At 45.8% G+C, this 41,573-nt stretch carries 37 protein-coding genes and 2 tRNA genes; 15 read left to right on the plus strand and 24 right to left on the minus strand.

The window, feature by feature from the left end; translation table 11 throughout:
- Positions 1-97 precede the first annotated feature (97 nt).
- Together NTX75_16715 and NTX75_16720 are read left to right on the plus strand one after the other, a co-directional pair.
- Positions 98-1,192 carry a radical SAM protein gene (locus NTX75_16715; GenBank protein MCX5817858.1) on the plus strand — a complete coding sequence of 365 codons (1,095 nt, stop codon included), beginning with the start codon at positions 98-100 and terminating at the stop codon, positions 1,190-1,192.
- A 21-nt stretch (positions 1,193-1,213) separates the two neighbouring features.
- Positions 1,214-1,295, plus strand: a tRNA-Leu gene (locus tag NTX75_16720).
- A gap of 189 nt (positions 1,296-1,484) precedes the next feature.
- On the opposite strand, the gene NTX75_16725 is transcribed toward NTX75_16720, so the two are convergent.
- From NTX75_16725 to NTX75_16805, 17 genes are all read right to left on the minus strand, one after another.
- Positions 1,485-1,613 (minus strand): hypothetical protein, encoded by a 129-nt coding sequence (locus NTX75_16725; GenBank protein ID MCX5817859.1) that lies wholly within the window; start codon positions 1,611-1,613, stop codon positions 1,485-1,487.
- Positions 1,614-1,749: 136 nt separating this feature from the next.
- A complete protein-coding gene (gene hisH, locus NTX75_16730) occupies positions 1,750-2,352 on the minus strand; it encodes an imidazole glycerol phosphate synthase subunit HisH (protein ID MCX5817860.1) in 603 nt (200 codons plus the stop codon).
- Positions 2,353-2,368: 16 nt separating this feature from the next.
- Complete coding sequence (hisB, locus tag NTX75_16735; GenBank protein ID MCX5817861.1) at positions 2,369-2,953, minus strand: imidazoleglycerol-phosphate dehydratase HisB; 585 nt, start codon at positions 2,951-2,953, stop codon at positions 2,369-2,371.
- A gap of 74 nt (positions 2,954-3,027) precedes the next feature.
- The gene (hisG, locus tag NTX75_16740) at positions 3,028-3,897 is read right to left on the minus strand and encodes an ATP phosphoribosyltransferase (protein MCX5817862.1); all 870 of its coding nucleotides are present in this window, start codon (positions 3,895-3,897) and stop codon (positions 3,028-3,030) included.
- 1 nt (position 3,898) lies between these two features.
- Positions 3,899-5,173, minus strand: a complete 1,275-nt coding sequence (gene hisD, locus NTX75_16745; GenBank protein ID MCX5817863.1) for a histidinol dehydrogenase — start codon at positions 5,171-5,173, stop codon at positions 3,899-3,901.
- The gene (gene murA / locus NTX75_16750) at positions 5,154-6,428 is read right to left on the minus strand and encodes a UDP-N-acetylglucosamine 1-carboxyvinyltransferase (protein MCX5817864.1); all 1,275 of its coding nucleotides are present in this window, start codon (positions 6,426-6,428) and stop codon (positions 5,154-5,156) included. Before murA ends, hisD begins: the two co-directional genes overlap by 20 nt.
- The gene (prmC, locus tag NTX75_16755) at positions 6,410-7,249 is read right to left on the minus strand and encodes a peptide chain release factor N(5)-glutamine methyltransferase (GenBank protein MCX5817865.1); all 840 of its coding nucleotides are present in this window, start codon (positions 7,247-7,249) and stop codon (positions 6,410-6,412) included. The genes murA and prmC overlap by 19 nt, the downstream gene beginning before the upstream one ends.
- Complete coding sequence (gene prfA / locus NTX75_16760; GenBank protein MCX5817866.1) at positions 7,250-8,314, minus strand: peptide chain release factor 1; 1,065 nt, start codon at positions 8,312-8,314, stop codon at positions 7,250-7,252.
- Positions 8,314-8,520, minus strand: coding sequence for a 50S ribosomal protein L31 (gene rpmE, locus NTX75_16765; GenBank protein ID MCX5817867.1), 207 nt, complete (start codon positions 8,518-8,520; stop codon positions 8,314-8,316). Before rpmE ends, prfA begins: the two co-directional genes overlap by 1 nt.
- A 1-nt stretch (position 8,521) precedes the next feature.
- Positions 8,522-9,775 (minus strand): transcription termination factor Rho, encoded by a 1,254-nt coding sequence (gene rho, locus NTX75_16770; protein ID MCX5817868.1) that lies wholly within the window; start codon positions 9,773-9,775, stop codon positions 8,522-8,524.
- A complete protein-coding gene (gene coaE / locus NTX75_16775; GenBank protein ID MCX5817869.1) occupies positions 9,765-10,373 on the minus strand; it encodes a dephospho-CoA kinase in 609 nt (202 codons plus the stop codon). Before coaE ends, rho begins: the two co-directional genes overlap by 11 nt.
- Complete coding sequence (gene gyrB / locus NTX75_16780) at positions 10,370-12,730, minus strand: DNA topoisomerase (ATP-hydrolyzing) subunit B (protein MCX5817870.1); 2,361 nt, start codon at positions 12,728-12,730, stop codon at positions 10,370-10,372. The genes coaE and gyrB overlap by 4 nt, the downstream gene beginning before the upstream one ends.
- Before the next feature lies 1 nt (position 12,731).
- Positions 12,732-13,817, minus strand: a complete 1,086-nt coding sequence (gene dnaN, locus NTX75_16785) for a DNA polymerase III subunit beta (protein MCX5817871.1) — start codon at positions 13,815-13,817, stop codon at positions 12,732-12,734.
- A gap of 118 nt (positions 13,818-13,935) precedes the next feature.
- Positions 13,936-15,252, minus strand: a complete 1,317-nt coding sequence (dnaA, locus tag NTX75_16790; GenBank protein ID MCX5817872.1) for a chromosomal replication initiator protein DnaA — start codon at positions 15,250-15,252, stop codon at positions 13,936-13,938.
- A 618-nt stretch (positions 15,253-15,870) separates the two neighbouring features.
- Entirely contained in the window at positions 15,871-17,274 is a 1,404-nt protein-coding gene (locus NTX75_16795) for a hypothetical protein (protein MCX5817873.1), read from the minus strand.
- Positions 17,271-18,239 (minus strand): glycosyltransferase family 4 protein, encoded by a 969-nt coding sequence (locus NTX75_16800; protein ID MCX5817874.1) that lies wholly within the window; start codon positions 18,237-18,239, stop codon positions 17,271-17,273. The genes NTX75_16795 and NTX75_16800 overlap by 4 nt, the downstream gene beginning before the upstream one ends.
- Before the next feature lie 12 nt (positions 18,240-18,251).
- Positions 18,252-20,123: a carbamoyl transferase gene (locus NTX75_16805; GenBank protein ID MCX5817875.1), complete on the minus strand. Its 1,872-nt coding sequence runs from the start codon at positions 20,121-20,123 to the stop codon at positions 18,252-18,254.
- An 82-nt stretch (positions 20,124-20,205) separates the two neighbouring features.
- On the opposite strand from NTX75_16805, the gene NTX75_16810 reads away from it, so the two are divergent.
- The 3 genes from NTX75_16810 to NTX75_16820 all read left to right on the plus strand — a co-directional run bounded on the left by NTX75_16810 (position 20,206) and on the right by NTX75_16820 (position 23,249).
- Positions 20,206-21,237 (plus strand): DctP family TRAP transporter solute-binding subunit, encoded by a 1,032-nt coding sequence (locus NTX75_16810; protein MCX5817876.1) that lies wholly within the window; start codon positions 20,206-20,208, stop codon positions 21,235-21,237.
- A gap of 69 nt (positions 21,238-21,306) precedes the next feature.
- Positions 21,307-21,819, plus strand: a complete 513-nt coding sequence (locus NTX75_16815) for a TRAP transporter small permease (protein MCX5817877.1) — start codon at positions 21,307-21,309, stop codon at positions 21,817-21,819.
- Positions 21,820-21,965: 146 nt separating this feature from the next.
- Positions 21,966-23,249 (plus strand): TRAP transporter large permease, encoded by a 1,284-nt coding sequence (locus NTX75_16820; GenBank protein MCX5817878.1) that lies wholly within the window; start codon positions 21,966-21,968, stop codon positions 23,247-23,249.
- 377 nt (positions 23,250-23,626) lie between these two features.
- Here the strand turns inward: NTX75_16820 and NTX75_16825 are convergent, their stop codons facing one another.
- Together NTX75_16825 and NTX75_16830 are read right to left on the minus strand one after the other, a co-directional pair.
- Positions 23,627-24,895 carry a CBS domain-containing protein gene (locus NTX75_16825; protein ID MCX5817879.1) on the minus strand — a complete coding sequence of 423 codons (1,269 nt, stop codon included), beginning with the start codon at positions 24,893-24,895 and terminating at the stop codon, positions 23,627-23,629.
- Between the two features lie 51 nt (positions 24,896-24,946).
- Positions 24,947-26,026: an SGNH/GDSL hydrolase family protein gene (locus NTX75_16830; protein MCX5817880.1), complete on the minus strand. Its 1,080-nt coding sequence runs from the start codon at positions 26,024-26,026 to the stop codon at positions 24,947-24,949.
- 153 nt (positions 26,027-26,179) lie between these two features.
- Here NTX75_16830 and NTX75_16835 point away from each other — a divergent pair, with 153 nt between their 5' ends.
- Positions 26,180-27,220, plus strand: coding sequence for a tetratricopeptide repeat protein (locus NTX75_16835; GenBank protein ID MCX5817881.1), 1,041 nt, complete (start codon positions 26,180-26,182; stop codon positions 27,218-27,220).
- A gap of 230 nt (positions 27,221-27,450) precedes the next feature.
- On the opposite strand, the gene NTX75_16840 is transcribed toward NTX75_16835, so the two are convergent.
- On the minus strand, positions 27,451-28,395 hold the full coding sequence (locus NTX75_16840; protein ID MCX5817882.1) for a hypothetical protein: 945 nt from the start codon (positions 28,393-28,395) through the stop codon (positions 27,451-27,453).
- Between the two features lie 810 nt (positions 28,396-29,205).
- Here NTX75_16840 and NTX75_16845 point away from each other — a divergent pair.
- Positions 29,206-30,507 (plus strand): 4-hydroxybutyrate--acetyl-CoA CoA transferase, encoded by a 1,302-nt coding sequence (locus tag NTX75_16845; GenBank protein MCX5817883.1) that lies wholly within the window; start codon positions 29,206-29,208, stop codon positions 30,505-30,507.
- Between the two features lie 55 nt (positions 30,508-30,562).
- On the opposite strand, the gene NTX75_16850 is transcribed toward NTX75_16845, so the two are convergent.
- The 4 genes from NTX75_16850 to NTX75_16865 form a co-directional block, all read right to left on the minus strand.
- Positions 30,563-31,423: a CoA transferase gene (locus tag NTX75_16850; protein MCX5817884.1), complete on the minus strand. Its 861-nt coding sequence runs from the start codon at positions 31,421-31,423 to the stop codon at positions 30,563-30,565.
- Positions 31,416-32,444, minus strand: a complete 1,029-nt coding sequence (locus tag NTX75_16855; GenBank protein MCX5817885.1) for a GNAT family N-acetyltransferase — start codon at positions 32,442-32,444, stop codon at positions 31,416-31,418. The genes NTX75_16850 and NTX75_16855 overlap by 8 nt, the downstream gene beginning before the upstream one ends.
- 33 nt (positions 32,445-32,477) lie before the next feature.
- On the minus strand, positions 32,478-33,995 hold the full coding sequence (gene pepD / locus NTX75_16860; GenBank protein MCX5817886.1) for a beta-Ala-His dipeptidase: 1,518 nt from the start codon (positions 33,993-33,995) through the stop codon (positions 32,478-32,480).
- A gap of 506 nt (positions 33,996-34,501) precedes the next feature.
- Complete coding sequence (locus NTX75_16865) at positions 34,502-35,440, minus strand: ParB/RepB/Spo0J family partition protein (GenBank protein MCX5817887.1); 939 nt, start codon at positions 35,438-35,440, stop codon at positions 34,502-34,504.
- 364 nt (positions 35,441-35,804) lie between these two features.
- On the opposite strand from NTX75_16865, the gene NTX75_16870 reads away from it, so the two are divergent.
- The 8 genes from NTX75_16870 to ispH form a co-directional block, all read left to right on the plus strand.
- Positions 35,805-35,880, plus strand: a tRNA-Pro gene (locus NTX75_16870).
- A 117-nt stretch (positions 35,881-35,997) separates the two neighbouring features.
- A complete protein-coding gene (gene surE, locus NTX75_16875) occupies positions 35,998-36,750 on the plus strand; it encodes a 5'/3'-nucleotidase SurE (GenBank protein ID MCX5817888.1) in 753 nt (250 codons plus the stop codon).
- Complete coding sequence (miaB, locus tag NTX75_16880) at positions 36,747-38,072, plus strand: tRNA (N6-isopentenyl adenosine(37)-C2)-methylthiotransferase MiaB (GenBank protein MCX5817889.1); 1,326 nt, start codon at positions 36,747-36,749, stop codon at positions 38,070-38,072. Before surE ends, miaB begins: the two co-directional genes overlap by 4 nt.
- The gene (locus NTX75_16885) at positions 38,065-38,562 is read left to right on the plus strand and encodes a bifunctional nuclease family protein (GenBank protein MCX5817890.1); all 498 of its coding nucleotides are present in this window, start codon (positions 38,065-38,067) and stop codon (positions 38,560-38,562) included. Before miaB ends, NTX75_16885 begins: the two co-directional genes overlap by 8 nt.
- A gap of 11 nt (positions 38,563-38,573) precedes the next feature.
- Positions 38,574-39,122, plus strand: coding sequence for a histidinol phosphate phosphatase domain-containing protein (locus NTX75_16890; protein ID MCX5817891.1), 549 nt, complete (start codon positions 38,574-38,576; stop codon positions 39,120-39,122).
- A complete protein-coding gene (gene hisC, locus NTX75_16895; protein MCX5817892.1) occupies positions 39,119-40,186 on the plus strand; it encodes a histidinol-phosphate transaminase in 1,068 nt (355 codons plus the stop codon). The genes NTX75_16890 and hisC overlap by 4 nt, the downstream gene beginning before the upstream one ends.
- Positions 40,183-40,848 (plus strand): (d)CMP kinase, encoded by a 666-nt coding sequence (cmk, locus tag NTX75_16900; protein ID MCX5817893.1) that lies wholly within the window; start codon positions 40,183-40,185, stop codon positions 40,846-40,848. Before hisC ends, cmk begins: the two co-directional genes overlap by 4 nt.
- Positions 40,848-41,573: 4-hydroxy-3-methylbut-2-enyl diphosphate reductase (gene ispH, locus NTX75_16905; protein MCX5817894.1), on the plus strand; the 726-nt coding region annotated here is incomplete at its 3' end. The genes cmk and ispH, both read left to right, overlap by 1 nt.

Here is a 41,573-nt window from a genome sequence, read left to right on the forward strand (position 1 = left end):
CCTCTGATACACTCACTTTTAGTTCCATTGGATGTTCCTCCTTCCTAAAATAGATTTGTGATTCGTCATCACCTATTTTATAGGAGGTACATCCTTTTTGTCACTCCTTATGAATTTACACAAGAGAGTTTACACTACCGAATCGCCGGATCTCATCCTTATCACCTCCATAATGACATACTGGTATGCCGGCGCAAAGGATGCACTGGAGATTGCCAGAAAACGCTTTCCATCATCAAAAATTGTGTTAGGCGGCATATATCCCTCTCTCTGTTATGAACACGCGAAGGCCGCCATGGAAGGGGCCGATTTAATCGTTAAGAACAATGAGGCAGAACAATTCTACAGGTTTGTGGAGGGAGAGTTTGGCGTTACCTTGTCGTTCAAGCCGTCTATGTATGATTTTGATGCGCTTCCGTATCCGTGTTTTGATTTATATGACAAAATACACTTTATCCCGCTCCTCACTTCCTATGGGTGTGTGTACAGGTGTACGTTCTGCGCAACGCCGTATATGCACCCCGGAATTGTCAGGAGGAGCGCAGGGAGCGTTATCAATGAAATCGTATACTGGCACGATCGCAGCGTTGAGAAATATGTACTATACGACGATAACTTCCTTTACAGGCCAGGCATCTATGCAAAGCCATTACTGAGGGGTATCATAAAACTCCCGTTCCCGATAAACATTTATAACCCCAATGCAATCAATGCGTCGCTCATAGATGATGAGCTGGCAAACCTGCTGTTAGTTGCCGGCTTCAAAGAGGTAAGAATCGGGCTTGAAGCAATTAACCCTGATATACAAAAATCCCTTGGTGGAAAAGTAAACCAGAGTATCTTCGAAAAGGCAGTTAGTTTTTTATTAAATGCGGGTTTTACTCATGATTCAATCGGTGCTTATATACTTGCAGGGCTTCCTTTCCAGAGGTGGGAAGATGTAAAAACTGCCATAGACTATCTTGCGGGATTAGGGGTGAATACCCATATTGCAGAGTATACGCCCATCCCACACACACCCCTTTTTGAAGAATTTTATCCCCTTGCCCGCTATCCAATAGCAGACGATCCGATCTACCAGAACAACGCCCTGTCCCCGTTCGCCTGGGAAGGGTTCACTGATGAGAATCTGCTGTTTCTGAAACAATACGCGAGGGAAAAGAACAGTTTAATTGATAAATTCGGGCAATGATGCTAAATATTTGTTTAGCATGCGAGAGTGGCGGAACTGGCAGACGCACTGGACTTAGGATCCAGCGGGTTACACCGTGGGGGTTCAAATCCCCCTTCTCGCAAATCATTGAATGACATATTTTCAACCACCTCAGCAACAGCCAATATCTTTGCTTCGGGGATAATGCGATTAGCTGAAAGGCCCTGGGTGTTGCTGTATTAACTGTATTTCAATCATACCGAGACCAAATGGTTTACAGAGAATTTCCCTCGGGACCACCGCTTTACCTGTTTGGTTCCATATGCCAAAATTAGTGGGGCGCAATCTTCGTTTCAATGGCCTGGGGTTCGCCTGTCAGGAAGGGCATGATTGAAGTGCATCCCGAAACGGTTAATAGCCCCAGACTCACAAGAATTACAAAAACACATGTTCTTATCATTGTATTTTAAGCTCCCCGATGCCCGTATTTATATGACTGCATATAATTTATTCTACCCGCTTCTTTCATAATGTCAATCCCTTTGTATAATCTCACAAAAGAGAAGGTGTTTGGGGGCTGCATATAAAAACTTTTCTTATTTTTGCATCTCAATAAAGTTCTGGAGTAATTGAAGGCCCACCCTCTGGCTCTTCTCCGGGTGAAACTGGCAGGCAAAGAGGTTGCCTTTTTGAACGGAAGAGGCAAACTCGGCCCCATAATGCGTCTTTGTTGCCGTTACGTCTTCTGTGGGTCTGCAAAAATATGAGTGGACAAAATAAAAAAATTCGCCGTCGTTGATCCCGTTGAAAATCGGATTTTCTCTTTGAATCTCTACGCTGTTCCAGCCCATGTGCGGCACCTTGGTGTTGCCTTTAAATCTCGGGACATCTCCTTTAATTATCCCCATGCCTTCGGTGCCCGGCGCCTCTTCGCTCGACTCGAACAACACCTGCATCCCCAGGCATATCCCGAGGTAGCGCTTATCGTTCATTATCAACTCTTTTAGTACATCAAAGAGGTCGAGCTTCTTCAGATTCTCAATGCATTTTCCGAAGGCGCCTACGCCCGGGAGCACGATAGCGCGTGAATTTTTAATTGTCTCCATGTCCCTTGTAATCGTTACGTCGCCGCCCAACTTCCTGAAGGCGTTGGTAACGCTTCTCAGGTTTCCCATCCCATAGTCAACAATCGCTATCATATTTTAGCTCCCCGCATTACAGCATTCCTTTTGTCGACAACGGTCCTTTGATGCGCTCATCTTTTGTAACTGCCTCTTTTAATGCCTTTCCAAAGGCCTTAAAAATCGCTTCAACCTTGTGGTGCAGGTTTTCACCATAGAGCAGATTGACGTGGAGCGTTATTTTTGCCTCATTTACAAAACCCTTGAAGAACTCTTTTACAACCTCGGTATCGAAAATGCCTATTTTCCCCTGAAGATCGGCCCTCCACACGAGGTTGGGTCGCCCGCCCATATCTACGGCAAAGATACAGAGCGCTTCGTCCATGGGAATTATGGCAGAACCATAACGCTTAACACCCTCAAGGTTTGTGAGCGCTTCCTTTAACGACTTGCCCATGGTAATGCCTATATCCTCAACTGTGTGGTGATAATCCACATCCGTGTCCCCTTTGGCATCAAGGGAAAGGTCGAAAAACCCGTGTTTTGCAAACAAGTGGAGCATGTGGTCGAAAAAGGGGATACCGGTTGATATTTCATAGGAGCCTTCCCCATCAATGACCCATTGCACCTTTACTGTTGTTTCTTTTGTTTTTCTTTCCACCGAAGCTTCTCTTTTCATGTTTCCCCCTTTATTAAAAAACTTCTTTCTTTTTTGTCAGTTTTATGCCTTTTGCCTTTAACTTAAAACTGTCTTTATGGTATTACCTTGTTCAGCGGATATTCAACAATCCCCTGTGCGCCTGCCCTTTTAAGGTCGGGTATGATATCCCTTACCGTCTTTTCATCCATAATTACTTCAAGCGCCACCCAATCCTTGTCAGACAGGCTTGATACCGTTGGCGTCTGGAGAGAAGGGAGAATTTTTACCACCTTTTCCAGCTTTGCCTTGGGTACGTTCATTTTGAGACCCACCTTTTCCTCTGCAAGGAGCGCCCCTTTAAGCAATATGGTGATGTTCTCCATTTTTCTCTTCTTCCACTCATCCTTCCAGGCGCTTCTGTTCGCTATCAATACCGTTTCTGATTCGAGGATTGTCTCTATGATTCTCAGATTATTTGCCCTCAGGGATGCACCAGTTTCGGTAACCTCCACAATGGCGTCGGCTAAAAGCGGGGGCTTTACCTCTGTTGCGCCCCACGAAAATTCAACGGAAGCGTCGATGCCCTTTTTCTTAAGGTACCGTTTCGTAAAGCCCACAAGTTCCGTTGCAATCTTTTTACCCTTCAAATCGTCAACGGTTTTTATCGGAGAATCTGCCGGAACCGCGACAACCCACTTAACCCCCCTGAACCCCACCTTTCCGTATCGTAGCCTCACAAGCTCAACAACCTTTGCATCCTGTTCAAGCACCCAGTCGTATCCTGTAATGCCCATGTCGAGAATCCCATCCTCAACATACCTTGCCATCTCTTGTGCCCTTATAACAAGCCCTTCCAGTTCGGGGTCGTCTATAACGGGCACATAGGACCTTTCAGGGAGTTTTATGGTATAGCCGGCATTTTTAAAAAGCTTGAACGTGGTCTCCTGTAAGCTCCCCTTGGGTAATCCAATTTTTAACTTCATATTACAACCCCTTTCTCGCTTTTATCGATTCGCCGTGTGCAAAAAGACCTTCAATCCGGGCCAGTTTCACGGCCTTATCTCCGTATTTACTTAAAAACTGCTTATCTATTGTAACAAGTACCTTTCTCTTTGTAAACCTGTCAACGGATAATCCTGCTGTAAATCTTCCGGCACCGCCGGTTGGCAGAACGTGGTTCGTGCCGATATAGTAGTCGCCCATTGCAACGGGGGTATGGGGGCCTACATAGATAATGCCGGGATACAAAATCTTTTCTGATATGCTCTCGTCGCCTATAAGCTCCATGTGCTCAGGGGCAATCCTGTTTATCGCATCGACAGCCCGATCTATATCCTTATAGTGCACAAGAAAGCTGTTTGCCTTGAGCGCCTTCTCTATCACATCCTTCCTTTCGTTGGTAACGATAAGCCGCTCTATGCTCTTCATGACATCATATATATGCTCCCTGGAAGGTGAAAATAGTCCGACAGTGGCCATTTCGTCGTGTTCCCCCTGAGAAAACATATCCCATGCAACCACATCGGGAGAGAATGCATATGTACAGAGCACAATGAGTTCTGTGGGCCCCGCAAGCATATCTATGCCCACTATGCCGTAAACGTCCCTCTTTGCCTCGTCAACATAAGCGTTCCCCGGACCAACTATCATGTCCACCTTCGGTATGCTCCCGACCCCATAAGCAAATGCATAAATGGCCTGCGCCCCGCCTATTCTGTAAATGTCCTTCACGTTTAAGAGCATGCAGGCGGCCGATACGTAGGGATTCAACGCACCGTCGGTTGTTGGAGTGGCAACAAATATGTTTTTCACGCCTGCAATCTGTGCAGGCACAACTCCCATAACCAGAGAAGAGGGGTATGCAGCCTTTCCGCCGGGAACGTATATCAATGCGCTCTCCACCGGCACAAAGGTTTCTTTTACTACAAGACCCTTCCTCTGGTAAGTCCTTGCGCGCCCGCCCTGGTATTTGTGATAGGATGCAACATTTCTTATCATGCCGCGAAGGATGCCCACATCTTTCTTTTTTATCCTGGCTGCGCTCTCTTTCAGTTCCTCTTCTGCCACCTTCAGGGGGTAGGCCTCTCTCCATCCGTCCCATTTTCTCGAAAATTCAACGAGGGCACGTTCTCCTTTTGCCATTATTTCGTTTTTCACCGTTTCAACGGCAGCCCCTATGTTTTGCTTTTTTTTCTCTCTTCCTTCGATAATGGAGGCTATAAACTCGTCAAATTCCCGATCAAGATCCCAGACCTTCATTCTTCCTCCTCTCGATTCTTGCACCGAGGCCTTTCAGCTTTTCTTCTATCGATTCATAACCCCTGTCTATATGGTATATCCTTGAAACCTCCGTGGTGCCGTATGCGGTGAGTCCTGCCAGAATAAGAGATGCGCTTGCCCGCAGGTCTGTAGCCATAACCTTTGCACCGGTGAGCATTTTAATGCCCTTCACAATAGCAGTATTACCTATCACCCTTATGTCCGCACCCATTCTTCTCAATTCTGCGGCATGCATCATCCTGTTCTCAAAGATTGTTTCGGTTATAGCGCTTGTGCCCTTTGCTGTGCTCATCAGGGCCATTATCTGTGCCTGCATGTCTGTAGGGAACCCCGGGTAGGGGGCTGTCCGTATGTCTGCTGCGTTTGGCCTCTTTTTCGACATTGATGCCCTTATCGTTGCCCCGTTTTCGATAATATCCATTCCCACTTCTCTCAACTTTTCAATAATCGGCTGTATGTGCGAGGGAATACACCCCTCAATCTCTATATTGCCTCTCGTTATGCCACAAGCCACGAGAAAAGTACCTGTCTCTATTCTGTCGGGTATAACTTCATAGTCACAGGGCATTAGCTGATCCACACCCTTAATCTTAACAATCTCTGTGCCTTCTCCTTCGATTTTTGCGCCCATCCGTTTCAGCATATGCGCCAGGTCAACAACTTCCGGCTCACAGGCAGCATTTTCAATGATGGTTTCCCCCTTTGCCATAACGGCCGCCATCAACATGTTTTCGGTTCCGCCAACAGTGGTCTTGTCAAAATGAATCCGTGCGCCCTTAAGCTTTTTTGCTGTCACGTCCACATATCCTTCTCTCAGCCTTACATCGCAGCCCAGCGCTGAGAGTCCTTTTAAATGTAAGTCTATAGGCCTTTCGCCTATGGCACAACCGCCAGGATATGATACGGTTGCCCTGCGTAAGCCCCCTATAAGAGAGCCGAGCACCAGAACAGATGCCCTCATTTCTTTTACAATTTCATAAGGGGCTACATGGTTCGTCAGGTCTCTCGTATCCACCTTCAACGAATGTTCGTCTGCCCATTCTGTAGCCCCTCCCAGCAGCGCAATGAGTCTCGTCATGGTGCGAACATCCTTTAATCGCGGAACATTGTCAATCCTGTACTCGCCCTTTTGAAGAATTGTTGCAGCAAGGAGCGGCAGGACGGCATTTTTCGACCCGCTTATCCTCACGGTGCCCTGTAATCTTTCTCCGCCTTCTATGACAAATTTATCCATGATCCTATGATTACCCTTTCCTTTCCGCTCAGATCTAATTTTATCTCCACTTCAAACCCTGAATATCCTAAAGCTTTTTGTATATTGACAGCCTGTGTGGCGCTGCCAATCTCACACAGAACGTGCCCGTTCCTTTTTAAATAATGCGGAAGCGCGTCTATAAACCTTCTATAGATTTCAACGCCGCCTTCGCCCCCGTTAAGTGCAATTTCGGGCTCGAAATCCCGCACGTCGCGCATTAAGGTATTCCACTCTTCGGAAGGAATGTAGGGGAGATTTGCAAGAATCAGATCAAATTTTACGCTTTTCTGAATAGCGCTGAAAAGGTCGGAACAAATAAGGCTGGTACTGTCTGATATGTCTAACAGCAGTGCGTTCTTTTTTGCCACACACAATGCGTCCGGGGAAATATCCACACACATTACGTTGTGCCTGGTTTTTTTTGCAATGGTTAAACCGATGGTGCCGGGCCCTGTGCCCATGTCCAGCAAAAGAAGGGGGTCTTTCCTTGTCCTGATTATCTTCAGGGCCTCTTCAACAAGCGTCTCTGTTTCGGGTCTTGGTATAAGAACCCTTTCGTCCACAAAAAACACCTCCGAAAAAAATTCTTTTTCTTTCAGTATATAGGCAAGGGGGGTTCCTTCCCGCCTTGATTTCAAGAGCCCTTCTATCCGGGAAGCTTCTTCTCTGCACACCACCCTCTCATAACTCGCAAAGACCTCTTCTTTGCGTATTGAAAGGGCGTGGGCAATGATATTTACAAGGTCAAGTCTTGTAACATCTCTTTCTCCAACAACAATGTCCCTGATTCGCAACGACAATTACCCTGCTTTTAAAGACTCCGACTGAAAATGGGCAACGAGTGGGTTTACGATGTCTTCAATGTTTCCATCTAAAACATTCTGCAGTTTATAGAGTGTCAAGCCGATTCTATGATCTGTGACCCTTCCCTGGGGAAAATTGTACGTTCTGATTCTTTCGCTCCTGTCGCCGCTGCCAACCTGTTTTTTTCTCTCTTCAGATATTTCCAGCTCCTTCTCCGCTTCCATCTTCTCTTTAAGCCTTGTTCTAAGCACCCTGATGGCCTTTGACTTGTTCTTGTGCTGGGACTTTTCGTCCTGGCAGGTTACCACAAGGCCCGTCGGTATGTGGGTTATCCGCACCGCAGAGTCTGTGGTGTTCACGTGTTGCCCTCCGGGCCCGCTTGATCTGAATACATCAATTCTCAGGTCCTCAGCGCTCATGTTTATTTCCGTCTCCTCGGGCTCGGGCAGAACAGCCACGGTCACCGCCGATGTATGGATTCTTCCCTGGGCCTCTGTTACGGGGACCCTCTGTACCCTGTGAACACCGCTCTCATGTCTGAGCTGGCCGTATGCATCCCTGGCCTCTATTACCATAACAACCTCTTTGAATCCGCCGAGATCAGATATGCTTGCAGCCATCAATTCGGTCTTCCATTTCATCTTCTCCGCGTATCTCGTGTACATTGTAAAAAGGTCTCTCGCAAAAAGCGCTGCCTCTTCGCCCCCGGTGCCTGCTCTTATCTCGAGAAAGGTATTCTGAACGTTCTTCTCGTGCCTGCCCAACAATCTTCCCCGCAGGAGTGTTTCAAGCTTTTCCTTGCCGTCTGATAGATGGTTTGCCTCCTCTTTTATGAGGGCCTTCATCTCTTCCTGCGTTTCTGATTTGAGCATTTCAAGGGTCTTCTCTTCTTCGTCCTTCGTCTTTTTCCATTCCCTGAAAGGTTCAACAATCTCTTTCAGCTCCGCATATTCTTTTGTAAGTTTTTTATAGACCTCCATGTTGGCAACAGCCTCCGGCTTTGCCATTTCATGCTCTATCTCTTCATAGCGCCTTTCGGACTCTTCTAATTTCTCGAACATCAGGTGGTTTTTTTGCCGTACCTCTTCTCAAATTTCTCCACCTGTCCGGTAGAGTCAAGCCGTTTTTCCTTGCCGGTAAAAACAGGGTGACACTTTGCACATATTTCTACGCTTATCTTTTCCCTTACCGATAAGGTCTCAAAGGTGTTGCCGCAGGCACACTTAACCGTTGCCTTCTTGAGATTTGGATGTATCCCTTTCTTCATGTTACACTCCTTTGCTCATGGAATATATAAAGTCTTTGTTTGAATCGGAATCCGCCAGCTTTTCGATTAAAAACTCCATGGAGTCAACCGGGTTCATGGGTTGTAATACCTTTCTCAAAAGCCATATTCTCGATAAGTCGCCGTTTTCTATCAGCAACTCTTCTTTTCTTGTTCCTGATTTATTAATGTCGATGGCAGGAAATACCCTTTTCTCGGCAAGTTTTCTGTCTAAATATATCTCCATATTGCCCGTTCCCTTAAATTCTTCAAAAATGACCTCGTCCATCCTGCTCCCTGTGTCTATCAATGCAGTTGCAACGATGGTAAGGCTGCCCCCTTCCTCGATATTCTTGGCCGCCCCGAAAAACCTTCTCGGTTTCTGCATGGCCGATGCATCAATGCCGCCCGAGAGAATCTTTCCGCTCGAAGGAACCACCGTGTTATAAGCCCTCGCAAGCCTTGTGATGCTGTCCAGAAGAATAACTACGTCCCTTTTGTGCTCAACAAGCCTTTTCGCCTTTTCTATAACTATTTCTGCAACCTGAACGTGTCTTGTTGCGGGCTCATCAAAGGTTGAACTTATTACTTCACCATTTACAGACCTCATCATGTCGGTAACCTCCTCGGGTCTTTCGTCGATGAGCAGGACGATGAGAATAATCTCCTTATGGTTGGCGGTTATGCTGTTCGCTATGTGCTGAAGAAGCATGGTCTTGCCTGTTCTTGGGGGTGCTACTATGAGCCCCCTCTGGCCCTTGCCGATAGGCGTGAAGAGGTCCATAACCCTTGTCGACATGTTGGTGCTGTTTGTTTCAAGCACGGTTCTTTCGTTAGGATATATGGGTGTGAGATTATCAAAAATTATCTTGTCCTTTGCAACGCTCGGGTCGTCAAAGTTAACCGTTTCGACCTTAAGAAGGGCAAAGTATTTCTCGTTGTCTTTCGGCGGTCTGATTTGACCCGATATGGTGTCTCCTGTCCTCAGGCCAAACCTTTTTATCTGTGATGGGGAGATGTATATATCGTCAGGGCCGGGTAGATAGTTTGAGTCTGTAGATCTCAAAAACCCAAACCCTTCCGGGAGTATTTCCAGAACGCCTTCACCATATACGGACTCGTTCTTGTCCACCATTGCCTGTAATATAGCGAATATCAGTTCCTGTTTCCTCAGTCCTGATGCGTTCTCTACGTTCAGATCCTTTGCAATCTGTGTAAGTCCCCCGATCTTGGTTCTCTTTAAATCATTAAGATGCATGTGGTTCTACCTCCCATCCTTTTATCTTTTCCAAAAGCATTGCTGTTTCTTTTTTAAGGTCCTCGACTGTCCCGTTGTTGTGCACAACCCAGTCTGCCGTTCTTTCTTTCTCTTTCAGGGGCATCTGAAAGGCCATCCTTCTTTTAACATCCTCTTCGTCCATTCCCCTGTTTTTTAGTCTCACGGTCAGCATTTCCGCATCCGTGGATACTACAACGGTTCTGTCCATCTTCTTGTACAGTCCTGTCTCAAAAAGGAGAGGGCCGTCTATTATGACTGATTTTGCGCCGCTTTTTTTAATCTGCTCTGCATTTCTAAACAGTCTTTCTACTATTCCGGGGTGCACTATCTTTTCGAGTTTTTTTAACGAATCTCTGTTCTGGAATGCGGCGCTCCTCATTTTCTCGATGTTTACGTGATCCCCCGAAATATACTCTGTACCAAAAACATTACCTATTTCTTTTTTCACGTCTTCCAAGGAAAGCACTTCTTTGGCGATCCCGTCGAGGTCGATTACCTCAAACCCTTCTTTTTTAAGCATGCTTGATACGGTGGTCTTTCCGCTCCCTATAATGCCGGTTATGCCTACGAGGATCATATATCGAGATTTCTGACATTCATGGCATTTTCTTCTATGAAAGCCCTTCTGGTTTCTATGTTGCTACCCATTAAAACGGTGAACATTTGGTCGGCCCCGATGGCGTCTTCTATTGAGACTCTGAGGAGGCTTCTTTTTTCCGGGTTCATGGTTGTTTCCCATAGCTGTTCCGGGTTCATTTCGCCCAGGCCCTTATATCTCTGTATGCTGATTCCGTCTTTGCCGCGTTCATTAATGTACTTAACAAAGTCCTCTGTGCCCTTTGTTTCTGTTCTTGAACCACCATCGGTAATTACTATCTCTTCTTCGTAGAATTCTTTTACTTTATTGTAGTCCTTGAGTCTGTCCGTATAGTCTTCCTGGCTGCACGTTTCATAGTCTATTTCAACGGGGATCTCTTCTTTGTCCGCTTTTTTTATATATAGCCTGTAGAGGTTGTGTTCCCTGTCTCTTTCCATTTCCACCGTATAGCCGGCCCTGCTCATATGCGCTTTGAATGCATCTAATTTCTCTTTTTCTTCAAAGTCTTCTCTTCTCCATATGTTCGATCTGAAAAGCCCAAGCATGGTTGTTCTGTCGATGCCAGACCTCGACATCTCTTTCAGAAACCGCTCAACCCTTCTCATTCCCTCTATGTGTTCTTTTAAAAGGTCTTTGTTTACTTCTTTGCCTCCTACGCGGCATTCTACCTTTTCGACGCCTCTTCGCGTAACAAAGCTTTCAAATTCATCTTCGTCTTTTATGTAGACCTCTTTGTTTCCCTGCTTGGTTTTATAAAGTGGTGGCTGTGCTATATAAAGATACCCGTTCATAATTATTTCTGGTATCTTTCTGTAAAACAAGGTGAGGAGGAGCGTTCTGATGTGTGAGCCATCAACGTCCGCATCGGTCATTATAATGATTTTTTTATACCTGAGCCTCTCTATGTTATCAGAATTTATCCCGACCGCCAGATATACTGACCGTATTTCGTTGTTCAAAAGAACCTTTTCCTGATTTGCTTTTTCGACGTTAAGTATCTTTCCTTTTAATGGCAAAATTGCCTGAACCTTGCGGTCCCTTCCCTGTTTTGCAGAGCCCCCTGCCGAATCCCCCTCTACAATGAAGAGTTCGCATATGTCCGGGTTACTTTCCTGACAATCAGCGAGCTTTCCCGGCAGTATCCCTCCTTCTATAAGGCTTTTGTTTTTTACAAGATCCTTCGCTTTTTTTGCTGCCTCTCTTGCCTTTTTTGTTTCATAAGCCTTATTAATAATAATTTTTGCAACGTTTTGATTTATCTCAAAATATTCGGCAAGTTTTTCGTTCATGATGGACTCGACAAAACCCTTAACCTCGCTGTTCCCGAGTTTTGCCTTTGTCTGTCCTTCAAACTGAGGGTTCTGTATCTTTATGCTTATAACTGCCACCAGACCTTCTTTTATATCATCGCCGGAAACGCTTTCTTTGTTTTTCTGGGTTGAGTTGGACTGTATAAAGTTATTTATACTTCTTGTGAGTGCACTTCTGAACCCTGTTACGTGTGACCCGCCTTCCTGTGTGTTCACGTTGTTTACAAAACTGTTAATATTCTCGTTATATCCGTCATTGTACTGAATAGCGACTTCCAGAACGTCAATTGTCTGTTTGGTGCTCGAAATATGGATCGGTTCTTCAAAAAGTACGGTTTTGTTGACGTTGAGGAATTTTACAAAGGATTTTACGCCGCCTTCGTGTTTGAATTCCTGTCTTTTTCCTTTCCTCTCATCAGTCAAAACAATGTATATGCCGTTATTGAGAAACGATATTTCTCTCATTCTGTGGGTAAGAACATCGTTACTGAATTCTATTGTTTCAAATATGTTTTTGTCGGGCTTAAATTTTACCTTTGTGCCGGTTTTATCGGTATCTCCTATGATCTTCAAATCCATCAGCCTGTTGCCGCATGCATATCTCTGAAAATAAACCTTACCGTCCCTTCTTATCTCTACTTCAAGATATTCGGACAGTGCATTAACTACTGACAGACCTACCCCGTGCAGGCCTGCAGAATATCTGTAGGTGTCTTTGTCAAACTTGCCGCCTGCATGCAGTTTTGTCAGAACAACCTCCAGCGCTGACATGTTCTCGCCTGCGTGTAATGCTACCGGAATGCCTCTCCCGTTATCCTCGCATGTTACGCTGTTGTCTCTGTGTATAGTAATTGCAATTCTGTTACAATAACCTTCCAGCGCTTCGTCCACGCTATTATCAACAAGCTCATATACAAGATGGTGGAGGCCCTCTGTGGCGGTGTTTCCTATGTACATAGACGGAACCTTCCTTACCGCATCAAGTCCGTCTAAAATTTTTATGTTTTCTGCTCCGTATTCTCTCATTCTAAATCCTTATAGGCATAATAATATTTTTGTGATTTTTCCCCTCTTCGCCCTCAAAGAGAACGGCCCCGTATACAGAAGGAGCTTTTATAACAATATCTGTTCCGTCTATACGAGAAACCACATCTAAAACAAACCTTACGTTAAAATTCATGCTTATCTTCTCGCCTTTATAATCCACTTCAATTACCTCTTTTGCACGCCCTATCTCTGATTCTGCTTCAATATCCATTGTATTTTCATATAAAGTTATTTTTACCGGCTCTGCTCTCCCTATAATTGCCGAAACCTTTTTTAGTCCTCTAAAAATAGTGTCCTTATTAACCCTTACAACATTCACGTTGCTCTCTGGAATGACATTCTCAAAGTCCGGGAAACTTCCCTCTATTATTCTTGAAATTAATGTGACGTTTTTTGTACTGAATTGTATGTGTTTTTCGCCGATGCACATCTTTACCTCTTCATCTTCACCAATAATCCGCTCAATCTCTGCTATTGATCTCCTTGGAATAATTATTCCTTTAAATCCTTTTAGTCCGGCCACATCTTTCCTATATAAAGACATCCTAAAACCGTCTGTCCCGACAACTATTATATCCCCTTCAAACCCCTTCATATACATACCAGTCAATACATACCGCGTTTCATCGAGAGATATGGCAAAGTCAACTTTGTTTATCATTTCCAGTAAAATCCTGCCATTTATATAAACCTCTTCATATCCCGAAATTTCTTTTACTTCCGGAAATTCTTCCGGGTCTTGCAAGCTCAGTACAAATTCTGACTGCTTCTGTTTTATTGAAAGAATATTATCTGTTATTTCGAGGCTTATATCGCCGTTTTCCATTTCTCTTAATATTTCCTGAAGTTTTTTCCCGTGAATGATGATTTTCTTCTCAAAGTCTGTTTTATAGTCAATATATCCTATGGCGCTTACTTCAAGGTCTGTAGAATAAAACCTGATTCCTGACGGACCGAATTCTATAAGGAGATTTGAAAGTATTGGCATAAGTGATCGTTTTTCTGTTATGCCGACTAATTTTGTAATTGGTGTAAGAAATATGTTCTTATCTATTACTATATTCATAATAAACCTCTCGTATTAGTAATATATTGTGTTGAAATGTTGAAAAGACAGCAACTAGAGAATAATAAAACAGAAAAGTCACAAAAAATAGTTTTGAGATTGTTTAAGGGATGTGAATTCATGTAGACTTAACCTTCAATTCTATCTTTTCAACAATCTCTTTAAATTCTTTTTTTATCTTCATCTCTTCCTCCACCCTCTTTATAGAATGGATTATTGTGGCGTGATCTCTTCCGCCGAGCTTCTCTCCAATACCAACAAGAGAAGTATCTGTTAATCTTCTTGAGAGGTATATTGTAACCTGCCGGGGAATCATGACGGACCTTACGCGCTTTCCAGATTTTATATCTGACACTTTAACTGAAAAATAAGACGATACCTCCTTTAATATCATATCTATTGTAATCTCCTTCTTTTTTTCTTTAATAATGTGTCCCATAATTTCTTTTGCAAGACCGACGGTTATAGGAACATTGTTTAATGATGCAAATGCACCGATTCTTATTAAAGAACCTTCGAGCGACCTCACGCTGTCATCAACAATTGAGGCAACAAAAAATGCAACATCATTGGGAAGATCAATATTTTCGAGTTCGGCTTTCTTATTAAGTATTGCAACCTTTGTTTCAAGATCGGGTGACTGGATATCGGCAATAAGACCCCACTCAAACCTGGAACGGAGCCTTTCCTCAAAGTGTTCAATATCTCTCGGAAACTTATCGCTCGTGACAACAACCTGTTTCATGTTGTCATAGAGCGTGTTAAATGTGTGGAAAAATTCCGCCTGGGTTCTTTCTTTTCCTGCAATAAACTGAATATCATCAATAAGCAGCACATCCATTCTTCTAAATCTGTTTCTGAAGTCATCCATCTTTTCATATCTTAAAGAATTTATAAGCTCGTTTGTAAAAACCTCTGCCGTGATATAACATATGCGGTCAGCATTAACCCCTCCGTGCCTGATAAGAAAATTTCCGACGGCATTCAACAGGTGTGTTTTGCCAAGACCGACGCCCCCGTATATAAAAAGGGGATTATACGTTTTTCCCGGGTTTGTCGCAACAGCAAGACACGCCGCATTTGCAAACTGGTTGCTGGCACCAACAACAAAGCCCTCAAAGGTATATCTTGGATTAAAATTATTATACGGTGCCGCCTTTTTTACTGCAAAAACCTTCTTTTCTTCGATCTTTTCTTCTTTTTTAAGGACATATTCCATCTTCACATTTTCTTTTGCAACGTCTTTTAAAAGGGCAACGAGGATGGGTTCAAAGTTTTCTATTACCCAGTCACGAAAAAATGTATTTGGAACGGACACGCAACATTTTCCGTCTTTATAGTCGATGAACCGCAACGGCTCAATCCATGTTTTATAGCTGTCCTCATTGATTATACCAGCTATCTTTGGTTTTATCTGGGATAGAATGTCAAACATCTTAAGGTCAATTTTTCAACATTTTTTCAACATATGTGGAAAACTAAAATGCTCTTGAAAGGTTAATATCCAATATTAATATATGTATGAGCAAAATTCAACTGTTTTTTTCCTGGCCGACACAAACAATATATTGATTGACCGCCTTTGTTCTGATATTGTTTCCCGTTACGAAAGCCCGCTTATAATTATCACCAATTAGCTTATAATATCCTTGACTTAAGCGCGGCAAACCCTTGCAACAAGAGCACTCGTTCACCACAAGCAAACACACTCACAAAGAGTCTTCCGTGCACGAAAAGAATATCAAGCAGACGGCACAAAACAATTAAAAAAGAACCCTCCTCGCCGGCATCCCTGCCATTTCTTCCGGGCAGAACCGCTCAAAGCCCCGAAGCATCCTGAAATGAGTTACAGAAAACGCTGTACCTTCCCCAACAACCTTGAGAGCAAAACAGAACGGGTTTTTGTTCGCCTCTCCTTACGAAAGAAGGAAAAAGCCACAGCCAACCCGGTCAGTTCGGAAGCAGGCTCACCGTCACCCATATGATTAATGTATGGCGGCGAAACGCTATTTGCTATTTTGGCGACGATTTGTGGAATGTGACCTCTGGAAGTTTACCACTGCTCCACGTTGAGGCCCGACACCCCTTCATAGACGATTTTGCTTTTCAGGGATTCCGCCACAACCTCACGGAAGAGGGTTTTGTTTTTCATTTTGAGTGGTATTGATAATTTCAGGAAAAATCTGATTCTGTCGCCTGTTGATATCCTCTTCGGAATGGTGGTGTTCAACTGTGTCAACACCCTTTTGAGGGACTCCGTGTCCGTTTCCGTGAAAACAATATCCTCCACGTCCAGGAGGATAAACCCCCCATCCCTCAATACAAAAACATTGCAGGCCTTCACATCCCTGTGGATTATCCACTGCCCTATCGCATGAACAAAAAAGGTAGAAAATGTGTCAATAAACATTCTCCTCTCATGCACACCGAATCTGTCATATTCCCTGTCCAGATAACGGTCAAGTTCTTCGCCCCTGCCTGCCAGATCTTCCATGGCGATAAACCCCTTTTCAATGAGAGATGGCCTTTTGACAAAAAACGCCTGGGGTACCACCCGGAGGTTTAAATACGTTAAGGCAATGTGATTTTTCCAGGCCCTGTTCAAGCGCCTCTTGTTCCGGTATGTTTTTCTTACGTGGTCACTGTACCGCTCTATCTTTACTTTTTTGTCCTTTTTTATCACAGAGCACAGCGTGCCCTTGCCGTGCCCCTCGAATCCGGCAATATAGACACAATTACGGTCTTTTGCCATTGTTGATGTGTCATCAAATGCCCGCTCCATCTTTTTCAGAATCCACCGGTGTCTCAGGCGCTTCAGCTCTGCCTCAAGGGGTTTCCTTATGCCCTTTTCGCCATACCGCTGAAAAAAGGCACTCTTCTCTTCCTCGCTGAGGCTTTGATATACCATGGTAATGGCGTGTGCGAGGTTTGATATTTCGTCGCTGAGCGAAAAAGTGCTTTTGATTTTCATTTTGTGCAAATCGACGAGGTACAGCCTGTCCTTATGGACAATAATGTTATTCAGGTGCAGGTCGTTGTGCCTGATGCGGTGAAGCTTCAACACATTCAAGAAATCTGCAAGCTGAAGGAGAAGGGTGTTTTTTCCAACACTTGCCGTATATGCATTTACAAAGGTGTTACCATCAATCCATTCCTGAATTACGTATGATCCCGTATCTGAAATTCCATACCCAAGAGGTTCGGGCGTGGGGATTGAAAGCAAAATCAACTTGCCGGCCAAATAGAATTCTTTTTTCCCCCTCGGCGAAATCCGGTTTCTCAAAAGCCCGTAAAAACCCTTTTCTTTGAAAAATTTTATGAAAATCTTTTTTCCTGCATGTTCAAAGGTAAAATGGCCCCTTTTTGTTGCCCCTTCGCACGAAACTTCTTTCACAAAATCGACAGGCAACTCGTCTTTAAGAAACCACTTAATGTTGTGTGTCCTGACGATTTTCATAAGTTATTTATGATCTCTGAGACCTTCGGGCCCCAGGATTGCAGAGAAAATTTGTCTTCCACGAATCCCCGTGCTATTTTACCCATCCGTTTTCTTAAATCCACGTTCTCTGAAAGTTCGTTGATGGCATCTTTCCATCCATCCAAATCTTCTCTCAAAAACCCATTCACACCATTTTCTATCATTTCCCGTGCAACGCCAACAGGGTGTGTCAGCGATGGCATTCCTGCTGCCATGTACTGAATGAGCTTGAGTCCACACTTTCCCCTTGACCATATATCGTCCCTGACCGGCATGATTCCCATGTCAAAACCAAGCAAGGCCGCCTTCTCTTTCTCCTTCTGCCATTTTTCAAAAAACACCCCCCTTGCTTCAATCTCAGGGGGACGATCAGCTACCACCATAAAATTGATTTTTTCCGGATCGAAAACGGAAAGCAACAGTTCTTTCATGTCAAGCAGGTATCTCAACGTAGCGCCACTCCCTGTCCAACCTACAACAAACGGCGTTTTTTGATAATGGTTTTTTACGGGATATTCGTCGGTGTTCACGACGGTGGGAACACGGTATATGTTATTTTCTCTATGGCGGCCCGCCTCTTTGCAGAGAAATCCGTTTCCGCAGAAAACCGCATCGGCATTCCTTACAACCCTCGCAAACCTCGACCGCCTCGTTGAACTCTCACCTCTTGTTCCATACATGACAGCATCATCAAAATCATAGATAAGCCTTTTCGCATGCATCCTCAGCAAGGAAAACTTGAGGGGGTTAAGGAGAACCCTCTGCAGATAGACCACATCGGCAGATCTGGCACAACCCAGAATGTTTGTGAATTTTTCTTTTGTGGTAAGGAGTTCAACCTCAAAGCCGATTTTCTCAAGATAAGGAAAATACTGATGGATTCTATACCCTTCAGGGTTTTCCAGGGTAAATATATTGTGGGTAAAAAAGAGGATTTTTTTCATCCGTCCACGGATTCATCGGGCATTGCTTTTAAAGAAATTACTGAAATATCGTCTAAAGCCACCCCTGAAATCAGTTGCCCTGAGTTTGTCCTCATCGACCATGGGTCCGCTCACAAGTTTCTTTGGCCCTGAAGCTTCGATAAGGTAGTCTTCGATAACCAGACAATCCATCTCGGTAGACATGAAGCACTTCAGCGCCTCGGCAGGCGTCTCTACAATGGGTTCCCCGGCAACGTTGAAGGATGTGTTGAGAATAACCGGAACACCGGTAATCTTGAAGAATTCGTGAATGAGGTCGTAATATCTCCCGTTATCTTCGCGGGTAACGGTCTGAACACGTGCGGTTCCATCTACATGGGTTATGGCAGGAATAACCTTCTGCTTATCCTCTTTGACCCCGGCAATAAGGAGCATATAAGGGCTTTCGCAGGCCAGGTCAAAATACTCTGAAACATATTCACGGAGCACTGAAGGGGCAAAGGGTCTGAAACCCTCTCTGTGCTTTACTTTCTCGTTGAGAATGTCTTTCATCTCCGGCTTCCCGGGATCACAGATGATGCTCCGGTGACCAAGCGCACGGGGACCGATCTCGCTCCCCCCTTCAAACCATCCAAGGATTTTCCCGTCCGCCAGGAGCTTTGCAGCCTTTCGGAAAAGATCCTTTTCTTTTGTAAAACGGATATTCGGTGTGTTTTTGAGGGTCTCTAAAACCTCTTCCTCGCTATACGATCTTCCCAAATATGCATTTTTAAACCGGTATTTTTTGGGGTCTTCGCCGTTTATGACATGAGCCCCGTATAAAGCACACCCCAAGGCTATCCCCGAGTCACATGCACCGGGCTGTATGAAAATATTCTCAAAGGGGGTGTTATCAAGAATTTTCTTATTTGCAACACTGTTAAGCCCCACACCGCCAGCATAGCAGAGGTTCTTCGAAGGGCTTATCCTGTAAAGATGATTGGCAACGGCAACGAGGGCCTCTTCGAGCGCATCCTGTACTTCGAAGGCTATTTGGGTATAAACATCGTCGGGAAGCCGTTCTTTCTTCCTTTGTGGTATATCCGGATAGAAGAGCTTTTGAAAACAATCATTATACCGTACAAAGTTCTTTTCGCTCGGTATGAGCGCCGCCCCGTCTACGATCTCACAAAAGTTTTTGCGGAAGCTTCTCTCTCCGCTTTCACCGTACGGCGCAAGGCCCATGACCTTCCCTGAGCCGAAATCACCCATACCCAGAAATACGGAGGTACCCATGTAGAGAAGGCCGATTCCGTTTCTGTAACCCGGCATCGAGTAATCTTTTCTTATGGTAAACAGCTTCCCGTCCATTGCCCTGTAAAAGGACTGAACCTCTTCCATCTTTTTCTGTATCTTTGCATCGATAATTATCAGAATAAAAGGCGCCTTCTCTTCCGCTTCGTAATCAATGGCGTTGCTCCCCAATCCATCTACCACCATTACCGTGGCCTCATCGAAGGGTGACGGGTAAAAAGCACCCGCCGCATGTGCAGTATGATGGGAAACGGTCTGGATGGGGCCGCCGTAGCTAAGCTCAGACCTTATCATCTCCACCTCTTTGTTTCTCCCGTCTTTCCCAATACGGGTAACCCCTACAATCAGGTCAATATCCTCGATGTCCTTCAGGCCAGCGGCACCAAGAAGGTAACGGATCGATTTATGGGGGAACGCCCCGGAATGTTTTGCCCTGTCGAGCCTCTCCTCGCCTATGGCAAGAAGGCGCCCCCCGGAGATGAGGGCTGCTCCGGTATCATGGCCGAACGTATGAAGACCTAAAATGTTCATGCTGTTGAGTTGTAATATAGCAAAACCACCCCTGCCCGTCAACTTCAAAGCATTCCCCCAGCAATTTATGTTACTTGACACGCCTTTCCCTTCTCTTTTATAATGAAGGGCGTTTTTTGCATAACCCATCATGCAAATATTATCAATCAGAGGAGGTTTTTGTATGAACAGGAAACGGTTTGGACTGGGCATAGCCCTTTTATTGCTTTTTGTCTTTGCTGCAAGCGGTTTTTCGGCAAATTATAAACCTGAATACAAGATGAGCATCGTCGTGGGGCCAACGGGGCCGTGGGGGGAGTCTGCCGCACGATTCGCTGAGGCAGTTAAAAAGGCCACAGACGGAAGGATTAACATAAAACCGTACTATAGCGGTCAACTCTTCGCAGGTAAGCAGACAAACGAATTCCTTCTCATGAAACAGGGGGTTATCGACTTTGCGGTGGGTTCAACGATCAACTGGTCCCCGACAGTAAAGGAATTGAACATTTTCTCCCTTCCCTTTTTCTTCCCCAGCTATAAAGCCCTGGATGCAGTAGAATACGGGGAAGTGGGCAAACAATTATTTAGAACTATTGAAGAAAAGGGTGTTGTCGGTCTCGGATGGGCAGAGAACGGTTTTAGGGACCTTACAAACAGCAAAAGGGCTATAAAAACCCCTGCAGACCTCGAAGGCCTTAAGGTAAGGGTTGTGGGGTCACCCATATTTATTGATACATTTAAGGCCATGGGGGCAAACCCTATGTCCATGAACTGGGGCGAAGCCCTTTCAGCATTCCAGCAGGGCACCGTTGACGGGCAGGAAAACCCTGTTGTTTCTGTCATTATTCCCAATAAACTCTGGCAGGTACACAAGTATATGACCGTGTGGAACTACGCAATCGACCCCATCATCCTCGGCGTGAGCAAACAGGTCTGGGACACCCTTGACCAGAAGGATAGAGATGCAATTAAAAAGGCTGCCGAAGAAGTGGTGAAATGGCAGAAAAAGGCTGCACGGGAAGGCTTGGAAGGCAGCACTGCAGCATTCGATAACCTGAAAAAGAACGGGATGGAGGTAACTGTCCTTACCCCTGCACAGATAAAGGTCTTCAAGGACAAGACAAAATCCGTATATGACAAATGGTCTAAAGAGATCGGCATTGAGCTGGTAAGAGCCGCCGAAAAAGACATCCGGAAGGCAGCAGGAACAAAATAGCTCATACTAATTCGGATTCAAAGATAGAACGAGGCGAGGAGGAGACGACGACGAAGGCAACGAAGTTATATGAATGAAGGCGAATTGGTATCAGTGATTAAAAAGATATACGAAAACATGGAAGAAGCAGCGGGCGTTGTCCTGCTCGCAGTAATGGCGCTATTTGCCTTTTTAAATGTTATCACCCGCTACTTCATCCAGTACTCCTTTGCCTTCACTGAAGAAATTGAGGTTGCCTGTCTTGTGTGGCTCACCATGCTCGGGGCGGCCGCAGGTTTTCGAAGAGGGGTGCACCTGGGTTTTGATCTCCTTAAGATGCGTTTCCCGAACCTGGGGCGGAATTTTCTCTCTCCCCTTGCATCGCTTTTAACAATCGTAACGATCTGTTTTATCGTCTGGTTCAGTGTTTTTCAAATAAAGGACGAAATCGCATTGAATATCACCACCGAGGCGCTGAACATACCGCACTGGTGGTATACCCTTTCCATGCCTGTAGGCGGGGCTTTAGTCGTGCTCCGCGTGATAGAGGCAGCCTGGAAAAGATTTAAGCATAATCAAAGGTTCCGTGAAAATGGTGGATGACACATGAAAGTAAGCACATTGCGTGAGATAACTCATGAAATAGCGAGTCTCACGAGCGAGAAGGGAAGGCCGGGGTACCCGCAAAGCGGGTCGTGGCTTTGCTGCCGGAGGGGGCGACGTGAGCCCCAGAAAAGAGCAAGCGTATAATGGAACCGGTTATTGCATTCTTCGCAGTGTTTCTTGTCCTGCTCTTACTGGGGATCCCGGTGGCTACTTCTCTCGGCTTTACTGCTACCCTCCTCATATGGAAATACAACCTCGGCATAGAGGTGCTCGCCCCTAATTTTTATGCCTCTGTAGCCAAGTTTCAGCTTCTTGCCCTGCCTTTCTTCATTCTCGCAGGCCTTATCCTGGATCGCTGCGGAATTTCAAAGAGGCTTATTCACTTTGTCAGTCTGCTGATAGGGCCTATCCCCGGCGGACTTGCCATTGTTACTATTATCGTGGGGGTCATATTCGCAGGGATCTCCGGGTCAGGCCCAGCGGATACGGCGGCGCTCGGGATGATTCTCTACCCTGCCATGATTGCCATGGGTTATGACAAGGGATACACGGCGGCGCTTATTGCAAGCTCAGGGTCACTCGCTATTGTGATCCCCCCGAGCATAGCATTCATCATATATGGGGTCATTACGAGCACCTCGGTTCCTGCCCTCTTTGCCGCAGGAGTAATACCCGGCATCATCACCGCGCTCCTTCTTATTATCCCTTCCTTTTTCATTGCAAAGAAATATGGGTGGAAGGGGGAAAAATGGGGAACACCAAAAGAGATATGGCAGGCCTTCAAAGAGGCCTTTTGGGGCCTTCTTGCCCCTGTTGTGATTCTGAGCGGTATTTATGGCGGCATTTTTACTGCCACAGAGGCAGCAGTTGTGGCGGTCTTTTACGGACTGTTCATCGGATTTTTCATCTACAAAACACTTACATTTACAATGCTTTACGGGATATTCAGGGATTCTGTCCTCTCTTCGGCAGTAGTCATGTTTATCGTTGCCTTTGCGGGACTTTTTTCATGGACCGGCTCCACGCTGGGCGTCATGGATAAAACCTCGGCCTACCTGCTTTCGCTTTCATCGAACCCCTTTACCATCCTGGTTCTCATAAATGTCATGCTCTTCGTTGCGGGCATGCTCATGGACGCGATCTCTATTTATTATGTCTTCCTGCCCATTCTTATACCGATAATGAAGTTCTTTAACTGGGATCCCATCTGGTTCGGCGTTGTCATGACGCTGAATCTCTCCATCGGCCAGATTACACCGCCTGTGGCAGTAAACCTTTATGTTATCGCAAATATATCCAACCTTTCCCTTGAAAAGATATCCAGGTCGGTTATTCCTTTCGTTGCGATAATGCTTGTGGCGCTTCTTATCACGATGCTTTTCCCCTCTCTTTCGCTATACCTTCCGGGGTTGTTCGGGCTGAAGTAAATCGGTTGTCAGCAAAACCTTTTAAAACCGATAGCTGAACACTGACTGCTATATGCCTAAAGGGCTTGTTGCCCAAACATACATATAATCAATAATATAGAATATGAGCAGGAAGAACTTTGCGGCTTCGCCGTTAAACCATTACGCGAGTCGCGCCTTCGAGCATTTTTGGGTACCCACTCGGCGAGAATAAACGTCCCGAAGGGCAATTCGCATGTCTGAGTCCCGGTATTTTGGGACGAGTTTGCGAAATTAAGTTAAATTCGAGCCTCGGGTACCCGCTTGCGGGTGCGGTAAAAAGCGCAGCGAAGCAGGGAGCGAAACAGTGTTCCTGCCCGTATCATGTTTGGGCAACAAGCCGTAAACGCTTAATTTGGTTATTGGAATGCCCTTCTCTTCTTTCTCCTTGTCGGATTAGGAACGAGAAGGTCCATGATGTCGTCGATTGTTATGATGCCTTTTATCCTTTTTTCCTCGTCAAGGACAGGGATGGCAACAAAATCGTACTTGGATACAATTTCTGCGATCTCTTTCCGTTCTGTATCAAGATATACGTGCTTTACGTTCTGTAGCATCACGTCCCCCAGCTTCACATCCAGGGGTGTAGTCAGGAGTTTCTTGAGCGTCAGGACGCCAAGGAGATGGTCATCGTTATCCACCACATAAATGTAATAGATAAACTCTACGTCAGGCACAAGGAGTCTTATGCCCGCCAGCGTTTCGTCGATGGTCATGTCAGGTGAAAAATCGAGAAATTCGCTTGTCATTAACCCACCCGCAGTATCCTCCTCGTAACTGAGCAGACCCTTGACTTCTGTGGCATCTTCGGTCTCCATGAGCGACAAAAGCTCCTGTGACTTTTCTTCCGGCATCTCGCCAAGGATGTCTGCGGCCTCATCGGGAGGCATCTCTTCGAGTATGTCGGAGATCATCTCCTTGTCCATCTCCTTCAGTATTTTCCCCCTGACCTCTGTAGACACCTCGTGGAGCGCTTCACCTGCCAGCTCCTCGTCTATGGACGAAAGGAGCAGGGTGCCTTCCTCTGGATCTATTTCTGTGAGGATTTCTGCCAGGTCAGAGGGGTGAAGCTCGCCAAGCTGTCTTCGTGCTACATTTAATGTTAAGTTTCGCAGATGAGCGTCTATCGTCTGTAGAAAACGCCAGTCTATGATGTGTTCCTTTATGGGTTTTTTAAAAAGCGACAGGGTCTTCTGGATCATCTGACCCCCGTCTACCCTTCTCAGGATTCCATTCAATCCTACATCAATGCCGATTACACATATGGCGCCATCGCCCTCGCCGAGCTTGAGGTCGTTTACCCTTACAACCTTTGCGCCATTCACATCCAGTATCTGCTTGTCAAGAATGTGTTTCTTTACCAATATATCGCCTTCTGTGTGTCTATATTTATTGAGGGCTGCTTCCGGCAGGTTAATCGTGATCACGAAACGGTTGAAAAGCTGAAGATGTTCAACCGGAACCTCAAGGAGCTGCTTTTTGTCTTTTAGAATAATCTTGATCACGCCGGGATATTTCGAACCGGGCACTATAACAAGATCCCACAGGATGCCCAATTTTCTCCCGAACTGGTCAATGACATCTTTTCTCAATATTTCGCTTAAATATACGTCTGTTATATAAGCCATGCATTAATTGTAACACCACACATCGATTAAGACAACCGGTAATTTGTGCTTTTATGGATGTCTTTTAAGATACTGCACGACGATACCGGCAAATTTCTCGTTGCCCGAAGGGGTAAAGTGTCCATAATTGTCAACAAAGCATGATGCATCATAGTTCACCTGCAGCACCTCTCCGATAAAATCAACTTTCTCGGCGGCGCATACTTCCCGGAGGGCATCGTTATATAGCCCCATCACCAGCCTTAGGTCTTTGTCCTTAACATAGGGAATCCAATCGTACTCTTTGTCGCCGGTGAGCATGTCGTAACGCAAGACCTGGGGTATCATAACGGGCCTTACCCCCTGGGCCCTGCACAACGAGATAAGCAATTTGATGTTTCGCCTGAACAAGCTCAACGCCCTCTCATCGGCCCTTGCGGTAAACTTGTCAGCAGTCCCCTCGACAGTATATGCCCCATCGGGGTCCCTTACGAATATTTTGTTCAGCATATTTGCCGTTGTTCTGACAATCACAGAATGATTGCCGATTTTCAATGCGCCCAGCATGAGGTGGTTATACTGGGATTTACCATGAAAATCCGAATAATCTGACCGTAAATGTGCCACATGCTGATTCCTTATATCGTTCCACCCTACATAATAAATACAGATATCCGGTGAAATATCAGACACATTAAGGGCTGTCTGGATGATGTGCTCAACCGTCGTATAACCGGGAACGCCTGAATTTATAACCTCATAGCCGCTTCCTAATTTTTCCTGCAGATAATACGGCCATGTCTGGTTGTCGGAAACGCCGATGCAGTATGTGCTTGATCCACCGAGAACAAGAACCCGCCTTACGTTCTCTCTTTTTAAGACACTGATTTCTTTGCCGCGGGCGCCCAGTGCATTATGACTGAACACCAAACCTTCTTTCGAAGTAAACTGTGCATTTGGTCTCGGTTCAACCACAAGATAGGGGTGCTTCTTGAATAAAGCTATATATGCTGCATCATCGTGCCCGAAAAGCCAGTAATGGTGTCTGATCCTGAACAGCGCCTGGCCCATGCCTTCCAATAACAGCAGGCCTGCAACAATGATTATGAATATTGCAACGCACTTAACAAGAACGGGTTTTTTGATAGCCATAATAATTCCGGTCAAATACTCCTGTTTATCTATTTTTCACTAATCCATACCTTATTTCAATGAAAAAGTGTGTCCATTGCAGTACAATACCGATTAAACAATGATTCCCGGTATATTCAGAAAAAATACCGGGGAAGAGGAACGGGTTCGGATTTGGAAAAGATAGACGAATGTGGCATGATGGAGAAGTATTTGCACAGCCAGGGTGCAATCTTATACGATGAGAAAAGGTTTGATGAAGCGATAGTGTTTTTTCAGAAAGCTATCGAACTTGATGACCAACCATATTCACACTACCACCTGAGCCTTATCCACAAAGAGCGTATGGAATTCGATAAGGCCCTCCAGGAGATAGCAAGGGCTATCAGGATGAGCCCTTCTGTTCCTGAATATTATCATGAGATGAGCGTGGTGTGGGGGTTGAAGGGAGACCGGAATCGGGCGTCCCGGGACCACAAAAGGGCTGTCAAAATCGACGATAATTACCGTCGTATTGCATTGATCAGGTCAAGCGCGGCTGTTGTCAACCTGGCATTCCCCGATTTAGCACAACGGTCCTGCCCCATACTTTCCTGCCCTGCATATTGCTGCCATTTCACGGGAGAACCCTTGCGGCACGGGGTATGTGTCGGCGCAGGCAAACTCTATGCAATAAGAAAGTTCCTGAGCAAAAAGGCCCTCCAGGAGGACGGTTTCATGAAAAAATTGTCGTACAACGGAGAAGATCACCTGTCCCGTCTTGTTCCTCCAAATTATATTTTAAAGGAGCACGGCAACAGATTCGTCTATTATCCGGGCAGAAGGGCTCATTTCCTCGACAGGGCCACCCTTAAAGACCTCCCGAAGGGAAGGGATTACCAAACCCTGATGTGGATCAACGAAAAGGCAAGTTCATGCGCCTTTCTCCATGAAAAACAATGTTTAATCCATAGTACGGGTGACGAGACCGGTCTCGATTCCTGCAAACAGTTTTTCTGTATGACTGGCTTCGTCTTTTTTGTACTGGAACACCTTGGGGTTGTCAACAACACACAGCTCCAATCGAAAACAATGGGAGAGTTGAACAGGATTGCAGTGGAGTCTCTCCTTATTCTTTCAAAAATAATTTCCGGCAGTGTAAAGCCCGGCGAAATGTCTGTATCTCAAAAAGAGTATCTCAAAAGAGATATAAACACGCTGTTCTCGCCTTCGTAAAAATAAGCCCAGATTTTCCATTAGGATGAGCATCTGTGTCGGGCTATTCCCCGCAAACACGCTCATTGCGCTCCAGCGGCTTCAATCGCTCGCGTTCGGCTTCGGAACTTTTGCTTAACAGCAAAAGACCAAGCTTCCTTGCCTCTCGACGGTTTGCTCAGGAAAACCCGACACTATGCCCTAATGACTTATCTGGGTTAAAATAATCAGGAATATCCCCATATGGCCTATTATAGCAAAGAGGTATCACGCCGTGCATTATTCTCAATCGCTTCCAGTATCTTCGATGTGACGAACGGGACGTCGACCCTGTCCTTGCCGTACCGGAAGGTTATGCCGCTGCCCCGCGGGCGCCAGATGTCCGGGTCAAAATCGTTGAATATGGTGATGGTATGGAGGCCGCACATGCCGGCAAGGTGAGCCATGCCGGAGTCATTGGAAACAAAGATGCCGCCTTTTTCAAAAAATGCTCTTACCTCAGTGAGTTCCTCAAAAAACACCGCCTCTTTCACATCCGTCTCCAATCCCATTGATTTGAGCATATGGACATCAATGCCCTTCGATTTCAATGAATGGTAAAGCCTTACAAAGTTTTCATAATGCCATTTTTCCTTTTTGAAGCCCTTTTCGGGGTAAAGGATTACGCGCCGGGACAGATTCGGGGTTATTTCTTTCTTCTTCGCTTCAATCCCATATTGACCCAACTGCATTAATTGGAAATCCTCAACATGGTATTTCGCTTCGCAATTCGCAATTCGCAATTCGCCTTTCTCTTTCCCCCCGACCCCTGGAACCCTTGAACCCTCGAACCCTGCCTTTATGACCCCTTGAACCCTCGAACCCTGCTCTTCCGGGTACATCTCTATGAAGATCATTGGTTCCCTCGACATCCTGCCCCACTTTTCTCTCAGTGCACCTTCCCTGTCTTTTCCGATAAATATAATCCTTTCCCAGGTGATGTCGGGGGTATATTGCGAAAAGAGTGGCAGCCATCTGGCCGATTCAATCCTTTCAATTCTTTTAAAATACCCCTCAAAAAGCCTTAAAAACCGTGTATATCCAAGGGCAACTATATTTTTATTGAAATGGGCGGACAAAGACAGAAATGTCGATTCCGAGAGGCACATGTCGCCCAGTCCACCAAGATGGATGAGAAGAATTTCGTCATGATGCATAATATGTCCTGTTTACATGTTATTCTATGACATCCCTGCTGTCAATATATGCTATGAGTGCTATCACCGTTTCTCTTGTGCCGGTTTAATCTAAAATCCAGATTCTTATCTCTCGCCCACTCACTTCGTTCATTCGAGTCCACAGAGAACTCATGTTTTTTTGCCGGTATGGGAGAAAGATTCATCCCGGCACACCCGCACATTCTTGCGGGTAAAATTAACTTCTGCCCTGCAAGGGCATGGTCCGAATCTCAGAAGAAAGTTTCAAAAGTGAAATTGCTCTATGCAAGGCCTGTATTGACTTTCCGGCTATTTGCATAATTGCGTCCACAGTGGACGCAAATGGTTCTGGTAGGTCCTCAATGTAGTGAATATTTCAAATTGTTATGCGTAATAACTTCACCTACAAGTCAAGCATATGGCCTTTTGGCTTTGATTGTAAATTACGAATAGAAATGTTGGATTTATTAACAGCATCATGGGTGCAAAAAACAAGATCTGGCACACAGCCTTCACTTGAATCCTCGACCCCCTGAACCCTTTTCCCGTCACGAATCACAGCGGAAGGAATACAACGAAATAAGGCTCATAGTTCCTTGGGGCATAAGCCGTCAGTCCCTGAGGCCATATTACCTGTGGACCATAATTCTTTAGTGGAGAAACTAACTTTAGGGGTGGTACAATAATTCGGGGCAGGTCATGCCTGTACCCCATATTTCTCACAGAAAAATGCTTTGGATGGGAAGACTGACCTATGTCTCTGAATCTGCCGATCGTGGCGGTAGGATAACTTTTTAGGAGGAACGTTACATGTATAAAACCGAATACAAACAAAAACTTGTCACACCGGAACAGGCGGCAGGCATAATAAGGGAAGGTGATATGTTTATTCATGGCATGGCCCTTGCGGAACCACCGGCAACACTCAGGGCTATCGAGGCCAGACTGAGAGCGGGAGATCTGAAGCGTCTGAAGGTGCTGTCCGCCCTTCCGTTAAAACATGCCTGTGATACTGTGCTTTCTGTAGATTTGGTGGACTGCGTGGAGGCCCATTCAATGTTTGTCGGTTCAGGTCAGCGTGGGCTTGTCCGAACGGGTCTTGCCAGTTTCGTGCCCAACCATCTCCATCAAGCGCCAAGGCTTATTGCCGAGTTTATAGGTGTTGACGTTTGCGCCACGATTGTCTCACCCATGGACAAGAACGGATACTTTTCATTCGGCACGGCAAATGATCTTACCTCTACAGCAGCCCGCGCCGCCAGGACGCTCATCGTTGAAGTAAACCGCTTTATGCCGCGGGTATTCGGTGACTCTTTCGTTCACATCTCCGAGGTAGACGCTATCATCGAAAATCACGAACCGATTTTTTCGCCACCGGATGGTAAACCAAGGCCGGAGGATGAAATTATCGGGAGGACTATCGCCGATATGATCCCTGACGGAGCGTGCTTACAGCTCGGCATCGGGACTCTTCCAAGCGCCGTGGCAAAACATCTGGAAGGGCACAAAGACATCGGCATCCATACGGAGCTATTCGGACCTGCCATGGTTAGCCTGATAAAGAAAGGCGTTATCAACGGAACCAGAAAAACGCTCCACCCCAGGAAGCATATTATTACGTTTGCCCTTGGCGACAAGGATACACTCGACTTTATGGACAACAACCCTGCCATTGAAAGCTATCCCTGCTCTTACACAAATCGTCCTTCGGTCATTGCGCAGAACGAACGGATGGTTTCCGTCAATGCCGTACTACAGGTTGACCTTACCGGCCAATGCAATGCCGAATCTCTTTACGGAAACCAGTACAGCGGGACAGGAGGACAACTGGATTTTGTTCGAGGCGCTTTTGATGCAAAGGAAGGCAAATCAATCCTCGCCTTTTATGCAACCGCCGATAAAGGAAAAATCTCAAGAATAGTAAACCGCCTCGATCATGGTACAACGATTACAACACCAAGGACAGACACACATTTCCTTGTTACGGAATTCGGTGTGGCAAACCTTAAGGGCAAGTCGACACGAGAGAGAGCTCTCGCAATAATAGAACTGGCCCACCCCAAGTTTCGGGAAGAATTACTCCGTAAGGCTGAAGATATGTATATCGTCTGATTATCAGGAAGCAACAGATGGAGCTCACAACAGAACAGAAAGACGATGAAGAATCTTATCTTGGATCGGGTTGTCGGAGAGCAACGATAGGGAGGTCAAGAGATGCTGCCCAGGACTCCCATTCAAATGCAGTTTTTGTGATGAATATTGCCCCGAGGTCTTCGCAACTCGCATCGGGTCGGCCTAAGCCAAGATCTTTTGTGAGTTTATCCCAGAAATGGGGCTCCAACGCTCCCACGGCAACCCATCCCTGTTTGGTTTCGTACAGATTGTACTGAGGCAGTCCTCCCCCGAGAATTCCACCGGGGGCCGTGAGCCCATACCGGAGCGGTTCGGCAAAGATATGAGCGCTTTCCGAGAGGGAGACCTCACCATATCCGGCACCCTTTCCCTGTTCGCGGGCATAAAGGAGTGCCAGCGCACAACTGACTGCCCTTTCAGCCCCTGCGAGGTCAGCAAGAAGCGTAAGGGGTAGATGGGGCGGTGAGAGAAGACCGAGGGTTGCAAGGTAATTTATGTCATGGCCGGCCTTGCTGTCGTCCGGTGGAGGATATCCCACCATTGCTACCTGGCAGAGTCGGGGATGCCGGTAGTGTATGTCGTTCCAGCTCAATGACAGATGGTCAAGGGCAGAGATCCGTATGGAGGTGAGAAATATGTCGCTTTCAGCCAAGAGGCCCTCCATCTCTTCACTATCCCCGGTAGACTTGAGGTTGAGGCGGATAACCCGTTGTCCTGCACACAGGGCTTTGTACCAGGGGGAACATAATTTCTCAAAATGATCTCCCTCGGGGGGTTCAACCTTTGTGACAGAAGCCCCCAGGCTATTCAACTTTAGCGCGGCAACCGGTCCGGGGACGTTAAGGGCCATGGTTAAAACCTTTATGCCGTAAAGCGGTTTATCTGCACTATTCATGGTGTATGTTCTCTTTCAATATCGGATTCTTCCGCACATCTTCCCAATCATCATGAATAAAACGATAGATTTTTTCAGCTCTGTCCGAGTACAGACGGATTCCCTCCCAGCTCGGTTGTCCTAAAACCTTCTGCAGCAGAAGACCGTCCACGTCAAACCACCGCGGGAAAACGCCACCAAAGAAATAACCATTTTTTCTCAATACTTCTACGGCTTCTCCAATCCAGGGCCATGAAGATTTCAACCATATCTGTATGACCGCGATGTTTTGATTTAAAAGGGAACGTTCATTTAAGGTAAATACCTGTTCAAAGTCGGAGCCCGACTTGGTAACGGTGATACGGGCAACGCCTGCGAATTCGAATACTTTGACTGACATTTCCGTCGGTTGATCTGAAGGCATATTGCCTGTCAATACGGCAATTGTACGCCTATCGTCAAAACCGCTGTAAATATAGCGAATGATATCTTCATAGGTATCTGGCACATGGACGGTATGGGGTTTCGAAACAAAAGACCTGAACATATCGAGGACCGCTACCCTTCCGGTTACAGTACGGTCTTTTTCATATATTTTAGCCGGCATGAGGTCTATCTCTATGCCCGTTTCAATGGTCTTTATCATCGCCCCCGCCTTCTGTGTATGGGTATGGTTGCATACCGCCTCTCCGAAATAGACCTCAGAACCGGGCAATGCCTGAATGTATTCGGCAACATATTCAAACAGGATCCGTCCGATACCGGCGCCGCGAACATCGGACGAGACTATCCCCTGGCCGAATTCATATATTCCTTCATACGGGGCTGAACGGTAGAGGGCTCCGTATGCAACAATGCGATCGGAACCCGTACGCACAAGAAATGGAAAATAATTACCGCTCTCAAAGGCAGCGATAAGCTTCTCCGGGTCATAAACCGTCTTAATCGGGTATGCATCTCCATATACCTCAACAAAGAGGTGCGATACCTTTTCTGCATCAACAGGCTGAAAGGGTTCAACCTTGTACGGACTATCCGTCATAAAGCCTCCCGAAGCATTTTAGATCCCAAATCCTCATCGCATTTCCAGCAAGGCAATTTTTTTCAGAACGGTCTTTACAAATTCCCAGAAGCCCGGCATCCGGGCAGTGTCGATGCGTTCCCCTGTCGTATCTGAATCAACCCCCGGAATAAAATCTGCTTTTGTAGGCGCATGGGCATCGAGTATAGTCGGGCCCATGGATATTAAATCCATGTCAGGATATTTTGCCTTTATGAGCCCGCATTCGAGCATGCCATGAATGCCCACCACCCTGGGCTCCTTACCGAATGTCTGCCAATAGGCGTCTTTACAGACAGCCAACAGTTGCGATTTCATATCCGGCTTCCAACCATAATTTGTGCCGACATTCTTTAATTGAGCCCCCGACAGATTGGCTACGGCTTCGCATCGATCTATGATAGCATCCAGTGACGAATCGACCGAACTCCGCTGAGAAACATTTACCGTCAATTCAGTCCGGGAGGTGCGTACCTTTGCCACATCGGAAGATGTTTCCACAAGGCCTTCCATATCGCTGCTCATTTTGTGAACACCGTGAGGCAAAACAAGCAGGAGAGAAAGAACACGCTCTGCCGTTGTGTTGTTCATGACGAAATCGGGAACCGGTAAATCTTCATCTAATAATGATACCCGCAACTGCCCCTCTTTTTTTCCGTATTCCTTTAAAAATATCTCTTCCCATCTTTGTACGGCATCCTTTATTATTCTCAGATCTTCCGGCCTGACGAATACAACAGCACCGGCTTCAGGCGGAATGGCATTGTCCACATTGCCCCAGCTTATGTCGTTAAGGTATAGGTAAACCTTTTTCGATTCCTCATAAAGTAAACGTGTCAGGAGTATACCGGCATTGGCGCGACCCGAATTTATTTCAAGACCGGAATGACCGCCTCTGCCGCCGGTTATTCTTATAAGGACAGGCATAAGACCGTTCTCTACCGCTTCCATTTTCAGTGGCATACGCAAAATAGAAATATTTGCTCCGGCAGAAGAAACGGTCAGTGTACCTTTCTGCTGTGAATCGATGTTGATTAGGATGCGCCCCTGCAATGCCTTATCGGAAAGCATGATAGCCCCTGTCATCCCCGCCTCTTCATTAATCGTGAACAGCAACTCCAGAGAACCATGGGGGATATCCGGTTCGGTAATCAGAGATAACGCCATGGCAACGGCAATACCGTTGTCCGCGCCAAGCGTGCTTCCCCTGGCACGCAGCATGGTTCCGTCCAGAAGCAAGTCAAGGGGCACATCCGAATGCCCGACCGGCAAGGATACCATATCGAGGTGGCTTTGGAATACCGCGGTCGGCGCCTTCTCGTATCCTGATGTAGCGGGACATTTCACAATGATATTGCCGAAATCGTCGCCACCGGCTTTGTCCATTGTTGCTTCCAGCCCATGACGTTTTGCAAGGTCGCAAATGTAAAGACATATTGCCCGTTCACCACCGGAAGGATGGGGAATTCGCGTCAGCTTATAAAAGTGATCCCATAGCCCTACAGGTTCAACGTCGGTCAAGAGGTGGCCCATGCTGATTCCTTTTGCAGATATTTTTATGTTTTGCCTCTCAAAAAAATATGGTGCGAAGAAATTATAGAATAGATTAAAGGAAAATACCAAGCCTTTGGCGATGCATCCCCTCAGTTTTCCTTATGCTGGGTTTCTAATCGCATCTTTCGATCGTATATCGATGAAAGCCTGACTGGTAGAGGTTGAGTGTTTGTATTTGAAAGCGAGCATGCTTCCTGTTTGACCAAAACTATTGACTACAGGAAGCTATGTTACGTATAGCAGGAAGAAGCGATCAGCCGTGGATATCACACCTTCCCCCATCCCATTTAGGATTGCGAAAAGCTGTTCAATGTTCAATGTTTTCTGATTGCCGTTCACTGTTCACGATAATGCCGTATCTCGTCCATCGTATCTTAACTGCAGTGAATAGTCGTTAGTCAAAAACCTATTTGCCATTCACAACATTTCATATTTTTTACCTTTTTAACTATTCACTATCTACTATCAACTATTCACTGCCTTTTTCATACCTGAGGTGGCTTTTTCTTCTCCAGTGCAGGTTCCGGGGCAATTTGTATCCGCAGTTCCACTAAAGCACAGAAAACATGCAGCTCATCAAGAAGCGTTACAAGGTCAGGTTTTGTGTATTTTGCGATGCCCGTCTCAATGCGCGACTCTATGGATCGTAAGCTGGCAATCTGTTTTGTCATAGGTAGGGGCTTGGTTTTGCCCGGCTCCGGCTTGACCTTCTTGTATGCTGTAAGCAACTTCTCAAGCGTGCGATAGGTTACTGGCTTTATCATGATGTCCTCGAAAATTTGTGAAAGATCGGGGCAATCGAGGTTCGCAGCGAAGAGGTACCCCTGGGAAACAGGGAGCGTTCCTTCCGAAATTGCTGTTTGAATTTCAGGAGATAGTTTTAAGAGCGATAGCACGTTAAATAGTGTCCTTACTGTCTTTCCGACGATTTCAACAATTTCTGAAAACGTTTCAGAAACTTCCTTCGACAGATAGTCTGGAGATCGCTCGAAACTCACCAACTCACTCATAACGCTGTCCACATTATAGTTTTTATCAGGGAGTTTCGCCTGAATATATGCCAATATTCCTTTGGCCTGATCCATGGGATTTAAGTCTTCTCTCTGGAGGTTCTCTGTCAGTTGAAGGGCTATGGTCTCACCTGATTCCTTACCTGCTTCTATGACCCTCACCGGTACTAATTCATGTCCGAGTTGCCGGGCTGCCTCCAGACGTCTCTCCCCGCAGATAAGGGTGTATGAGTCGCCGTCTCCTTTTGTCACAAGGAGAGGCTCTAAGATGCCCTTGTCTTTGATTGATTGCACAAGCGATTTGAATGAGTCTGCTTCCGTATTAATATTCGATCGTACCTGTTCCAGCACCACGATATTTGCTACAGGAATGTACAAGAACTCAGGATTTACACTCGTCTTCGTAGTCGCCATGTTGCCCCCCTGTGTTTTTTGTTGAAATTCTAACCCTGCAACACGGAAAATACAAATATTTTCTTATGTTCCGTCATCTTAAAGATAAAAGTGGACCCTTCTACAAAACATTGAATATCAATATGGTATGACAGATAAGGATACAATGAATTGCGCTATGGCCGGAAGAACTTTGCAGCTCCTTCGTCGCCGGTATGATTTACTTGCGAACATGGTGAGCCGCAACAGTGTTCCGGCCACATTGAACGAAGAATGAACACAAGCAGGGAGACTCAAGCAAAGCCATGCAAAGAACCCCGTGTTATCCTTTACCTCTGAAAAACGTATGGACTTTTCGCTAATTTTCCTGTAAAATTCATCAGATCGGGGCGTAGCGCAGCATGGTTTAGCGCACCTGCTTGGGGTGCAGGAGGCCGCAGGTTCAAATCCCGTCGCCCCGATATTATTTTAGCTGACAGCCATTAGCAGTCAATAATAACCGCACAATCAATGCCTTTTCTGCTAATAGCCAATTGCTAATAGCTAATAGCTAATAGCTTTACCTGGGACGGTCTTTTTTGTTAATCCTTTTAACCAACGATGACGGCATCGATTCTGAAGGTCTTGTTTTGCTTAAAGACCGCCTTTCACAACAACATGAGGTGTGTGTTATTGCACCGGAGAGAGAAAGAACCTGTATTGGACATGCAATTACCATCCATAAACCCTTGAGGATAAAAGAAGCCGGTAAAGGGCTCTTCTCTACGAACGGCACCCCTGCCGACTGTGTGCTGCTGGGAATCAGGGTTCTCCTCAAGAAAAAACCTGACCTTGTCATTTCAGGGATTAACAAGGGTCCCAATATGGGACTGGATGTAAATTATTCAGGCACCGTTGCAGCAGCAAAAGAAGGGGCATCCCTCGGGATCTCCTCAATGGCAATCTCTATCGGTGCGCGAACGGACTATCTTTTTAGCGATGCAATTACAATTATCACCGGAATTATTGAAAAATCCAGGGATATTACCTTCCCTGATCACACGTTTTTAAACATCAACATCCCCAATATTCCGCAGCACAATGTAAAAGGTTTTATGGTGACAAGGCTTGGGAAAAGGATATATAATGATGCGGTTATTGAAAGAGTCGATCCAAGAGGAGACAAATATTACTGGATCGGCGGAAACGGTGTAAGTCATGAAAGCATTGAAGGCACAGATTTTTATGCAATTGAAAGAGGCTATGTTTCAATTACACCATTGGGCCTGGATATAACGAGTAATAACTCGATTGATATATTCAAAAGACATTTTGGGAGCATTTTCGGATGAAATTTTATATCGAGACCTTCGGTTGTCAGATGAATGAGCATGATTCGGAAAAGATGGATCATCTTCTCCAAACCGGCGGCTTCGAACCGGCAAAAGACACAATAGATGCCGATGTGATTATTGTGAATACATGCTGCGTGAGAGAAAAGGCCGAGCAGAAATTTTACAGCTATATGGGCAGGCTGAAGGACTTGAAGACAAAGCAGGGCAAGATACTGGGCATCACAGGATGTATCGCCCAGCTTGAGAAAGAGGGGATTAAAAAGAGGCTGCCCTTTATCGATTTTTCGCTTGGACCTTCAAGCATCCATAAAATCACAGAGGCCATCGAACATGCAGCCCGGAAGACCGATTTTCTCGACTTTTCAGAAAACGGGCATCACCCTTCCGCGTTCGTTACACCGGAAAACAAAAACAATGGCGTTAAGGCGTTCGTTACCATCATGAAGGGCTGTAACAATTTCTGCAGTTACTGCGTGGTCCCCTATGTAAGGGGGAGAGAGGCGAGCAGGGAGAGCGGTGACATATTGAACGAAATCAAAGGCCTCGTCAAAAAGGGTATAAAGGAGGTCACGCTCCTCGGCCAGAACGTAAACTCTTACAATAGGGGCAGCGACGGTATGTCCTTCCCCGAGCTTCTTGAGAAAACAAACGGGATCGACGGGATCGAGCGAATCAGGTTTGTCACGTCGCACCCGAAGGATCTCTCCGCTGAACTTATCAACTGCTTTGGAAGGCTGGATAAACTATGCGAGCAGATTCACCTCCCCTTTCAGGCCGGTTCTGACAGGGTTTTGAGGCTTATGAACAGGGGTTACACTGCCGGTGAATATATCGATAAGATAGCTCAATTGAGGAACTGTTGCGCTGATATTGCCATTACAACGGACTGCATCGTTGGTTTCCCAGGAGAAGACAAAGAGGCATTTGACAAAACCATGGAGCTGATACAGCATGTGAAATTTGACGGTATATTCTCCTTTGCCTATTCCCCGAGAAGACACACGGCCGCTTCAACCCTGCCCGAAGAAGTGCCGAAGGAAGTAGCCCTCGAAAGATTGAGGCATCTACAGGAAGTTCAAAAGGCCATAACCCTGAAAAACAACAGGTCAATAGAAGGAAAAACCGTTGAAGTCCTTGTGGAGGGCGCCAGTAAAAACTCGGAAGAAGAGATTACAGGCAGAACCAGGACAAACAAAATTGTAAATTTTAAGGGTAAAAGAGATATGGTCGGTAGGATAATCGATGTTCATATAGTAAAAGGTTGCGCCAATTCACTCAAGGGCGAAAGACCTAAGGCCAAGGAGGCACGACATGCTTAAAGAAATGAAGGTAGCGGGCATAACTGTAGACCCTTTTACAAACACGCCTATAGTGCTCCTTAAAGACCTTGAGGACAAGGATGTTCTCCCTATCTGGATCGGGCTGCTTGAGGCATCAAGCATTGCCACTGCCCTGGAAAACATCAATACACCGAGGCCCATGACACACGACCTCGTGAAAAATATTCTGGATAATCTGGGTGTGAAGATCGTAAGGGTTGAAGTAAACGACCTGAAAGACAACACGTATTACGCGCTGCTCCATCTTGAGGTTGATAACAAGCGACTCGTTGTTGATTCGAGACCAAGCGACGCCATAGCTATTGCATTAAGAACCAATGCACCCATTTTTGTGGAAGAAAGCGTCATTAAAAAATCCGCAAAAGTTGACCTCTCGACAAAGGGGGATAAGGTTGTGACCGAAGCAGGCGACTGGGAGGATATTCTTGAAAACCTCTCGCCGGATGATTTCGGTAAATATAAAATGTAACAAAAATAAAGATGATAGACCTACATACACACACACTTTTAAGCGATGGAGAACTTCTTCCTGCTGAATTAGCGCGAAGAGCGAAGGTGAAGGGTTATCGCGCTATAGGCATATCAGATCACGTTGACCATACAAATATTGAGAATGTTGTTACATCAATACTCAGGTTGAGTAAACACATTGCCTACCACGAAGGAATCACGATTCTGCCTGGCGTTGAAATAACGCATGTTCCAAAGGATATGATAAGGGAACTTATCGGCCTTGCAAGGAAACTCGGCATCTTCTACGTGGTTGTCCACGGCGAGACTATTGCCGAACCCGTAGAAGAAGGGACAAACAGGGAAGCCATCGCGGGCGGGGCAGACATCCTTGCCCACCCGGGGCTCATTACCGAAGATGATGTAATTCGTGCAAAAGAAATGGGTGTTCTCCTCGAAATAAGCGGGCGAAAGGCAAGAAATGTTGTATTGGGGGCAGGATTGACCTCGGAGGCATTTGATACAATGCAGCAAAACGCGTTTGAACTTTTAAAAAGGGCCACAAAAAAGAGAAAATGAAATTAACGATTGATGAAAATGTTAAAGGAATCCCTCACTACCCCAAGGCCGCCATGTACGGTCTCGACAATGGGTGGGTAAGGCTCGCCTCAAACGAAAACCCCTTCCCGCCATCTCCCGGGGTGCTTTCTGATATACTCGAAGCAATCCCATACATAACACGTTATCCCGGCGGCGAATATGAATTGAAAGCAGCGATTGCAGAAAAATACGGGACAAAGCCCGAACAGATTGTGCTTGGAAACGGCTCTGACGAGCTTATCGAGATGGCACTTAAAACAATGAAAATCAAAGGGAAGAACAGGGTGATTATATCCGACCCTTCTTTTGCCTTCTATGCAATAGCATCAAAGATTTACGGATATGAAGCATGCAGGGTTCCGCTTGATAAACATATGAAGGTTGACCTCCGTGCGATCCGCGATGCCATCGATGATCAAACTCGCGTCATATTTCTAAACAATCCGCTCAACCCCACAGGAACCATCTTCGAAAAAAAGGCTTTCACGCTTTTTCTAAAAGGAATACCAGAGGACGTGCTTATTGTTGTCGATGAGGCATACGCGGAGTTTGTAGAAAGTGCAGGATTTCCTGATTCTTTCAGATATATAAATGACTTTCCTGTTCTCACGTTGAGGACATTCTCAAAGGCCTATGCCCTCGCCGGTTTAAGGGTGGGGTATGGGATCTGCGAAACTTCTCTGGCCTCTCTTCTTGAGAGGACAAAGCAGCCATTCAGCGTAAACATAATGGCCTTGATCGGCGCAAAGACCGCATTAAATGACGAAAAGCATCTGAAAAAGGTGCTTAACAATAACAAGAAGGGGAAAATATACCTCTATAGCGCCCTGAAAGAGCTGTCAATAGAATATGTTCCGACAGAAGCCAATTATGTGCTCTTCCGGGTCGGGAAGGTGGCTGAAGCAATTACAAAAAGGCTTTTTGAAGAAAAAATCCTGGTAAGGTGGATGGGCGCCTACAACCTCCCCGAGCACATAAGGGTATCAATAGGCAGGACGAGCGAGAATGTGCGGTTTATAGAAGCGCTGAAAAAATTACTATGAAGAAGGGTTTAACCATCACCGTTGACGGTCCGAGCGGTGCCGGTAAAAGCACCGTTGCGAAGATGCTTGCTCGGTCTCTCGGTTATACATACATTGATACGGGCGCCATGTACAGGGGAATAGCGTATGCATATCAAGCGGAGAGTGTAAGCCCATTAAATGATATGGAAACGTTTCTTAAAAACCTTTCGGTGCGGTTCGAGTTTGGAGAGACTGCAAGGGTTTTTCTTGACGATAAAGATATCAGCGAGGACATCAGGGCCCCGGAAATATCGCTATTGGCATCAAACCTCTCACAGAAGAAAGAGGTGAGGGGGTATCTCACAAAAAAACAGAGAGAAACAGGGGGAAAGGGCGGGATCGTCATGGAGGGGAGGGATACGGGGAGCGTTGTCTTTCCTGATGCCGATATAAAATTCTATCTTGATGCCAACCCTGATGAACGAGCAAAAAGACGGCACATTGAACTATCGGCAAAAGGCATTGATGCTGAAATATCCCGCGTGAAGGAAGAAATGTTAAAGAGGGACAGGGACGACTCCGAGAGAGAGATCGCGCCCCTCACAATACCACAAGGGGCTGTTGTTATTGATACGACCGGGATAGACGCAAAAGGCGTGGTAGATGCACTATTAAAACATATTAATGGGTTGGGGCAGTAATGCAGGTTTTGAAGACAAAACATTTAGGTTTTTGTTTCGGTGTAAGAAGGGCAATAAACATAGTCGTACGGGAAGCGGAACAAAATAAAGGGAAAATCTATACGATAGGTCCCATCATACACAATCCTCAGATGGTGGACAATCTCAAAGAAAAGGGGATAATACCCGTTGATGATGTTCATCAGATTGATAGTGGCGTTGTTGTGTTCAGAACTCACGGGATAAAAAAAGAGGAGGAGGCGTACATAAAAGGCAAGGGCCTGCCCATCATTGACACCACGTGCCCCTTTGTGAAAAGGGTGAGAAAAGGAGCAATTTTCCTGAAAAAAAATGGATATAAAGTGGTTATTGTGGGGGACAAAAACCACCCTGAAGTGAAAAGTGTGTTGAGTTATTTGGATAATGATGGTATTGTACTGCAAATACCCACTTCTATTAAGGAAAAAAAGATTGGGGTGGTTAGTCAGACCACACAGGATAAAGAAACCTTTTTCAACGTCGTTCGGGGTCTAATAGAGGGGGTCGAAGAGCTAAGGGTTTACAATACAATATGTCAAAGCACTGAAGTTCGACAGGATGAGGCAGCCATGCTGGCCTCAAAAGTAGATATAATGCTGATAGTTGGTGGAAAAAACAGCTCGAATACGACGAAGCTTTATAATGTGGTAAAAAAAGTGCAACCAATCACGTACCACATTGAAACAGAAAAAGATATAATGCCTGAA

This window comes from Pseudomonadota bacterium (genome assembly GCA_026388315.1).
Lineage (GTDB): Bacteria > Desulfobacterota > Syntrophorhabdia > Syntrophorhabdales > Syntrophorhabdaceae > MWEV01.

Coding starts and splice junctions, on each gene's coding strand:
- NTX75_16865 (MCX5817887.1), bottom strand. CDS start 35,440: ATGGCGACTACGAAGACGAGTGTAAATCCTGAGTTCTTGTACATTCCT.
- NTX75_16840 (MCX5817882.1), bottom strand. CDS start 28,395: ATGCATCATGACGAAATTCTTCTCATCCATCTTGGTGGACTGGGCGAC.
- NTX75_16725 (MCX5817859.1), bottom strand. CDS start 1,613: ATGATAAGAACATGTGTTTTTGTAATTCTTGTGAGTCTGGGGCTATTA.
- NTX75_16830 (MCX5817880.1), bottom strand. CDS start 26,026: ATGGCTATCAAAAAACCCGTTCTTGTTAAGTGCGTTGCAATATTCATA.
- hisD (MCX5817863.1), bottom strand. CDS start 5,173: ATGAAGGTCTGGGATCTTGATCGGGAATTTGACGAGTTTATAGCCTCC.
- NTX75_16855 (MCX5817885.1), bottom strand. CDS start 32,444: ATGACGGATAGTCCGTACAAGGTTGAACCCTTTCAGCCTGTTGATGCA.
- murA (MCX5817864.1), bottom strand. CDS start 6,428: ATGGATAAATTTGTCATAGAAGGCGGAGAAAGATTACAGGGCACCGTG.
- rpmE (MCX5817867.1), bottom strand. CDS start 8,520: ATGAAGAAAGGGATACATCCAAATCTCAAGAAGGCAACGGTTAAGTGT.
- miaB (MCX5817889.1), top strand. CDS start 36,747: ATGAAATTTTATATCGAGACCTTCGGTTGTCAGATGAATGAGCATGAT.
- NTX75_16800 (MCX5817874.1), bottom strand. CDS start 18,239: ATGAAAAAAATCCTCTTTTTTACCCACAATATATTTACCCTGGAAAAC.
- cmk (MCX5817893.1), top strand. CDS start 40,183: ATGAAGAAGGGTTTAACCATCACCGTTGACGGTCCGAGCGGTGCCGGT.
- gyrB (MCX5817870.1), bottom strand. CDS start 12,730: ATGAGAGAATACGGAGCAGAAAACATAAAAATTTTAGACGGACTTGAT.
- NTX75_16815 (MCX5817877.1), top strand. CDS start 21,307: ATGAATGAAGGCGAATTGGTATCAGTGATTAAAAAGATATACGAAAAC.
- rho (MCX5817868.1), bottom strand. CDS start 9,775: ATGCATCTTAATGATTTAAAGAGAACCAAGATCGGGGGACTTACACAG.
- dnaA (MCX5817872.1), bottom strand. CDS start 15,252: ATGTTTGACATTCTATCCCAGATAAAACCAAAGATAGCTGGTATAATC.
- coaE (MCX5817869.1), bottom strand. CDS start 10,373: ATGATCCTCGTAGGCATAACCGGCATTATAGGGAGCGGAAAGACCACC.
- NTX75_16885 (MCX5817890.1), top strand. CDS start 38,065: ATGCTTAAAGAAATGAAGGTAGCGGGCATAACTGTAGACCCTTTTACA.
- dnaN (MCX5817871.1), bottom strand. CDS start 13,817: ATGAATATAGTAATAGATAAGAACATATTTCTTACACCAATTACAAAA.
- NTX75_16820 (MCX5817878.1), top strand. CDS start 21,966: ATGGAACCGGTTATTGCATTCTTCGCAGTGTTTCTTGTCCTGCTCTTA.
- NTX75_16850 (MCX5817884.1), bottom strand. CDS start 31,423: ATGAATAGTGCAGATAAACCGCTTTACGGCATAAAGGTTTTAACCATG.
- NTX75_16890 (MCX5817891.1), top strand. CDS start 38,574: ATGATAGACCTACATACACACACACTTTTAAGCGATGGAGAACTTCTT.
- NTX75_16795 (MCX5817873.1), bottom strand. CDS start 17,274: ATGAAAATCGTCAGGACACACAACATTAAGTGGTTTCTTAAAGACGAG.
- hisG (MCX5817862.1), bottom strand. CDS start 3,897: ATGAAGTTAAAAATTGGATTACCCAAGGGGAGCTTACAGGAGACCACG.
- NTX75_16810 (MCX5817876.1), top strand. CDS start 20,206: ATGAACAGGAAACGGTTTGGACTGGGCATAGCCCTTTTATTGCTTTTT.
- pepD (MCX5817886.1), bottom strand. CDS start 33,995: ATGGGCCACCTCTTGACCGACGTTGAACCTGTAGGGCTATGGGATCAC.
- hisC (MCX5817892.1), top strand. CDS start 39,119: ATGAAATTAACGATTGATGAAAATGTTAAAGGAATCCCTCACTACCCC.
- NTX75_16825 (MCX5817879.1), bottom strand. CDS start 24,895: ATGGCTTATATAACAGACGTATATTTAAGCGAAATATTGAGAAAAGAT.
- hisH (MCX5817860.1), bottom strand. CDS start 2,352: ATGATAGCGATTGTTGACTATGGGATGGGAAACCTGAGAAGCGTTACC.
- NTX75_16845 (MCX5817883.1), top strand. CDS start 29,206: ATGTATAAAACCGAATACAAACAAAAACTTGTCACACCGGAACAGGCG.
- hisB (MCX5817861.1), bottom strand. CDS start 2,953: ATGAAAAGAGAAGCTTCGGTGGAAAGAAAAACAAAAGAAACAACAGTA.
- prfA (MCX5817866.1), bottom strand. CDS start 8,314: ATGTTCGAGAAATTAGAAGAGTCCGAAAGGCGCTATGAAGAGATAGAG.